The 55,900-nt window shown below is 73.5% G+C and carries 54 protein-coding genes (1 of these 54 cut by a window edge); 38 read left to right on the top strand and 16 right to left on the bottom strand.

Annotated elements, in window-relative coordinates; all coding sequences use genetic code 11:
• Positions 1–126: 126 nt before the first annotated feature.
• The gene (locus tag ABZX67_RS21050) at positions 127–1,164 is read right to left on the bottom strand and encodes a LacI family DNA-binding transcriptional regulator (RefSeq protein WP_355362335.1); all 1,038 of its coding nucleotides are present in this window, start codon (positions 1,162–1,164) and stop codon (positions 127–129) included.
• 132 nt (positions 1,165–1,296) lie between these two features.
• Between ABZX67_RS21050 and ABZX67_RS21055 the strand changes: the two genes are divergently transcribed.
• The 11 genes from ABZX67_RS21055 (at position 1,297) to ABZX67_RS21105 (ending at position 12,596) form a co-directional block, all read left to right on the top strand.
• Entirely contained in the window at positions 1,297–2,577 is a 1,281-nt protein-coding gene (locus ABZX67_RS21055) for an MFS transporter (RefSeq protein WP_355362337.1), read from the top strand.
• A 9-nt stretch (positions 2,578–2,586) separates the two neighbouring features.
• A complete protein-coding gene (pafA, locus tag ABZX67_RS21060; protein ID WP_355362339.1) occupies positions 2,587–3,948 on the top strand; it encodes a Pup--protein ligase in 1,362 nt (453 codons plus the stop codon).
• Between the two features lie 108 nt (positions 3,949–4,056).
• Positions 4,057–4,998: an FKBP-type peptidyl-prolyl cis-trans isomerase gene (locus ABZX67_RS21065; RefSeq protein WP_355362341.1), complete on the top strand. Its 942-nt coding sequence runs from the start codon at positions 4,057–4,059 to the stop codon at positions 4,996–4,998.
• Between the two features lie 55 nt (positions 4,999–5,053).
• Positions 5,054–5,434 (top strand): FKBP-type peptidyl-prolyl cis-trans isomerase, encoded by a 381-nt coding sequence (locus tag ABZX67_RS21070; protein ID WP_355362343.1) that lies wholly within the window; start codon positions 5,054–5,056, stop codon positions 5,432–5,434.
• A gap of 154 nt (positions 5,435–5,588) precedes the next feature.
• A complete protein-coding gene (locus tag ABZX67_RS21075) occupies positions 5,589–6,545 on the top strand; it encodes a WYL domain-containing protein (RefSeq protein WP_355362345.1) in 957 nt (318 codons plus the stop codon).
• Positions 6,546–6,561: 16 nt separating this feature from the next.
• A complete protein-coding gene (locus ABZX67_RS21080) occupies positions 6,562–7,527 on the top strand; it encodes a WYL domain-containing protein (protein ID WP_355362347.1) in 966 nt (321 codons plus the stop codon).
• A gap of 171 nt (positions 7,528–7,698) precedes the next feature.
• Positions 7,699–7,935, top strand: coding sequence for a hypothetical protein (locus ABZX67_RS21085; protein WP_355362349.1), 237 nt, complete (start codon positions 7,699–7,701; stop codon positions 7,933–7,935).
• Positions 7,936–7,954: 19 nt separating this feature from the next.
• Positions 7,955–8,152 (top strand): hypothetical protein, encoded by a 198-nt coding sequence (locus ABZX67_RS21090; protein WP_355362351.1) that lies wholly within the window; start codon positions 7,955–7,957, stop codon positions 8,150–8,152.
• A 219-nt stretch (positions 8,153–8,371) separates the two neighbouring features.
• Positions 8,372–8,650 carry a Sec-independent protein translocase subunit TatA gene (gene tatA / locus ABZX67_RS21095; protein WP_355362353.1) on the top strand — a complete coding sequence of 93 codons (279 nt, stop codon included), beginning with the start codon at positions 8,372–8,374 and terminating at the stop codon, positions 8,648–8,650.
• 52 nt (positions 8,651–8,702) lie between these two features.
• Entirely contained in the window at positions 8,703–9,656 is a 954-nt protein-coding gene (gene tatC, locus ABZX67_RS21100; protein WP_355362354.1) for a twin-arginine translocase subunit TatC, read from the top strand.
• 111 nt (positions 9,657–9,767) lie between these two features.
• Positions 9,768–12,596, top strand: coding sequence for a DEAD/DEAH box helicase (locus ABZX67_RS21105; RefSeq protein WP_355362356.1), 2,829 nt, complete (start codon positions 9,768–9,770; stop codon positions 12,594–12,596).
• 39 nt (positions 12,597–12,635) lie between these two features.
• Here ABZX67_RS21105 and ABZX67_RS21110 read toward each other — a convergent pair whose 3' ends face one another.
• On the bottom strand, positions 12,636–13,580 hold the full coding sequence (locus ABZX67_RS21110) for an ADP-ribosylglycohydrolase family protein (RefSeq protein ID WP_355362358.1): 945 nt from the start codon (positions 13,578–13,580) through the stop codon (positions 12,636–12,638).
• Between the two features lie 49 nt (positions 13,581–13,629).
• A complete protein-coding gene (locus ABZX67_RS21115; protein ID WP_355362360.1) occupies positions 13,630–14,589 on the bottom strand; it encodes a hypothetical protein in 960 nt (319 codons plus the stop codon).
• A 93-nt stretch (positions 14,590–14,682) separates the two neighbouring features.
• Between ABZX67_RS21115 and ABZX67_RS21120 the strand changes: the two genes are divergently transcribed.
• Positions 14,683–15,411 (top strand): MerR family transcriptional regulator, encoded by a 729-nt coding sequence (locus tag ABZX67_RS21120; RefSeq protein WP_355362362.1) that lies wholly within the window; start codon positions 14,683–14,685, stop codon positions 15,409–15,411.
• A 232-nt stretch (positions 15,412–15,643) separates the two neighbouring features.
• Here the strand turns inward: ABZX67_RS21120 and ABZX67_RS21125 are convergent, their stop codons facing one another.
• Together ABZX67_RS21125 and ABZX67_RS21130 are read right to left on the bottom strand one after the other, a co-directional pair.
• A complete protein-coding gene (locus ABZX67_RS21125) occupies positions 15,644–16,501 on the bottom strand; it encodes a siderophore-interacting protein (RefSeq protein WP_355362364.1) in 858 nt (285 codons plus the stop codon).
• A 57-nt stretch (positions 16,502–16,558) separates the two neighbouring features.
• Positions 16,559–17,470 (bottom strand): 5'-3' exonuclease, encoded by a 912-nt coding sequence (locus ABZX67_RS21130; RefSeq protein WP_355362499.1) that lies wholly within the window; start codon positions 17,468–17,470, stop codon positions 16,559–16,561.
• A 168-nt stretch (positions 17,471–17,638) separates the two neighbouring features.
• Between ABZX67_RS21130 and ABZX67_RS21135 the strand changes: the two genes are divergently transcribed.
• On the top strand, positions 17,639–18,190 hold the full coding sequence (locus tag ABZX67_RS21135) for a helix-turn-helix domain-containing protein (RefSeq protein ID WP_355362366.1): 552 nt from the start codon (positions 17,639–17,641) through the stop codon (positions 18,188–18,190).
• The gene (locus ABZX67_RS21140; protein ID WP_355362368.1) at positions 18,183–18,902 is read left to right on the top strand and encodes a helical backbone metal receptor; all 720 of its coding nucleotides are present in this window, start codon (positions 18,183–18,185) and stop codon (positions 18,900–18,902) included. The genes ABZX67_RS21135 and ABZX67_RS21140 overlap by 8 nt, the downstream gene beginning before the upstream one ends.
• Here the strand turns inward: ABZX67_RS21140 and ABZX67_RS21145 are convergent.
• Positions 18,841–19,959 (bottom strand): TDT family transporter, encoded by a 1,119-nt coding sequence (locus ABZX67_RS21145; RefSeq protein ID WP_355362370.1) that lies wholly within the window; start codon positions 19,957–19,959, stop codon positions 18,841–18,843. The genes ABZX67_RS21140 and ABZX67_RS21145 overlap by 62 nt on opposite strands.
• Positions 19,960–20,029: 70 nt before the next feature.
• On the opposite strand from ABZX67_RS21145, the gene ABZX67_RS21150 reads away from it, so the two are divergent.
• On the top strand, positions 20,030–20,935 hold the full coding sequence (locus ABZX67_RS21150) for a LysR family transcriptional regulator (protein WP_355362372.1): 906 nt from the start codon (positions 20,030–20,032) through the stop codon (positions 20,933–20,935).
• Here ABZX67_RS21150 and ABZX67_RS21155 read toward each other — a convergent pair.
• The 3 genes from ABZX67_RS21155 to ABZX67_RS21165 all read right to left on the bottom strand — a co-directional run bounded on the left by ABZX67_RS21155 (position 20,932) and on the right by ABZX67_RS21165 (position 23,955).
• Positions 20,932–21,615 (bottom strand): gamma-glutamyl-gamma-aminobutyrate hydrolase family protein, encoded by a 684-nt coding sequence (locus ABZX67_RS21155; RefSeq protein WP_355362374.1) that lies wholly within the window; start codon positions 21,613–21,615, stop codon positions 20,932–20,934. The two genes, ABZX67_RS21150 and ABZX67_RS21155, sit on opposite strands and share 4 nt — an antisense overlap.
• A 12-nt stretch (positions 21,616–21,627) precedes the next feature.
• Positions 21,628–23,076: an ethanolamine permease gene (eat, locus tag ABZX67_RS21160; protein ID WP_355362376.1), complete on the bottom strand. Its 1,449-nt coding sequence runs from the start codon at positions 23,074–23,076 to the stop codon at positions 21,628–21,630.
• A 141-nt stretch (positions 23,077–23,217) separates the two neighbouring features.
• Complete coding sequence (locus tag ABZX67_RS21165; RefSeq protein ID WP_355362378.1) at positions 23,218–23,955, bottom strand: FCD domain-containing protein; 738 nt, start codon at positions 23,953–23,955, stop codon at positions 23,218–23,220.
• 78 nt (positions 23,956–24,033) lie between these two features.
• Here ABZX67_RS21165 and ABZX67_RS21170 point away from each other — a divergent pair, with 78 nt between their 5' ends.
• The 4 genes from ABZX67_RS21170 (at position 24,034) to ABZX67_RS21185 (ending at position 28,699) form a co-directional block, all read left to right on the top strand.
• Positions 24,034–25,398, top strand: a complete 1,365-nt coding sequence (locus ABZX67_RS21170; protein ID WP_355362380.1) for a glutamine synthetase family protein — start codon at positions 24,034–24,036, stop codon at positions 25,396–25,398.
• Between the two features lie 8 nt (positions 25,399–25,406).
• The gene (locus tag ABZX67_RS21175; protein WP_355362382.1) at positions 25,407–26,780 is read left to right on the top strand and encodes an aldehyde dehydrogenase family protein; all 1,374 of its coding nucleotides are present in this window, start codon (positions 25,407–25,409) and stop codon (positions 26,778–26,780) included.
• Positions 26,781–26,786: 6 nt separating this feature from the next.
• Positions 26,787–27,569, top strand: a complete 783-nt coding sequence (locus ABZX67_RS21180; RefSeq protein WP_355362384.1) for a 3-oxoacyl-ACP reductase — start codon at positions 26,787–26,789, stop codon at positions 27,567–27,569.
• A gap of 230 nt (positions 27,570–27,799) precedes the next feature.
• Entirely contained in the window at positions 27,800–28,699 is a 900-nt protein-coding gene (locus tag ABZX67_RS21185) for a DUF2510 domain-containing protein (protein WP_355362386.1), read from the top strand.
• Between the two features lie 50 nt (positions 28,700–28,749).
• Here ABZX67_RS21185 and ABZX67_RS21190 read toward each other — a convergent pair whose 3' ends face one another.
• Positions 28,750–29,952, bottom strand: coding sequence for an amino acid deaminase/aldolase (locus tag ABZX67_RS21190; RefSeq protein WP_355362388.1), 1,203 nt, complete (start codon positions 29,950–29,952; stop codon positions 28,750–28,752).
• Positions 29,953–30,697: 745 nt separating this feature from the next.
• Between ABZX67_RS21190 and ABZX67_RS21195 the strand changes: the two genes are divergently transcribed.
• Genes ABZX67_RS21195 through ABZX67_RS21205 form a run of 3 tightly spaced genes read left to right on the top strand, consistent with a single transcriptional unit; the run spans position 30,698 to position 33,473 of the window.
• Entirely contained in the window at positions 30,698–31,546 is an 849-nt protein-coding gene (locus ABZX67_RS21195; protein WP_355362501.1) for a hypothetical protein, read from the top strand.
• Positions 31,543–32,715, top strand: a complete 1,173-nt coding sequence (gene mycP, locus ABZX67_RS21200) for a type VII secretion-associated serine protease mycosin (RefSeq protein ID WP_355362389.1) — start codon at positions 31,543–31,545, stop codon at positions 32,713–32,715. The genes ABZX67_RS21195 and mycP overlap by 4 nt, the downstream gene beginning before the upstream one ends.
• A 20-nt stretch (positions 32,716–32,735) precedes the next feature.
• The gene (locus ABZX67_RS21205) at positions 32,736–33,473 is read left to right on the top strand and encodes an SseB family protein (protein WP_355362391.1); all 738 of its coding nucleotides are present in this window, start codon (positions 32,736–32,738) and stop codon (positions 33,471–33,473) included.
• 4 nt (positions 33,474–33,477) lie between these two features.
• On the opposite strand, the gene ABZX67_RS21210 is transcribed toward ABZX67_RS21205, so the two are convergent.
• A complete protein-coding gene (locus tag ABZX67_RS21210; protein WP_355362393.1) occupies positions 33,478–33,879 on the bottom strand; it encodes a DUF1844 domain-containing protein in 402 nt (133 codons plus the stop codon).
• Positions 33,880–34,171: 292 nt separating this feature from the next.
• On the opposite strand from ABZX67_RS21210, the gene infC reads away from it, so the two are divergent.
• The 10 genes from infC to ABZX67_RS21260 all read left to right on the top strand — a co-directional run bounded on the left by infC (position 34,172) and on the right by ABZX67_RS21260 (position 45,012).
• Positions 34,172–34,879: a translation initiation factor IF-3 gene (infC, locus tag ABZX67_RS21215; RefSeq protein WP_355362395.1), complete on the top strand. Its 708-nt coding sequence runs from the start codon at positions 34,172–34,174 to the stop codon at positions 34,877–34,879.
• Positions 34,880–35,003: 124 nt separating this feature from the next.
• The gene (gene rpmI / locus ABZX67_RS21220) at positions 35,004–35,198 is read left to right on the top strand and encodes a 50S ribosomal protein L35 (protein ID WP_010476245.1); all 195 of its coding nucleotides are present in this window, start codon (positions 35,004–35,006) and stop codon (positions 35,196–35,198) included.
• A gap of 104 nt (positions 35,199–35,302) precedes the next feature.
• Positions 35,303–35,689, top strand: coding sequence for a 50S ribosomal protein L20 (gene rplT, locus ABZX67_RS21225; RefSeq protein WP_031080021.1), 387 nt, complete (start codon positions 35,303–35,305; stop codon positions 35,687–35,689).
• Between the two features lie 101 nt (positions 35,690–35,790).
• On the top strand, positions 35,791–36,654 hold the full coding sequence (locus tag ABZX67_RS21230; protein ID WP_355362503.1) for an RNA methyltransferase: 864 nt from the start codon (positions 35,791–35,793) through the stop codon (positions 36,652–36,654).
• Between the two features lie 60 nt (positions 36,655–36,714).
• On the top strand, positions 36,715–37,863 hold the full coding sequence (locus ABZX67_RS21235) for an ATP-binding protein (protein ID WP_355362398.1): 1,149 nt from the start codon (positions 36,715–36,717) through the stop codon (positions 37,861–37,863).
• Between the two features lie 139 nt (positions 37,864–38,002).
• Entirely contained in the window at positions 38,003–39,127 is a 1,125-nt protein-coding gene (gene pheS / locus ABZX67_RS21240; RefSeq protein WP_355362400.1) for a phenylalanine--tRNA ligase subunit alpha, read from the top strand.
• A complete protein-coding gene (gene pheT, locus ABZX67_RS21245; RefSeq protein ID WP_355362402.1) occupies positions 39,127–41,655 on the top strand; it encodes a phenylalanine--tRNA ligase subunit beta in 2,529 nt (842 codons plus the stop codon). The genes pheS and pheT overlap by 1 nt, the downstream gene beginning before the upstream one ends.
• Positions 41,656–41,831: 176 nt before the next feature.
• Positions 41,832–42,941, top strand: coding sequence for a PP2C family protein-serine/threonine phosphatase (locus ABZX67_RS21250; RefSeq protein ID WP_355362403.1), 1,110 nt, complete (start codon positions 41,832–41,834; stop codon positions 42,939–42,941).
• Between the two features lie 148 nt (positions 42,942–43,089).
• A complete protein-coding gene (locus tag ABZX67_RS21255) occupies positions 43,090–44,430 on the top strand; it encodes a transcriptional regulator (protein ID WP_355362405.1) in 1,341 nt (446 codons plus the stop codon).
• Positions 44,431–44,481: 51 nt separating this feature from the next.
• A complete protein-coding gene (locus ABZX67_RS21260) occupies positions 44,482–45,012 on the top strand; it encodes an NUDIX domain-containing protein (protein WP_355362407.1) in 531 nt (176 codons plus the stop codon).
• Positions 45,013–45,026: 14 nt separating this feature from the next.
• Here ABZX67_RS21260 and ABZX67_RS21265 read toward each other — a convergent pair whose 3' ends face one another.
• On the bottom strand, positions 45,027–45,287 hold the full coding sequence (locus ABZX67_RS21265) for a hypothetical protein (RefSeq protein ID WP_355362409.1): 261 nt from the start codon (positions 45,285–45,287) through the stop codon (positions 45,027–45,029).
• Positions 45,288–45,421: 134 nt separating this feature from the next.
• The gene (locus ABZX67_RS21270) at positions 45,422–46,282 is read right to left on the bottom strand and encodes a 3-hydroxybutyryl-CoA dehydrogenase (RefSeq protein WP_355362411.1); all 861 of its coding nucleotides are present in this window, start codon (positions 46,280–46,282) and stop codon (positions 45,422–45,424) included.
• Positions 46,283–46,442: 160 nt separating this feature from the next.
• Between ABZX67_RS21270 and ABZX67_RS21275 the strand changes: the two genes are divergently transcribed.
• Positions 46,443–47,732 (top strand): family 10 glycosylhydrolase, encoded by a 1,290-nt coding sequence (locus ABZX67_RS21275; protein WP_355362413.1) that lies wholly within the window; start codon positions 46,443–46,445, stop codon positions 47,730–47,732.
• 62 nt (positions 47,733–47,794) lie between these two features.
• Here ABZX67_RS21275 and ABZX67_RS21280 read toward each other — a convergent pair whose 3' ends face one another.
• Entirely contained in the window at positions 47,795–47,986 is a 192-nt protein-coding gene (locus tag ABZX67_RS21280) for a DUF1918 domain-containing protein (RefSeq protein WP_355362415.1), read from the bottom strand.
• 110 nt (positions 47,987–48,096) lie between these two features.
• Positions 48,097–49,074, bottom strand: coding sequence for a DMT family transporter (locus ABZX67_RS21285; protein ID WP_355362417.1), 978 nt, complete (start codon positions 49,072–49,074; stop codon positions 48,097–48,099).
• On the opposite strand from ABZX67_RS21285, the gene ABZX67_RS21290 reads away from it, so the two are divergent.
• The 3 genes from ABZX67_RS21290 (at position 49,073) to ABZX67_RS21300 (ending at position 52,247) form a co-directional block, all read left to right on the top strand.
• Positions 49,073–50,512 carry a PLP-dependent aminotransferase family protein gene (locus tag ABZX67_RS21290; protein ID WP_355362419.1) on the top strand — a complete coding sequence of 480 codons (1,440 nt, stop codon included), beginning with the start codon at positions 49,073–49,075 and terminating at the stop codon, positions 50,510–50,512. The two genes, ABZX67_RS21285 and ABZX67_RS21290, sit on opposite strands and share 2 nt — an antisense overlap.
• Before the next feature lie 90 nt (positions 50,513–50,602).
• Positions 50,603–51,043 carry a GNAT family N-acetyltransferase gene (locus ABZX67_RS21295; RefSeq protein ID WP_355362421.1) on the top strand — a complete coding sequence of 147 codons (441 nt, stop codon included), beginning with the start codon at positions 50,603–50,605 and terminating at the stop codon, positions 51,041–51,043.
• 31 nt (positions 51,044–51,074) lie between these two features.
• Positions 51,075–52,247, top strand: a complete 1,173-nt coding sequence (locus tag ABZX67_RS21300; RefSeq protein ID WP_355362423.1) for a methyltransferase — start codon at positions 51,075–51,077, stop codon at positions 52,245–52,247.
• Between the two features lie 30 nt (positions 52,248–52,277).
• Here ABZX67_RS21300 and ABZX67_RS21305 read toward each other — a convergent pair whose 3' ends face one another.
• Positions 52,278–53,501 (bottom strand): beta-ketoacyl-ACP synthase II, encoded by a 1,224-nt coding sequence (locus tag ABZX67_RS21305; protein ID WP_355362425.1) that lies wholly within the window; start codon positions 53,499–53,501, stop codon positions 52,278–52,280.
• Positions 53,502–53,790: 289 nt separating this feature from the next.
• Here ABZX67_RS21305 and ABZX67_RS21310 point away from each other — a divergent pair, with 289 nt between their 5' ends.
• Complete coding sequence (locus ABZX67_RS21310) at positions 53,791–54,741, top strand: alpha/beta hydrolase (RefSeq protein WP_355362427.1); 951 nt, start codon at positions 53,791–53,793, stop codon at positions 54,739–54,741.
• Positions 54,734–55,900, top strand: partial view of an acyltransferase gene (locus ABZX67_RS21315; protein WP_355362429.1) — the 5' portion only. It continues 24 nt past the right edge of the window; 1,167 of the gene's 1,191 nt are visible here — the first part of the coding sequence; its start codon is at positions 54,734–54,736; its stop codon lies off the right edge, out of view. Before ABZX67_RS21310 ends, ABZX67_RS21315 begins: the two co-directional genes overlap by 8 nt.

The raw sequence follows: 55,900 nt of genomic DNA on the forward strand, positions 1-55,900 counted from the left end.
CGCGCCCCCCCCCCCCCGCCCCCCCGTGGGCTTGCGGGTTGGGGGGTGTCCCCGGGGTTTCCCTCCCGCCGGGGCCCCCCCCCTCACTGCTCAGGCGGGCCGGGGGCATCCACGCGCCGGGCCCGGCTAGGCGGGCGCGGGGCCCGAGGAGCCGCGGGGCATCAGCGTCACCGGAAGGTCGCCGGGTTCCGGGGAGCGGCCCGTCAGCACGGCCAGGAGCGCTGCCATGCCGCGCTCGCCGATGCGTTCGGCGGGCAGCCGCACCGTAGTGAGCTCGGGCTCCACCGCGGTGGCCAGCGCCAGGTCGTCGAAGCCGGTGACCGACACGTCCTCGGGCACCCGCAGCCCCAGGCGCCGTACCGCCTTGCAGGCGCCCGCCGCCAGGATGTCGTCGTCGCAGACGACGGCCGTGGCGCGGGGCCCCGGTCCGCTCAGCGCCCGCTCGGCCGCCTCGCGGCCGCCCGCGACGCTCAGGGGCGCCGGGACGGTCCGTACGTCGACGTGGGGCACGCCGTGCAGGCGGGAGGCGAGGGCCCGGGCCCGAACGTCGAAGGTCCAGGACGGCACGGCCGACGACAGGTGCAGGAAGCGGCGGTGGCCCAGGTCCAGCAGGTGGTCCAGCACCTGCCGCATGCCGTCGGCGACGTCGAGGTTCACATGGGCGGCCGCGCCCGGGTCGGCCGGGTCGCTGTCGAGCATCACCAGGGGCAGGTCCGTGCCGCGGATCACCCGCAGCGCGTCGGCGGCCATCGAGGAGGCGATGACGCCGTCCAGGGCCGCGCGTGCCGAGGCGAACGGGTCCTTCGCCGGGCCGATGCCCTCGGGCGAGGGGTAGAGGACGACGCCGAAGTCGTGCTCGGCGGCGACGGCGGCCGCGCCGGTGTAGACGCGGGCGAAGAACTCGTTGGTGAGGGCGGGCACCACCAGCAGGGCCGTGCGCGTGCGGCCGAGGCGCAGGTTGCGCGCGGCGAGGTTGGGCCGGTAGCCGAGCTCGTCCGCCGCGTCCCGCACCACGGCGGCGGTCCGCTCCGATACCCGCCCGCGCCACTTGTCGCCGAGCACGAGCGACACGGTGGCCTGCGACACCCCGGCCGCGCGTGCCACGTCCCGGCTGGTGGGCGGGGCCGCGGCCCTGGGTGCGGGGTCCGGGTCCGGGTGGTGCACGCGCGCCTCCGCGTCTCGACGTCTCGACGATCAAGGGCCGCGGGCTGGACCCGCGGAATGCCGTCATGGTACGTATGACGCAGGACGTTATACGTAAAACCTCGGCTCGCCGCCGGGGGAGAGGGGCAGCACATGGCCGCCACGGCCGGCGGATACGCCGACATACTCCGGGCACCCCACGCCCTCCGGCTGCTCGTCGGCACCCTCGTGGGGCGGCTGCCCAACGGCACCGGGCCCATCGCGATCATGGTCTTCACCCGGGCGGAGGGCGGCAGCTACAGCCTCGCCGGCGCCCTCGCCGGCGTGTACGGCCTGGCCAACGCCGTCGGCCAGCCCCTCCTCGGCCGCGCCGTCGACCTCTACGGCCAGCCCCGCGTGCAGCTGCCCGCCGCCGTCGTCTCCGCGCTCGGCATGGCGCTGCTGGTCCTCACCGGAACCGACCCCCTGCCGCTGACGTACGCGGCCGTCGCCGTCGCCGGACTGTTCACCCCGCCCCTGGAAGGCGGACTGCGCGCCCTGTGGCCGAGCGTGCTGGGCCGCGAGGACCGGGTGCACCGGGCGTACGCCATGGACGCGATCGCCCAGGAAGTCATGTTCACCGTCGGTCCGTTGCTCGTCACGTTGCTCGTCGCGCTCTGGTCGCCCTCCGCCGCGCTGCTGGTCATCAACGCCCTCGGCGTCCTGGGCGCCCTCTCCGTCGTCGTCTCCGAGCCGTCCCGCACCTGGCGCTCCGCGCCCCGTGACGCGCACTGGCTGGGCGCCCTGCGCTCGCCCGGGCTGCTCGCGCTGCTCGGGTCCTTCTTCTTCGTCGGGCTCGCCCTGGGCTCGATCACGGTCGCGGCGTACGCGTACGCCGAGGACCACGGCAGCCCGTCGGTGTACGGCTGGCTGATGGCCGCCCTCGGGCTCGGCGCCCTGATCGGCGGCGGGCTGTACGGCGCCCGCCAGTGGGCCGGTGCCCCCGAACGGCGGCTGAGCGCCCTCGTGGCCCTGCTGGCGCTCGGCTATCTGCCGCTGATGCTCACCCCGGGCGTGATTCCCATGACCGCCCTGGCGGCCCTCTCCGGCGTCTTCCTGGCGCCCGCCATCGCCTGCGCCTTCATCGTCGTCGACCGGCACGCGCCGCGCGGCACGGTCACCGAGGCCTTCTCCTGGCTGGTCACCACGTTCGGTGTGGGCGCCGCGGCGGGAACGGCCGTGGCGGGTCCGGCAGTAGAGCTCGCCGGCACGGCCGCGAGTTTCGCCGTCGCCGGCGCCGCCGGATTCGCCGCCCTGCTGGTGCTGCTGGCCACCCAGCGGGTGCTGGCGGTTCCGCCGCGTACGGCACAGCCCGCCGACGATGTCGTGGCGACTTCGGAAAATGATCGAAACGGTGTAGTCGAACCCGGTTTCAGCACAGGCCATCAGGCGTAATGTTCAGTCATGGACCGCCGCATTTTCGGGCTGGAGAACGAGTACGGCGTCACGTGCACGTTCAGGGGACAGCGCCGACTGTCTCCTGACGAAGTGGCGCGCTACCTCTTCCGCCGTGTCGTGTCATGGGGCCGCAGCAGCAACGTCTTCCTGCGGAACGGCGCCCGTCTCTACCTCGACGTGGGATCGCATCCGGAATACGCAACGCCCGAATGCGACAACGTGACCGAACTGGTCACCCACGACAAGGCCGGCGAGCGCATTCTGGAAGGCCTGCTCGTCGACGCAGAACGCCGTCTGCACGAGGAGGGAATCGCGGGCGACGTCTATCTCTTCAAGAACAACACCGACTCGGCGGGAAACTCCTACGGCTGCCACGAGAACTATCTGGTCGCCCGCCACGGAGAGTTCTCCCGGCTCGCGGACATCCTCATTCCGTTCCTGGTGACAAGGCAACTGCTCTGCGGTGCCGGCAAGGTGCTGCAGACCCCGCGCGGCGCCGTGTACTGCGTCAGCCAGCGCGCCGAGCACATCTGGGAGGGCGTCAGCTCCGCCACGACCCGCTCCCGGCCCATCATCAACACCCGCGACGAACCGCACGCCGACGCCGAGCGCTACCGCCGGCTCCACGTCATCGTCGGCGACTCGAACATGTCCGAGACGACCATGCTGCTCAAGGTCGGCGCCACCGACCTCGTCCTGCGCATGATCGAGGCGGGCACGGTCATGCGCGACCTCACCCTGGAGAACCCGATCCGGGCCATCCGCGAGGTCAGCCACGACATCACCGGACAGCGCAAGGTGCGGCTCGCCAGCGGGCGGGAGGCATCCGCCCTGGAGGTCCAGCGCGAGTACTACGACAAGGCGGTCGACTTCGTCGACCGGCGCGGCATCCGCACCGGCACGGTCGCCCAGGTGCTGGAGCTGTGGGGCCGCACCCTCGACGCCATCGAGCAGGAGGACCTCGACCGGATCGACACCGAGATCGACTGGGTCATGAAGTACAAGCTGCTGGAGCGCTACCGGGCCAAGCACAACATGACCATGTCGCACCCGCGGGTCGCCCAGATAGACCTCGCGTACCACGACATCCACCGTCGGCGCGGGCTCTACTACCTGCTGGAGAAGAACGGCCAGGCCGCCCGGATCTGCAACGACGTGAAGATCTTCGAGGGCAAGTCCGTGCCCCCGCAGACCACCCGCGCACGGCTGCGCGGCGACTTCATCCGCCGCGCCCAGGAGCAGCGCCGGGACTTCACGGTCGACTGGGTGCACCTCAAGCTGAACGACCAGGCGCAGCGCACGGTGCTGTGCAAGGACCCCTTCCGGTCGGTCGACGACCGGGTGGAGAAGCTGATCGCCGGGATGTGATCCGGATCCCTCCGGACGAGAACAGGGCCCCGTACGTTTCTCGTGCGGGGCTCTGTCACGCCCTAGAGTGGCGGACGACCACTGTGCCGTCTGAGATCTGAGGAACACGTGCGCCGACTTGCCGGCCTACTCGTCGTCCCGTTGCTGCTGCTGTCCACGGCGGCGTGCGGCGACGACAAGGGCTCCAACGCCTCCGATACCGCCTCGATGAAGAACGGCCTCCCGGCGATCACCGCGGGAGCCAAGTTCGGAGAGAAGCCCACCCTCGCCAAGGGCGAGGGCGACCCGCCCAAGGAGCTCAAGGTCGAGGTCCTCAGCGAGGGCAAGGGCCAGCAGCTCAAGAAGGGCGACCAGGCCCAGGTCCACTACCTCGGGCAGACCTGGGACTCCGACAAGCCCTTCGACAACAGTTTCGACCGCGGCGAGCCCTTCTCCGTGTCCATCGGCGGCGGCGGTGTCATCGAGGGCTGGCAGAAGGCGCTGGACGGCCAGAAGGTCGGCAGCCGCCTGGAGGTGTCGATCCCGCCGGAGCTCGGTTACGGCGCGCAGGGCCAGGGCCAGATCAAGCCGAACTCCACCCTCGTCTTCGTGATGGACATCGTGAAGGCCACGACCTTCATGTCCTCCGCCAAGGGCACCGAGGTCGCGCAGGACAACATCGACCTGCCCAAGGTCGGTACCAACACCGACGGCAAGGCTCCGGCGATCGAGGTGCCGAAGAAGGCCGCGCCGAAGAAGCTGGTCTCGAACTACGTCATCGAGGGCACCGGCCCGGCCGTCAAGCCGAGCGACACGGTCGCCGTGCACTACAAGGGTGTCCTGTGGGACGGCGGCAAGGAGTTCGACAGCAGCTTCTCGAAGGGCGCGCCCATCACCTTCCCGCTGGCCAACGTCATCCCCGGCTGGTCCGAGGGTCTGGCGGGCAAGAAGGTCGGCAGCCGCGTGCTCCTCGTCGTACCGCCGGACAAGGCGTACGGCGACCAGGGTCAGGGACCGATCCCGCCCAAGGCGACGCTCGTCTTCTCGGTGGACATCCTCGGGGTCGTGTGAGCGGGCGTCTGTAAGACTGGCCCTTTGCACATCGCACATCAAGGAGCATGTTTCCGTGAGCATCGACAAGCCCGAGGTCGACTTCCCGGGCGGCGAGCCGCCGGCCGACCTTGAGATCAAGGACGTCTGGGAGGGCGACGGCGAGGTCGCCGAGGCCGGCGACCTCGTCAAGGTCCACTACGTGGGTGTCGCCTTCTCCACCGGCGAGGAGTTCGACGCTTCCTGGAACCGCGGCACCCCGCTGGACTTCCAGCTCGGTGTCGGCCAGGTCATCCAGGGCTGGGACAAGGGCGTGCAGGGCATGAAGGTCGGCGGCCGCCGCCAGCTGATCATCCCCGCGCACCTCGCGTACGGTGACCGCGGTGCCGGTTCCGCCATCGCGCCGGGCGAGACCCTGATCTTCGTCTGCGACCTGGTGGCCGTCCGCAAGCGCTGACGCGTCCCGGCCGTCGGACCGTTCTCGGTCGTACCGGTCGTTCGAGGCCCACGCCGTTTCCGCGGCGTGGGCCTCGGCTTTTGCCGCGACACCCCGGGGCGGTACCGTCATCGCCGAGAGTGTCTCCACGAGCAGAGGTGGGTGCAGGGCGTCGATGGCCATTGCCAAGGCCGAGCGGCTGATGAATCTGGCGCTGTGCCTGCTCGGGACCCGCCGCCCGCTGAGCAAGCGCGAGCTGCGCGGCTCCATCGAGGCGTATCTGGAAGCCGGCTCCGACGACTCCTTCAACCGCATGTTCGAGCGGGACAAGGACGACCTGCGCGAACTGGGCCTGGTCATCGAGACCGTGGAGAACCTCGACGGCGAGACCGGTTACCTCGCCCGCCGCGACTCCAACCGCCTGCCGCCCGTCCAGCTCGACGCGGAGGAGGCCGCCGCGCTCGGCCTCGCCGCCAAGGTGTGGCAGCAGGCCCGCCTCGCCGGCGCCGCCAGCGGCGCCCTGCAGAAGCTGCGCGCCGCGGGCATGCCCGAGACCGAGGACGCCTTCGACGACCGGCACAGCGCCCTCGAACCGCGCATCCCGGTCCACGAGGCCGCGTTCGAGCCGCTCATGCTGGCCTGCCGCGACCGCCGCCCGGTCGTCTTCCAGTACCGCAAGGCCAACGCCGCCCGCCCGGAGACCCGCCAGGTCGAGCCGTGGACGCTGGAGTGCTGGCGCGGCCACTGGTACCTGGCCGGCTGGGACCGCGAGCGCGGCGCCGGGCGCGTCTTCCGCCTCTCCCGGATCACCGGCACGGTCCGCTCCCGGGCCGGTGCCTTCACCGCGCCCGTACCGGACGTCTCGACCGTCCGCGAGACCGTCGAGCGGTGGGCGGGGGAGAGCGCGACCCGCTCCGCGCGGATCCGGCTGCGCGCCGACTGCGGCTACCCGCTGCGCGCCCGCGCCCTGTCCGTGACGGAGCTGGGCGACGGCTGGGACGAGCTGGAGATTCCGTACGGGCACGGCCTGGACGCCTGGCTCGTCGAGTTCGGGCCGGACGTCGTCGTACTGGAACCGGCCGATTTGCGGGCCGACGTGGTGGACCGGCTGCGTGCCGTGGCCAAGGGCTGAGGGGACGTACGAAACGATGGCCACGAACGCGATCGACCAGACCCGGCGGATGCTGTCCCTGGTGACGTACCTGCGTGAGCGCCCCGGCGCGCACGTCGGCGACGTCGCCCGGGCCTTCGGGATCACCGAGGACGAGCTGATCTCGGACCTCGACGTGCTGCCCATGTGCGGGACCAGCTTCCGCGGCGGCGACCTGCTGGACATCGACACCGACGGCGAGCGGATCTGGTGGCACAACCCGGCCGCCCTCGCGGCGGAGGCGGCCGAGCCGCTGCGGCTCGCCGCGGACGAGGCGACCGCGCTGCTGGTCGCGGCGCGGGCCGTCGCCACCCTGCCGGGGCTGCGCGAGGGCGACCGTGAGGCGCTGCTGCGCGCCACCGCGAAGCTGGAGGCGGCGGCCGGTGAGGCGGCGGGTGCGAGCTCCCGCCTCTCGGTGACCTTCGAGTCCGAGGGCGGCGTCTTCGCCGAGGTCGACCGCGCCATCTCGGAGCGGCGCCGGCTGTGGGTGCGGTACTACTCGCCCGCGCGCGACGAGCTCACCGAGCGCGAGGTCGACCCGATCCGGCTCTTCGCCGTCGGCCACACGTACATGGAGGCCTGGTGCCGGCTCTCCGAGGCGCGGCGCACCTTCCGGCTCGACCGGGTGGCCGAGATCCGGATCCTCGACGAGCCGTCGGCGCCGCCGGAGATCGAGCTGCGCGACCTGTCGGAGGGGCTCGTGCAGCCGTCGGCCGACGACCCCGAAGTGGTGATCGAGGTGGGCCCCGGCGGCCGCTGGGTCGCCGAGTACTACCCGCACGACAGCGCCGAGGAGCTGCCCGACGGCGGCTTGCGCATCACCGTGCGCACGCCCGATCCGGCCTCGCTGCGGCGGCTCGCGCTGCGGCTGGGGCGGGACGGGCGGATCGTCTCGCCGTCGGACCTGGCCGAGAGCGCGCGGCGGGCCGCGGCCGAGGCGCTGGCCGCGTACGACGGCGCCTGACGCCTCCTGCGTGAGACGACGGCCGCCGAGAACCGGCCATATGGGAGCCGGCGAGTAGACGGAAAGCCGAGGGGATTGAGCGATATGTCCGCGACGCCCGGAACCGGAGACAGTGTCGGAATCGGATCCGGTGCCGGGGCCGGTGTCGGGGCCGGCGCGGGAACCGGGACCGTGGCCTCGTCACTCGTGCCGGTCCTCTTCAAGGCCGCCTGCTCCGAGTGCCACGCCCGCTGCGAGCTCTCCGCCGGCTCGCTCCGGCTCGCCATCGGCGCCAGCCGCCGTACCACCTTCTACTCCTTCACCTGCCCCGCGTGCGGCTCGGCCGTCCGCAAGCCGGCCGGCGAACGCATCATCGAACTCCTCACCGGGGGCGGCGTGCGGACGCTGCGCCTCCACTCCACCGTCTGACGAGGTCTAGGCTCTGCGCATGTTCTGGCCCATGCTCGCCATCGCCCTCGGTTTCCTCGGCATCGCCGTCCTCGGCGTCCTGGGGATCCGGGTGTTCATCGAGGCCCAGCGCCTCGGCCGTCAAGTGACGCACGCCACTCAGCGGATCAACCGTGCGGCCGAGGACCTGGAACGGGCGGCCACCGATCTGGCCCGTACCGGCGAGACGCTGCGGTGACGCGATAGCGCACGCGGCCTCCTCGCGTCCACTGCCGGAAGGTACGCTGCTGATTGCGACGGATTCCCGATATCCGCCGCAAACGGGAGTACGCACAGGGATTGCCGGGCGTTTACCCGTGCGCGTTACGATCCTGACGGCCGTTGGCTCGGACACCAGTCCGGTTCACCGGTCGGGAGCCCGCCCCAAGCCGCCTCGGTGAGAAGGTAGACAACAGTTATGTTCCGACAGATCGGCCCCCTTGAGATCACTCTCATCGTCCTGGCCATCGTCCTCCTCTTCGGCGCCAAGAAGCTCCCGGAGATGGCCCGTTCGCTCGGCAAGTCGGCCCGCATCCTGAAGAGCGAGGCCAAGGCCATGAAGACGGAGGGGCAGCAGCCCGCCCCGGCCGACCCGCCGGCCGACCAGCCCCCGGCCCAGCGCACCATCAAGGCCGCGCCCGGCGACGTGACGAGCGCCCGCCCGGTCACCGAGCCGTCCGACACCACCCAGCGCTGATCCAAGGCCGCCGGCCGCGCCGACGGCCCGCCGCACGAGATGAGGACGTGGGTTGCTCAAGCCTGCCCGCAGTAAGAAGGAGAAGGACCCCGAGGGGCGGATGCCGCTCGCGGACCACCTGCGCGAGCTCCGCAACCGGCTCGCGAAGGCCATGCTGGCGATCACCATCACGTCCATCGCCGCGGCGTTCTACAGCCAGGAGTTGATGGACTTCCTCTCGTCACCGGTCGAACGGTGCCCGAAGGGAGTCATGGAGACCGGTGGCACGTGCGCCACCATCGTCTACAACGACCTGCTGTCCCCGTTCACGACCACGGTCAAGGTCGTCCTGATGGCGGGCATCGTCCTGTCCTGCCCCGTCTGGCTCTACCAGCTGTGGGCCTTCGTCGCGCCCGGCCTCCACAAGAGCGAGAAGAAGTACACGTACTACTTCGCCGCCGCCGCGGTCCCGCTCTTCGCCGCCGGCGTCTACGTCGCGTACCTGATCATGCCGGTGAGCATGAGCGTGCTGCTCAGCATCACGCCGGACCCCGCGGCCAACCTGCTCGAAGTCGACAAGATCCTGGACTTCACGGTCCGGATGGTCCTGATCTTCGGCTTCTCCTTCGAGCTGCCGGTGCTGCTGATCATGCTCAATGCCGCCGGGATCGTCACCGGACGGCGCATGGCCGGCTGGTGGCGCGGTGTGATCATGGGCATCTTCGTCTTCGGCGCGATCGCCACCCCGTCCACGGACCCGCTCGGCATGATCGCCCTTTCCGGGCCCATCATCCTGCTGTACTTCCTCGCCGTCGGCATCGCCCTCCTCAACGACAAGCGGCGACGGCGCAACGACCCGGACGCCGAGCTGGACGACGACGAGGCCGCCCCGGTCGACCTCACCCCGGCCCCGATCGGCGAGGTGGAAGCCGTGTCGTCCGCGCGTGCCGCCCTGCCCGAGCAGGCCACCGGTGAGTCCGGCGGCTCCCGTCCGCAGCGGCTGAACGGCTACGACGACATCACCTGAGGCGCGGCGCGGCGACGTTCCGCGGTCATCCCCTCGCCGCGCGTGGTGTTGTGCAAGGCAGATTAAAGATCGAGCTGACTGTCAGTGCCGACGGGTACGCTCGATAACAAGATGACCCAAGAAGACCTCACACCCGCGGAGGCGTACGCGGCGGCCCGGCGCCGCGCCGCCGAGCAGGCGACCGCGCTCGCCCCCTTCCGGGACCTGTACGACTTCGAGCTGGACCCGTTCCAGATCGAGGCCTGCCGTGCCCTGGAGGACGGCAAGGGCGTACTGGTCGCGGCCCCCACCGGCTCCGGCAAGACCATCGTCGGTGAGTTCGCCGTGCACCTCGCCCTGGAGCAGGGGCGCAAGTGCTTCTACACCACGCCGATCAAGGCGCTGTCCAACCAGAAGTACGCCGACCTCGTCAAACGCTACGGCCCCGAGAAGGTCGGCCTGCTCACCGGCGACAACAGCGTCAACTCCGAGGCGCCGGTGGTCGTGATGACCACCGAGGTCCTGCGGAACATGCTGTACGCGGGCTCCCAGTCGCTGCGCGGCCTCGGATATGTGGTCATGGACGAGGTGCACTACCTCTCCGACCGGTTCCGCGGCGCCGTGTGGGAGGAAGTGATCATCCACCTCCCGGACTCGGTGACGCTCGTGTCGCTCTCGGCGACCGTGTCCAACGCCGAGGAGTTCGGCGACTGGCTGGACACCGTCCGCGGCGACACCGAGGTGATCGTCTCCGAGAGCCGCCCCGTCCCCCTGTGGCAGCACGTGCTGGCCGGGCGCCGGATGTACGACCTCTTCGAGGAGGAGACCGACCACGGCGGCCGCGGCTCCGCGCGGCGCGAGGTCAACCCCGACCTGCTGCGCCTGGCCCGCATGGAGAACTCCCGCCCGTTCAACGGCCGTGACCGGCGGCGCGGCAGGATGAGCGAGGCCGACCGGGAGCGCGAGCGCCGCCAGCGCTCGCGGATCTGGACACCCGGACGACCCGAGGTGATCGAGCGGCTCGACGCCGAAGGGCTGCTGCCCGCCATCACCTTCATCTTCAGCCGGGCCGGCTGCGAGGCCGCCGTACAGCAGTGCCTGTACGCGGGGCTGCGCCTCAACGACGAGGAGTCGCGCCGGCGGGTGCGGGAGATCGTCGAGGAGCGCACCGCGTCCATCCCGACGGAGGACCTGCACGTCCTCGGGTACTACGAATGGCTCGAAGGCCTGGAGCGGGGCATCGCCGCGCACCACGCCGGCATGCTGCCGACCTTCAAGGAGGTCGTAGAGGAGCTCTTCGTACGGGGCCTGGTCAAGGCGGTGTTCGCCACGGAGACGCTCGCCCTGGGCATCAACATGCCCGCGCGGTCGGTGGTGCTGGAGAAGCTCGTCAAGTGGAACGGCGAACAGCACGCCGACATCACACCGGGCGAGTACACCCAGCTGACCGGGCGCGCCGGGCGGCGCGGCATCGACATCGAGGGCCACGCCGTCGTGCTCTGGCAGCGCGGCATGGACCCCGAGTACCTGGCGGGCCTCGCCGGCACGCGCACGTACCCGCTGCGCTCCAGCTTCAAGCCGTCGTACAACATGGCGGTGAACCTGGTCGACCAGTTCGGGCGGCACCGCTCGCGCGAGCTGCTGGAGACGTCGTTCGCGCAGTTCCAGGCGGACAAGTCGGTGGTCGGCATCTCCCGGCAGGTCCAGCGCAACGAGGAGGGGCTCGAGGGCTACCGCGAGGGCATGACCTGCCACCTCGGGGACTTCGAGGAGTACGCGCGGCTGCGCCGCGAACTCAAGGACCGCGAGACCGAACTGGCCAAGCAGGGCGCGGCGCAGCGGCGCGCGGCGGCCGCCTCCTCGCTGGAGAAGCTCAAGCCCGGTGACGTCATCCACGTGCCGACCGGCAAGTTCGCCGGGCTGGCGCTGGTCCTGGACCCCGGTCTGCCGGCCGGCCGGTCCAACGGGCACCGCGGCTTCGAGCACGCCGACGGGCCGCGCCCGCTGGTGCTCACCGCCGAACGGCAGGTCAAGCGGCTCGCCGCCATCGACTTCCCGGTGCCGGTGGAGCCTCTGGAGCGGATGCGCATCCCGCGCACCTTCAACCCCCGCTCCCCGCAGTCGCGGCGCGACCTCGCGTCCGCGCTGCGCACCAAGGCCGGGCACATCGTCCCGGACCGGCAGCGCAAGCAGCGCTCCGCGGCGGCCGACGACCGCGAGATCGCCCGGCTGCGCAAGGCCCTGCGCGCGCACCCCTGCCACGGGTGCGACGAGCGCGAGGACCACGCCCGGTGGGCGGAGCGGTACCACCGCCTCCAGCGGGACACGCGCCAGCTGGAGCGGCGCATCGAGGGCCGGACGAACACCATCGCCCGCACCTTCGACCGGATCGTCGCGCTGCTGACCGAGATGGACTACCTCCGCGCCGACGAGGTCACCGAGAACGGCAAGCGGCTCGCCCGCCTCTACGGCGAACTGGACCTGCTGGCCAGCGAATGCCTGCGCGAGCGCGTCTGGGAGGGCCTCAACCCGGCCGAACTGGCCGCCTGCGTCTCGGCGTTGGTGTACGAGTCCCGGCAGTCGGACGACGCCGTCGCACCGAAGCTGCCGACGGGCCGCAGCAAGGCCGCGCTCGGCGAGATGGTCCGGATCTGGGGCCGCCTGGACGCCTTGGAGGAGGAGTTCAGGATCAACCAGACGGAGGGCGTCGGTCAGCGCGAGCCGGACCTCGGCTTCGCCTGGGCGGCCCACCAGTGGGCCTCCGGCAGCGGTCTCGACGAGGTGCTGCGTGAGACGGAGATGCCGGCCGGCGACTTCGTCCGCTGGTGCAAGCAGGTGATCGACGTCCTCGGCCAGATCGCGGCCGCGGCCCCGCGGGAGGACAGCACGGTCGCCAAGAGCGCGCGCAAGGCGGTCGACGGACTGCTGCGGGGCGTGGTGGCGTACAGCTCGGTGGGCTGACGGCGTCTCACCCCCTGTGCAGGCGAGGGCCCGGCCGGATCATTCCGGCCGGGCCCTCGCCTTGCCGCTGAGGCGCTCGGCCAGGGCGGCGAGTTCGGGGGCGCGCAGGACACGGTCGCCGTGGCCCGGGAGAGGGACGTGCAACGGTGACGTCCAGCGCGCCGGAATCGCGGCCGCGCCGTACACGGCGCCGGCCAGCGCGCCCGTCACGGCCGCGACCGTGTCCGTGTCGCCACCCAGATCGATCGCCGCCGCCAGGGCATCCTCGAAGGAGCCGGTCACGCGCAGGGCCCAGAGCGCCGAGCCCAGGCAGGGCCAGACCGCGCCGTTGAACTCGCTGGCGTGGTCCGGATGCCAGCCGGGCGCGAGGACGGTCGCCCACCGTGCCCGGTGGTCCGCGTGCACGGCGGCGAGGGTGTCCGGTACCGCCGCTACGGGGTCGGCGCCGTCCAGCGCCACGCGGATCAGCTCGTGCAGCACGGCCGTGCCCTCCCATGCGGCCCGGTCGCCGTGCGTGAGCGCCGCGATCCGCCGGGCGGCCGCCATGGTGCCGGTGCGCCCGGCGCCCGCGAAGTACACCGCGGAGGTGGCGGCCCGCATGAGAGAACCGTTGCCCGCGGCGCGCCCGTTGAGCCGGAAGTGCAGGGCGGCCGCCAGGTCCCACGGCTCGCCGTTGGTCAGGACGTCCTCCGTCTGGAGCCCGATGTCCTTGGGCTCGCCCGCCGCCCAGCGCCGGAACCGGTCGAAGATGTCCGGCAGGTCGAGGTCGCCGCGCTCCAGCAGCGACTCGCCCACCAGCACCGCCATCTGTGTGTCGTCGGTGGCCTCGCCCGGGTCCCAGCCGCCGCCCCCGCACATCTCGCCGACGCCGTCAGGGAACCGGGCGCGGTACACGCCCGGGAGCCCGAACTCGAAGGGCGCGCCGAGGGCGTCGCCGACGGCGGAGCCCAGGACGGTGCCGGTGACGCGGTCGAGGTGGCGCATGCGTCCAGGCTAGGGCGTGTTGTGTCGCTCGGGCCGAAGAAGAGGACGGTCAGGTCACGCGCTCCAGCCGCGCGGGGGTCGGACGCGGGCATCGAGCCGGGGTACGCAGCGCCATCCAGCCGCCGGCCGCGGTGAGTAGCGCGATGACACCCGCGGCGGTGAGCGTCATGCCGTCCGGGTGGACCAGCGGCTGGCCGCGCAAGGCCTGCCAGGTGACCAGGGCGAAGACCGCCGCGTGCGCGGCCGATGCCACGAGCACCAGTCGCAGGCGTACGCGTGCGTCGCGCAGCAGGACGAACCGGGGGGCCAGGGCGAGGAGGACGAGCAGGAAGAGCGGGAGCAGCTGGAGCGCGTGCATGCCGACGAAGTGCGGGATGCGCAGGTCGCCGCCGGTCGTCGACCAGCCGGTGAGGGGCATGCCCGGGCCTCCGTCCGGTACGCCGACGCTGTGCGCGCCGACCACCTCGGAGACGCCTGGCACCTGCTCCGGTGCGGGCCGGGACATGCGGAAGCCGAGTCCGGCGCCCGCCAGGGCCAGCACCGCCCCGAGCCTGATGGCCCAGGCGGACGCCCTGTCCGCGAGCCGCGCGCGGAACAGCAGGACGGCGATGACGAGCGTCGCGGCCCACAGCACGACGACGGTGCCGGCCATGGCGTCGTACAGGGCACTGTCGAAGGGCGTGCCCTGGTTGAAGTGGCTGCGCTCTCCGCGGGCCGCCTGGAAGGTGATGATCGCCATCTCGACGGCGCACGCCACGGCGACGACCGTCCCCGCCCACCAACCAGTGCGCCGGAGGCCGGGCAGCAGCGACAGCATCCACGCCAGGGACAGGCAGTACGCGATGAACGAGGTCGCGAACTTGAACGGCTTGGCCCAGACCGGCGCACCGGCCAGGACCCGCTCGTCCACGACCAGTCCCACGGCCGCGACACAAGCGAGGAGCGCCATGGCGGCGGAGAAGAGGAGCAGGGGCCGGTGCAGGGATGACAGCCGGTGCGAGAAGGACATGAGAACCCCCCAATTTATGGCTAGCGGCGCTATCCGCTATCCGATAGCGAGACTATCTATGATGAGAGTCGTCGAAGCAAGGGGTGAAGCGGCATGCGCGTAGGTGAGTTGAGCCGACGAACCGGGGTGTCGGTCCCGACGATCAAGTACTACGTACGGGAAGGACTGCTTCCGGCCGGGCGGCTGACCAGCCCCAATCAGGCGTCCTACGACGAGACGCACGAGCGTCGGCTCCGCTTGGTCCGGGCCCTGATCGACGTGGGCGGGATGTCGGTGGCGGCCCTGCGCGAGGTGCTCGATGCGATCGACGACACGGAGCAGCCGGTGCACAAGGTGCTGGGCGAGGCGACCCACCGCCTCGCGGCGAAGAGCGGCGGCGAGGTGGACCCGGAGCTGGAGGCGGCCCGCGAGACGGCGCAGGAGTTGGTGGCGGAGCGCGGGTGGCGCGTCGGGGACGACAACCCCGGGCTGGACGTGCTCGCCGGAGCCCTGGCCGCACTACGGCGCGTGGGGCACGCGGGCTTCCTCCAGCAGAACCTGGACACCTACGCGGACGCGGCGGAGCGCGTCGCCGCGGTGGACCTCGCGTACGTCGCGGGGGGCGTCAAGCGGGAGGACCTGGTGGAGAGCGCGGTGATCGGGACGGTGCTGGGGGAGGCGGTGTTCGCGGCGCTGCGACGGTTGGCGCATGTGGACGCGTCGGCGCGGCGGTACGGGGAGGGGGAGGACGCGGGGGTGGGGGCAAAGGCGCCTGCGGCGGGCTCTTCCCCCACCCCGCCCCTTCCCGAGACCGGGGCTCCGCCCCGGACCCGGCGGGGCTGACGCCCCGTGCCAGGCGGCCTGGCGGCCGGCGACCAACCTGCCTCCGGCTGCGCCCGGGGCGGCAGGGCTGCTTTCGATCGGCGCCCGGGCCCTTCGGGGCCGCGCACCCGGCCGGGCGGGCCCTCGAAGGGTCGCGTCCCGCATTCAGGGGCCCGCCCTCACGGTTCCGTCGGCCTCCGGCCATCGCCTGAGCAGCGAGCCATTGCGGATGGGCCGTCGCGGAGAGCCAGTGTCAGGCGGCCGCCGGGTCCGCCGGGGATTCCTGTTCGCGTTCCACCTGGGCGTTCCAGTCGCGCTTGATCGCGCGCCAGGCCTCGTCCGTCTGGCCCAGGCGCCAGTAGCCCGAGATCGAGAGGCGTTCGCGGGGGATCTGGCGGTCCAGGCGGAGGTGGCGGCGGAGGTCCTTGACGAAGCCCGCTTCGCCGTGGACGAAGGCGTGGACGTCGCCGGGCGGGAAGTCCAGGTCCCGGACCGCGGTGAGGAGCGCCTCGCCGACCGGGCGGCCCGTGCGGTGGAACCAGCGGAGCTCCACGCCGGGCGGGGCCGCGATCTTCTGCTCGTCGTCGGGGGACTCGACCTCCACGAAGGCGTGCCCCACGGCGCCCTCCGGCAGCCGCTCCAGCGACGCGGCGATCGCCGGCAGCGCGCTCTCGTCGCCCACGAGCAGGTGCCAGTCGGCCGCCGGGTCCGGCGCGTACCCGCCGCCCGGGCCGAGGAAGCGAATCGTTTCGCCGACCTGGGCCGAGGCCGCCCAGGGCCCGGCGAGGCCCTCGTCGCCGTGAACGACGAAGTCGACGGTCAGCTCGCGCTCGGCGGCGTCCCACGCCCGTACCGTGTACGTACGGGTCGTCGGCCACTGCTCGCGGGGGAACTCCTCCCGGATGCGGTCCATGTCGAACGGCTCCGGGTAGGTCACACCCGGAGCCGGGAAGAGCAGCTTGATGTAGTGGTCGGTGAACTCGTCCGCGCGGAAATCGGACAGCCCCTCACCGCCGAGGACGACCCGCACCATGTGCGGTGTGAGCCGCTCGGTGCGAACGACACGAGCTTCGCGGGCCTTCGGTGCCTTGCGAGCAGGCTGCTGCGCCACGGTGGTCTCCCCGTCTCTCCCCGAATATGGTTGCTTAGGCTTACCTAAGCTAACACCTCACCCCCGCAGCACGGAGAGCAAACGGTCGAGCGAGCCGCCCAGGCCCCACCGCGCCGCCAGCCCGTCCAGCACCTCCGGATCCAGCGGCGCCGCCGGCAGCGCGGGGTCGAACCGCGGCAGCGGCACGTCGTCGGCGACCCGCACCACCTTCGGCGCGACCGCCACGTACTCCCGCGACTCGTCCAGCCGCCTGCGCTGCGCCGGCGACAGCTTCGACGCCGGATCGTCGACCGCCGCCATGATCCCGGCGAGGTCCCCGTACGCCGCCAGGAGCTTCGCGGCGGTCTTCTCCCCGATCCCCGGCACCCCCGGCAGCCCGTCGCTCGGGTCCCCGCGCAGCAGCGCCAGATCGGCGTACCCCCGCCCGTCCACGCCGTACTTCGACCGCAGCCAGTCCTCGTCCGTCACCTGGAGGCTGCCGACGCCCTTGAGCGGATACAGCACCCGCACGCCCCGGGCGTCGTCCACCAACTGGTACAGGTCACGGTCCCCGGTGACGATGTCCACCGGCCCCGCCGCCCGCGCCGTGAGCGTGCCGATCACGTCGTCCGCCTCGTACCCCGCGACGCCGACCCGGGCGATGCCCACCGCGTCCAGCACCGCCTCGATCACCGGCACCTGCGGCGACAGCGTGTCCGGGATCTCCTCCTCGTCCGGGCCCGCCCCCGAGGGGGCCTCCTCCGCCACCCGGTGCGCCTTGTACGACGGGATCAGCTCCACCCGCCAGTGCGGGCGCCAGTCCGCGTCCATGCACGCCACCAGCTCGTCCGGCCGGTGGTCCTGGACCAGCCGGGCGATGAAGTCCAGCAGCCCGCGCACGGCGTTGACCGGCGTGCCGTCCGGCGCCTTCACGGAGTCCGGGACCCCGAAATAGGCGCGGAAGTACAGGGAGGCGGTGTCGAGGAGCATCAGGCGTCGCGTCACACCACCGATCATGCACCACCCCACTGACAGCCGGTCGTCGCGTCGGTGACGAGCTGCACGGGAGGCCCGCCGTATCGCGCCTTTCCCTCCCGTTGCGCTACTCGGTGGTACCGCCGCTGCGTAAGGTGGTCGGAGAGGGAGGGAGCCGTAGAGATGGACGACAAGGAGACGCTTCGCGTGGGCGCGGCCGTCCGCCGGAGGCGAAGAGCGCTCTCGCTCACCCTCGCCGCGGTGGCCGAGCGCAGTGGACTGTCCGTGCCGTTTCTCAGCCAGATCGAGAACGAGCGCGCCCGGCCCAGCACCCGCTCCCTGGAGCGGGTCGCGGACGCACTGGAGACGACGGCCGTGGAGCTGCTCTACGCGGCCGACTCGACGCGCACCGTCGACGTCGTACGGGCCGACGACGCCTCCGGCGTGCCCGGCGTACGGCCCCTGGTGCGCGGCGAGCACCAGATGCACGCCGACGAGTTCACCGGCGAGCACGACGCCGGACGGGAGCTCGTCCTGCGCAACGACGCCCTGCTGTACGTCGCCGACGGCGCGGCCCAGGTCGAGGCCGAGGGCCGCGCCTACCGGCTCGAACGCGGCGACACGCTGTACCTCTCCGGTGGCGTGCGCCACCGCTGGCGCGCCGCCGGGCCCGCCACCCGCATCCTGGTCGTCGCCGTCGCCGAGCACATGGGGACGGCGCCGCGCGATGGCTGAGCGCCCGCGTGTCGTCTCCCTGGTGCCCTCCCTGACCGAGACCGTCGCCGCCACGGTGCCCGGCCTGCTCGTCGGCGCCACGGACTGGTGCACTCACCCGTCCGGGCTTGACGTCACCCGTATCGGCGGTACCAAGAACCCGGACGTGGACGCCATCACCGCCCTGCGCCCCGACCTCGTCCTCGCCAACGAGGAGGAGAACCGCGCCCCCGACCTCGCCGCGCTGCGCGCCGCCGGACCGGAGGTGCTGGTGACGGAGGTGCGCACCCTGGAGCAGGCGTTCGCGGAGCTGGACCGCGTCCTGCGGGCCTGCGGGGTACGGACGCGGCCGCGCTGGCTCGACGAGGCCGAGGCCGCCTGGGCCGGGCTCACCCCGCCGCACCCGTACCGCCGGGCCGTCGTGCCCATCTGGCGCCGCCCCTGGATGGTGCTGGGCCGCGACACCTTCGCGGGCGACCTGCTGGCCCGCCTCGGTGTGGCCAACGTGTACGCGGACCACGCCGAGCGCTACCCGCGCGTCCCGCTCGACGAGCTGCGCGCCTCCGGCGCCGACCTGGTGGTGCTGCCGGACGAGCCGTACCGCTTCACGGCGGACGACGGGCCCGAGGCGTTCGAGGGGATCCCCGCCGCGCTCGTCGACGGACGCCATCTCACGTGGTACGGGCCGTCACTGGCGACGGCACCGGCGGCGCTGCGAGCAGCGCTCCGCTGATCAGCCCCTGTACGGTCCGCACCGCGGCCACCAGCCAGACCGCCACCAGGAGCGCGTACAGCCCCACCGCCAGCCACAGCAGCGGCGTGAGCCCGGTGTGGCGGGCCAGCCCCTCCGCCCCGGTCACGCACACCCCGACGGGGAACGTCAGCGCCCACCACGTCATCGCGAAACCCATGCCCTTCCGGTGGGCCCGCACCACCAGCGCGCCGGCCAGTACCAGCCACAGCAGGGAGAAGCCCATGACGGGCACGCCGTACAGGACCGCCAGCGTCGTCCCGTAGGGAAGGTGCGGTGCGGCGTCGGCGAAGTTGTTCGCGGCCGTCGTGGACTGGCCCAGCGGGCCGAGGACCAGGAAGAGCGTCGGGGTCAGGGCGAGCGGCAGCGGCCCGCCCGTCATCAGCCGCCCGAAGACCAGCGGAAGCATCAGCAGCACCGCGAGCAGGCTCAGCCCGAACAGCCCGTAGCAGGTGAGCAGCAGCGTCCCCTGCCACTGCCCCGCCGGCAGATGCGGGACGAGGAGGGGGCCCTGCGCGGCGGACACCATGGGCGCCACGACCGGCAGCAGCCACACCGGCGACGCCGCCTCTATCCGGTGGTGCACCACCATCAGGTACGGGACGGTCACCGCGACCGCCACGCCGAGCGCCGTGCCCACGGTGAACAGCACCCCGTCCAGGGCGAGGGCCGCGTCCAGCCCGATCCAGTCCCTGCCGACGGTCAGGGCGCCCCCGCCCACCGAGACCAGGGCCATGGCCACACACCCGTAGAACGGCGCCATGGCCGGGTCCAGCAGATGCGCCAGGGCCTGGTCGCGGTGGTGCGCCCAGTGCAGCGTCCGCGCCACGAGGAGCACGGCGAGCGTCAGCAGGGACAGGGCCCAGACGGCGGTGCAGGCGGTGTGCAGGCCGGGCACCCGGACGGGCAGGGCGGCGCCCGCGCCGGCGACGATCGCGGTACCCATCACCGTCGCGTACCAGTTGGGTCCGAGGTGGCGGACCGCCAGGGTGCGGGGGACGCGGGGGAGGGGGGTGTACTGCGCGAGCGTTGTTGCCATATCCCCACCCTGACCTGCGCTGATGCCCGCCACCAGAAATCTTGTTCCTATGACCCCATAAACTGAGGTTATGAGCCTGTCGCATCGCGTCCCCGACCTCGGAGCCCTCGAACTGCTGCTCGCCGTCGCCCGGCACGGCAGCCTGGGCCGGGCCGCGCGCGAGGTGGGCATCACGCAGCCGGCCGCCAGCAGCCGGATCCGCTCCATGGAGCGGCAGCTCGGCGTCGCCCTGGTGGACCGCTCGCCGCGCGGCTCGCGGCTCACCGACGCGGGCGCGCTCGTCACCGACTGGGCGCGGCGGGTGGTGGAGGCGGCGGAGGCGTTCGACGTGGGCGCGCAGGCGCTGCGGGACCGGCGCGACTCCCGCCTCCGGGTCGCCGCGTCCATGACCATCGCGGAGTACCTGCTGCCCGGGTGGCTCATCGCGCTGCGCGCCGAGCGCCCCGACACGGCCGTCTCGCTCCAGGCGGGCAACTCGGCGACCGTCGCCGCCTGCCTGCTCGCGGGCGAGGCGGACCTCGGGTACGTCGAGGGCCTCGCGGTGCCGGACGGCCTGGACGCGGTGGTCGTCGCGCACGACCGGCTCGTGGTGGTCGCGGCGCCCTCGCACCGCTGGGCCCGCCGCCGCGGCCCCGTCACCCCGGCGGAGCTGGCGGCGACCCCCCTGGTGCTGCGCGAGTACGGCTCCGGCACCCGTCAGGTGCTGGACGCCGCCCTCGCCGACCACGGCGGCCTCGCGGACCCGCTGCTGGAGCTGGCCTCCACCACGGCCGTCAAGGCGGCGGCCGTGACCGGCGCGGGCCCGGCGGTCCTCAGCGAGCTCGCGGTCACCGAGGAGCTCGCCTCCCGCCGCCTGGTGGAGGTCCCGGTCGAGGGCGTCCACCTCCACCGCGCCCTGCGCGCGGTCTGGCCGACGGGCCCGCTCCCGACGGGCCCGGCCCGCGACCTGCTCTCGCTGGCGCGGGGTACCGGCTAGCCGGCGGACGCCGCGGCCACCAGCCCCTCCACCACCCGCAGGTCGGCGTCCATCTCGGGGTGCCACTGCACGCCCAGGGCCCAGCGCATGCCCGGCAGCTCCACCGCCTCCACCGTGCCGTCCTCCGCGTGCGCCGAAGCGGTCAGGCCGCTGCCGAGCCGGTCCACCGCCTGGTGGTGGTACGTCGGGACCGTCACCGCCTCCGGGACCAGCGAGGCGTACCGCGTGCCCGGGACCGGCTTCACCGTGTGGGCGGCGAAGACGCCGACGCCGCCGGTGTGGCCGTCCAGGTGCTGCACCAGCGTGCCGCCGAGGGCCACGTTGAGCAGCTGCATGCCGCGGCAGACGCCCAGCAGCGGCGTGCCCGTCGCGAGGGCCGCGTCGATCAGCGCGAGCTCCCAGGAGTCCCGCTCCGCGGCCGCCGGGCCCGTACGGGGGTCGCGCTCGGCGCCGTACCGTGCGGGGTCGACGTCGGCGCCGCCCGCGACGACCAGGCCGTCCAGGCGGGCCACCACCTCCGCGGCCGTGGCGGGCGCGTCCGGCGGGAGCATCGCGGCGATGCCGCCCGCCGCCTGGACCAGGCGCGGGTACGTCTCCGGCAGCAGCGCCGCCGGCATGTCCCATACGCCCCACCGGGCGCGGTCCAGGTAGGTGGTGAGGCCGATGAGCGGCTTCGGCACGGCTGGTTCCTCTCAGTTGCGTTCGAGCTCGGCTTCGGCCGCCGCCAGCGCCGCGAACTCCTCCTCGGGCGCGCTCGCGACGAGACGGTGCCGACTGTAGAAGGCGAAGTACGCGAGGGCGACGACGTACACCCCCAGCGCGATGAGTGCCGCGTCCACGTCCACCAGAAACGTCGCCACCAGCGCGGACAGCGCGAGGACGAGCGCGACGGACGACGTCAGGACCCCGCCCGGCGTGCGGTAGGGGCGCGGCAGGTCCGGCTCCCGGCGCCGCAGCACGATGTGGGACAGCGCCATGAGGGCGTAGGAGATGGTGGCGCCGAAAACCGCGATGTTCAGCATCCGCGCGCCGTCGCCGGTCCCGGCCGCCAGCGCGAAGCCGATCGCACCCGGGATCAGCAGGCCCAGGTACGGCGACCTGCGGCGGCTGGTCAGCGACAGGAAGCGGGGCAGGTAGCCCGCGCGGGACAGGGCGAACAGCTGGCGCGAGCCCGCGTAGATGAGCGAGAAGAACGACGCCACCAGGCCCGCGAGGCCCGCGTAGTTGACGAACCGGCTCAGCGGGGTCGGGCCGCCGTCCCCCTGGAGCGCGACGACGAGCGGATTGCCCGCGTCCTGGATGGCCGCCGAGCCCCGCGCCCCCGTGGCCGCGAAGAACGTCAGCACGGCGAGCAGCACCAGCACCATCATCGACAGGGACAGCGCACGCGGCATGGACCGCACCGGGTCCTTGGCCTCCTCGGCGGCCAGCGGCACGCCCTCCACGCCCAGGAAGAACCACATCCCGAAGGGGAAGGCCGCCCAGATGCCGAGCAGGCCGAAGGGCAGCCAGGAACTCGCCCCGAAGGCCGATCCGTCCACCGGGATGTCGTCCAGCCCGTCGGCACGGAACTCCGTGAAGGCGCCGGCCGCGAAGATCAGCAGCGCCGCCACCGCGATCGCCGTCACGATCAGGCTGAAGCGCAGCGCCTCGCCCACTCCCCACAGGTGGATGCCGATGAAGACGACGAAGCAGGCCAGGTACACCGGCCAGCCGGACTCCAGGCCGAACAGGCCGAGCGATTCGACGTAGTCGCCGATGAAGATGGAGATGGCGGCCGGGGCGAGGACGTACTCGATGAGGATGGCCGTCCCGGTCAGGAAGCCGCCCCAGGTGCCGAGCGCGCGGCGCGCGAAGCCGTAGCCGCCTCCCGCGGCGGGGAGGATGGCGGACAGTTCGGCGAGCGCGTACACCAGGCAGGCGTACATCACGCCCATCAGGAGGGTGGCGATCGCGAGCCCGCCGAAACCGCCCTCCGCCAGGCCGATGTTCCAGCCGGAGAAGTCTCCCGAGACGACGTAGCCGACCCCGAGGCCGGTGAGCAGCAGCCAGCCCGCGCTGCCCTGCCGCAGGGCCCGGCGCTTGAGGTAGTCGTCGGAGCCGGCCGCTCCGGGGGTGTCCTTGGTTTCTTCCAGCGTCATGGCAGCGTGCTCCCGCATCGGTCGGGGCCCAATGGAATGGACCCATACCTTTGCGGTGGCCGGCAGGGGAGCGCAACCCCCGTGCGTTACGTTCCGGTTACGCCGGACCCGGGACCGTCGGGCCCAGGGCCGGACACCGGCTCACGCCAGGAAGCCGCGCAGCAGCGCCGCCGTCCCCGCGCAGTGCTCCCGCATCACCTCGCGCGCCGCGTCCGGGTCCCCCTCCAGCACCGCCTCCACCAGCGCGGTGTGCTGGTGCTGGGAGTGCTCCAGGTTCCGCACCAGCAGCGGGATGCAGTCCAGCAGGTCGTTCACCGTCGCCCGGACCGCCGCGTACTGCGCCGTCAGCGTCGGCGACCCCGACAGCTCCGCCAGCGTGAGGTGCAGCAGCGTGTCCTGGCGCCGGTAGTCCTCCAGCGGTGCGTCGTGCGTCGCCCGCAGCGCCGTACGCAGCCGCTCCGCGCCCTCCTCGGAGAGCCCGTGCGCGGCGCACAGCCCGGCCGCGCCCACCTCCAGCACCTCGCGGAAGCGCAGCGTGTCCTCGACGTCGACGACGGCGACGCGGCGGCGCAGCTCCTCCTCGCCCTGGTCGCCGGGCGCGCGGTCGCGGCGCAGCACAAACGTTCCGCCATAGCGGCCGCGCCGGCTCTCCACGAGCCCCTGCTCCTGGAGGACCTTCAGCACCTCGCGCAGGGTGACCCGGCTGATGCCCATCCGCTCGGCCAGCTCCCGCTCGGCGGGCAGGCGCTCGCCGCCGGGCACCAGGCCGAGCCGGACGACCTGGAGGATCTGCTCCAGCGCCTCCTCGAAGCCGTTGCCCGCCCGCACCGGGCGCAGGACCGGTGTGAGCCGGTCCTCCGGTCCGCTCTTCTTCGCCACCTAGCGGTTTCCCCTTCCCAAGCAATGGTCTCCGGCAATACCTTATGGCTCCCGGCTGACCGAAGGAGGAGCATTCCCGTGGCAGACCGCAAACCCCCGCTCACCGTCGAGGAGCTGCGCGCCCTCGTCGCGAGCGGTGAGATCGACACAGTGGTCCTGGCCTTCCCCGATATGCAAGGGCGGCTCCAGGGCAAGCGGTTCGCCGCACCGTTCTTCCTCTCCGACGTGCTGGAGCACGGCACGGAGGGCTGCAACTACCTCCTCGCCGTGGACGTCGAGCTGAACACCGTCGACGGCTACGCGATGTCCTCATGGAACAACGGCTACGGCGACTTCGCCATGCGCCCCGACCTGTCCACCCTGCGCCGCGTCCCCTGGAACGAGGCCACGGCGCTCCTCATCGCCGACCTCGCCTGGAGCGACGGCACCCCGGTCGTCGCCGCGCCCCGCCAGATCCTGCGCCGCCAGCTGGAACGGCTCGCCGAACACGGCTACACCGCGCACGTCGGCACGGAGCTCGAGTTCATCGTCTTCAAGGACACCTACGAGCAGGCGTGGGACGCCGGCTACCAGGGCCTCACCCCGGCCAACCAGTACAACATCGACTACTCGGTCCTCGGCACCGGCCGCATCGAGCCCCTGCTGCGCCGCATCCGCAACGAGATGGCGGCCGCCGGCCTCACCGTCGAGTCCGCCAAGGGCGAGTGCAACCCCGGCCAGCACGAGATCGCCTTCAAGTACGACGAAGCGCTCGTCACCTGCGACCAGCACGCCATCTACAAGACGGGCGCCAAGGAGATCGCCGCCCAGGAGGGCGTCTCGCTCACCTTCATGGCGAAGTACAACGAGCGCGAGGGCAACTCCTGCCACATCCACCTCTCCCTCCAGGACGCCGAAGGCCGCAACGCCATGGCGGGTGACGGATCCGGCGGCATGTCCCCGGTCATGCGCCACTTCCTCGCCGGGCAGCTCGCCGCGCTCCGCGACTTCTCCCTCCTCTACGCGCCCAACATCAACTCGTACAAGCGCTTCCAGCCCGGCTCCTTCGCCCCCACCGCCGTCGCCTGGGGGTACGACAACCGCACCTGCTCCCTCCGGGTGGTCGGCCACGGCCGCTCCCTGCGCTTCGAGAACCGCCTCCCCGGCGGTGACGTCAACCCGCACCTCGCCGTCGCGGGCCTCGTCGCGGCCGGTCTGTACGGCATCGAGCACGAGCTGGAGCTGCCCGAGCCGTGCGAGGGGAACGCCTACACCGCGGACTACGCCCACGTGCCGACCACTCTGCGCGAGGCGGCCGAACTGTGGGAGAACAGCCCCTTGGCGAAGGCGGCCTTCGGGGACGAGGTCGTCGCCCACTACCGCAACATGGCGCGGGTCGAACTGGACGCCTTCGACGCCGCGGTCACCGACTGGGAGCTGCGCCGCTCCTTCGAACGGATGTAAGGACCCACGTGAGCACCGAGCCCACCGAGCACCTCGTACTGAACCCCGCCACCGAGGAGGTCGTCGCCACCGTCCCGGCGGCCACCGCCGCCGACGTCGACGCCGCCGTCACGCGCGCGGCCGCCGCCCAGCGGGCCTGGGCCGCCGCCGCCCCCGCCGACCGCGCCCGCCTGCTGCGCCGCTTCGCCGCCGCCGTCGACGAGCACGTGGAGGAGCTGGCCCGGCTGGAGGTCCGCGAGGCCGGCCACACCCTCGGCAACGCCCGCTGGGAGGCGGGCAACGTCCGGGACCTGCTCGACTACGCGGCCGGGGGAGTGGAGCGCCTCAACGGCCGCCAGATCCCCGTCCCGGGCGGTCTGGACGTGACGATCCTCGAACCCCTCGGCGTCGTCGGCGTGATCGCCCCCTGGAACTTCCCGATGCCGATCGCCGCCTGGGGCACCGCCCCCGCCCTCGCGGCCGGCAACGCCGTCGTCCTCAAGCCCGCCGAGACCACCCCCCTCACCGCCCTGCGGCTCGCCGAACTCGCCCTGGAGGCGGGCCTTCCGGAGCACCTGTTCCAGGTGCTGCCCGGAGCCGGCCCCGTCGCGGGAAACGCCCTCGTCGAGCACCCCGGCGTCGCCAAGATCGTCTTCACCGGCTCCACGCGCGTCGGCAAGCAGATCATGGCCAAGTGCGCCGACCGCGTGAAGCGCGTGACGCTCGAACTCGGCGGCAAGAGCCCCAACATCGTCTTCGCCGACGCCGACATCGAGGCCGCGGCCGCCTCCGCCCCCATGGCGTTCCTCGACAACTCCGGCCAGGACTGCTGCGCCCGCACCCGCATCCTCGTCCAGCGCGGTGCGTACGACCGCTTCCTGGAGCTCCTCACCCCCGCCATCGAGGAGGTCGTCGTCGGGGACCCGTCCGACGAGCGGACCCAGATGGGCCCGCTGATCTCGCGCACGCAGCTGGAGAGGGTGCGGGGGTACGTCCCCGAGGGCGCGGACGCGATCCGCGGCAAGGCCCCGGAGGGACCCGGTTTCTGGTTCCCGCCCACCGTCCTCACCGGCCTCCCGGCCGACGCGCCCGCCGCTGTGGAGGAGATCTTCGGACCCGTCGCCGTCGTCCTGCCCTTCGAGGACGAGGAGGACGCCGTCCGGCTCGCCAACGCCACAGAGTACGGCCTGTCCGGCTCCATCTGGACCCGTGACGTCGGCCGCGCCCTGCGCGTCTCCGGCGCCGTCCGCGCGGGCGCCCTCTCCGTCAACTCCCACTCCAGCGTGCGCTACTGGACCCCGTTCGGCGGCTTCAAGCAGTCCGGCCTCGGCCGTGAACTCGGCCCCGACGCCCTGACCGCCTTCACCGAAACCAAGAACGTCTTCATCAGCACGGAGGCCTGAGACCCCATGACCGACAACATCGTGTGCCGCCGCCTGGTCGGCCGTACCGCCGTCATCACCGGCGCCGGCAGCGGCATCGGCCTCGCCACCGCCCGCCGCCTCGCCGCGGAAGGCGCCCACGTCGTCTGCGGCGACATCGACGAGAAGGCCGGCAAGGCCGCGGCCGACGAGGTCGGCGGCACCTTCGTACGCGTCGACGTCACCGACGCCGAACAGGTCGAGGCGCTCTTCAAGACGGCGTACGACACCTACGGCAGCGTCGACATCGCCTTCAACAACGCGGGCATCTCGCCGCCCGACGACGACTCCATCCTGGAGACCGGCCTGGAGGCGTGGAAGCGCGTCCAGGAGGTCAACCTCACCTCGGTCTACCTGTGCTGCAAGGCCGCCATCCCCTACATGCGCCGCCAGGGCAAGGGCTCCATCATCAACACCGCCTCCTTCGTCGCCCGCATGGGCGCGGCCACCAGCCAGATCTCGTACACCGCCTCCAAGGGCGGCGTGCTCGCCATGTCGCGCGAGCTCGGCGTGCAGTTCGCCCGCGAGGGCATCCGCGTCAACGCCCTGTGCCCCGGGCCGGTCAACACCCCGCTCCTCCAGGAGCTGTTCGCCAAGGACCCGGAGCGGGCCGCGCGCCGCCTCGTCCACATCCCGGTCGGGCGCTTCGCCGAGGCCGAGGAGATCGCGGCCGCCGTCGCGTTCCTCGCCAGCGACGACTCGTCCTTCGTCAACGCCACCGACTTCCTCGTCGACGGCGGCATCTCGGGCGCGTACGTCACGCCCCTGTAGGCACACCGCCGGAGGGCCGGGCGTCGCGCGCCGACGCCCGCCCTAGGTCGTGTCGTCAAAGTCCCGTCTGCCCGGCGACGCCCGGCACGCACGCTCGCCGCGTTGTCGTCAGTCGCCAATGCTCCGCAGTGGCTCCTTCCTCCGCCTTGCGATCGCACGCACCAGACGCCGCCGGGCCCGCCCTTCGAGGCGGACGACGCTCCTTTGACGACACTCCCTAGGCTGACCGCATGAGCATGACGACTCCTCCCGGCTGGTACCCGGACCCGGGCAACCCCGCCGTCGAGCACTGGTGGGACGGCACAGCGTGGACCGGACAGACCCGTCCCACCGCCCACCCCGGCCCGCGCCCCGCCCGGGGCAAGAGCGGCGTGCTGCCGCTCGCCGTCGCGGGCACCGTCCTGGTGGCGGCGGTCGCCGTGGCGGCGGTCGTCCTCGGGCCTCCCGGCGGCTCCGACGACGGCGAGGCGCTCGCCCCGCCGCCCTCCACCACCGCCCCGGTGACGACACCCGCGGCGACACCCACTCCTTCGCCGTCCGGTACGGACTCCGGCGCGGAGGACGGCCCCGCGGTCCTCGTCGACCAGCTCAACGGCATCACCCTCCCCATCCCCGACGGCTGGGAGAAGCCGGAACACACCATCGCCGACGTCGCCACCCTGACCACCACGGCCGACGTCCCCTGCCCCGGCGACACCGGCCGCTTCTGCAAGCCCGGGACCGTCAGCTCCTGGACCGTCAGCGCGCCGGAGGGCAGCAGCTTCAAGACCATCGCCGAACAGGACATCGTGACCGCCGCCGACCGGGCGTACGAGGCGGACGCCCTCGGCAACCGCCTCCACGGCGGCCTCCGGTCCCACAAGGTGGTCGCCTCGCGCCCGGCCGTCGTCGCCGGGCGCACCGGCCACCTGGTCCGCTGGCAGGTCACCACCGGCAACGGCCCGGGCGGGTACGTCCAGTCGCTCGCCTTTCCCTCCCCCTCCGGCACCGGGGCCCCCGTGGTCGTACGGTTCGCCTTCGACGCCGGCCCGGAGGGCCCGCCCCTCGCCCTCATGGACGAGATCACCCGAGGGATCCGCCCCATCGGCAGTGCCACGGGCGGGGGCGTCGGCAGCTCCATCGGGCCCTGACCTCCTGCAAGAAGGTCCGGCTTGCAACCCGGCTTACCAAAGGGTCCGGCTTACAAGAAGGTCCGGCCCTCACCCCGGTAGGTCGGCACGGTCGCCGTGATCCGGTCGCCCTCGATCAGGTGCAGCGCGTCGAACCGCTCGCACAGCTCGCCCGCCTTCGCGTGCCGGAACCACACCTTGTCGCCGATCAGCAGATCGTCGGCGGGGGAGCCCAGCAGCGGCGTCTGCACCTCGCCCGCACCCTCCTGCGGGTCGTACCGCAGCCCTTCGGGCAGGTACGGCACCGGCAGCCGGTCCCTGCCCGGCGCGCCCGACGCCGGGTAGCCGCCGCCGAGCACGGTCACCGCGCCCACGCCCGGGCGGCGGACGACGGGCTGCGCGAACAGCGCGGCAGGGCGGCCCGTGAAGGAGGTGTAGTGGTCGAACAGCCGCGGCAGGTAGAGCCCCGACCCCGCCGCGATCTCGGTCACCGCGTCCTCGGCCGCCGTGTGCTGCACGCTTCCCGTGCCGCCGCCGTTGACGAACTCCAGCTCCGGCGCCACCGCCCGGACCGCGTCCACCACGGCCGCCCGCCGCACCGCCAGCTCCCTGCGGGCGGCCGCCTGCATCAGCCGCACGGCCCGCGACCGCGCCGGCCGCCCGGCGACCGCGTCCCCGACACCCGCGACGTGCCCTTCGTACGCCATCAGCCCGACCAGCCGGAAGCCCGGCCGCCGCGCCACCGCCCGGGCGACCTCGGCGACCTGCGCGGGCGTGTGGAGCGGGGAGCGCCGCGCCCCGATCCGTACGCGACCGCCCAGCAGGCGCAGCGACGTGTCCAGCTCCAGACAGACCCGGATCTCCTCGGCCCCGCCCTCGCGGGCCCGGTCGATCAGCTCCAGCTGCGCCGGGTCGTCGACCATCACCGTCACCGCGCGCGCAAGCTTCGCGTCCCGCGCGAGCTCCGAGAAACCGGCCCGGTCCACCGAGGGGTACGCCAGCAGGACGTCCTCGAACCCCGCCCGCGCCAGCCACAGCGACTCGTCCAGCGTGAACGACATGATCCCGGCGAACCCGTCCCGCGCGAGCACCCGCTCCAGCAGGGCCCGGCACCGCACCGACTTGCTCGCCACCCGGATCGGCTTCCCACCGGCCCGGCGGACCAGGTCGTCGGCGTTCGCGTCGAACGCCTCCAGATCGACGACGGCCAGCGGCGCGTCGAGATGGGCGGTGGCCCGGTCGTACCGGGCCCGGTCAGCGGCACGGGGAGTCATGGCCCGAGCCTGCCAGACGGTGCTACCTCCGGGTAGGGGGATGTTCCGGTCAGATCGGTGCGGGCCTGCCCCGCCCACCTGCGGCCGCGTTGCGGCGGACCTGGGCGGAAGCCTTAGAGTGACGACACGCGCCGACGAACGGGCCTGCCCCGAAAGGCGATCCGGACGACAACCAGGGGGGCGGATGAGCACCGAAGCACGACGCCCGTCCTCCCGTATCAGCGACGCCTTCCTCCCTCCGGAGCGCCCCGCCCCGCCGGAACCCCCGGCCCCGGCTGCCCCGCCGTCCGCGCCCTCCGCAGAGCCGCGCAAGGCCGCCCCGCTGCCGCCGCTCGCCCAGAGCGCGCCGCCGGCCCCGTCGGCCACGCCGCCGCGTACGTCCGCCTCCGCCCCGCTGCCGCCGCTCGCGCCGGGCACTGCGCCGGACACTGCGCCGTCCACCCCGCCGCGCCCTGCCGCCGCCCCCCTGCCCGCGCCCGCCGCCGCCCAGGAGCCGCCGCGCGCCCCCGGCGCACCGCAAGCACAGCCCCCGGCCGGGCCCCCGCGCCCGACGGGGCCGGAACAGCCGCAGCAGCCCGCCCCCGCCGAGTCCACCGCCCGCCTCCGGCCCGTACCGCAGCAGTCCGGCACGGCCGGGGCCCCCGCGCCCTCGCGGCGACTGCCCGTCGGGGCCGTCAACCTCGGGCCGGCGCCCTCCGGCCCACCCCAGAGCGGCCCGTCCCCAAGCACCCCGCCCCAGAGCGCCGTGCCCCACGCCGCGCACCCGTACTGGGGGCCGCCGCCCCCCGAGGCGCCCGTGGAGCAGACCACCCGCCTGCGCCCCGTCCGCGACCGGCACCCGGCGCGCGTCGGGGTGGCCGTCGCGTGCCTGGTGCTCGGGCTCGGGCTGATCGGCGGCGCCGTGGCCGGCGCGTGGCTCGCCGGTGACTCGGGCCCCGACCCGGCCGCCCGTACCGCGTACACCGAGGCCCGCACCCTCTGGCACAGCGTCCCCGTCGACACCCTCTTCCCCCGCACCCTCAAGGGCGACGGCGCCGGACCCGGCCGCGCCGACCGGGTGTGGACGCGCGTCGCCGTGGCGCCCGACGGCCCCTGCGCGGGCGCGCTCGACCCGCTGCTCCTCAAGGCGCTGCGCCCCGTCGGCTGCGCACGCGTGCTGCGCGCCACGTACACCGACGCCACCTCGACCAGCGTCACCACCGTCGGCATGGTCTTCACCGAGGCCGACGCCACCGCCATGACCGCCCTCAGGGCCCGCTTCGGCGACGAGAGCCTCGACGAGCGGGCCGACCTGATGCCCCGCACCCTCCCGGCCCCCGGCACCGTCGCCGCCGGCTTCGGCGACAAGCAGCGCGCCAGCTGGCGGGTGAGCGTCCTCACCGAGGCACCGGTGATCGTGTACGCCGTCTCCGGCTTCGCCGACGGCCGCACCGTCCCCGACCCGCAGCCGGCCGCCGAGGCCATGGCGGAGGGCCAGACGACCGCGTCCGCGCAGGCCGGCCTCGGCCACGAGGCCAAGGGCATAGCCGACCGCGTCGAGCGCGGACTGCGCACCACCCTCGCCAAGGTCACCAGCACCCAGGAGCCGCGGTGAGACGCCGCCCCCGCGCCCTCGCCGCCGCCCTCGCCGCCGTCGGCTTCGCGCTGCTGCCCGCCGCCCCCGCCCACGCCGACGCGATCCGCGCCCAGCAGTGGGGCCTGGAGGCCATGCACACCACCCAGGCGTGGCGTACCACCAAGGGCGCGGGTGTCACCGTCGCCGTCCTCGACACGGGCGTCGACGACACCCACCCCGACCTCGCCGGCAACGTCCTGCCCGGCAAGGACCTCATCGGTTTCGGCGCCGGCCGCGGCGACCGCGCCTGGGCCCGCCACGGCACCGCCATGGCCGGGATCATCGCCGGTCACGGCCATGGGCGCGGCGGTCAGGACGGCGTCCTCGGCATCGCGCCCGAGGCGAAGATCCTCCCCGTCCGCGTCATCCTCGAAGGCTCCGACCCCGCCCGGACCAAGGCCCGGGCCACGCGCGGCACCGCCCTCGCCAAGGGCATCCGCTGGGCCGTCGACCAGGGCGCCGACGTCATCAACCTCTCCCTCGGCGACGACAGCGAGTCCGCCCACCCCGACGCCGGTGAGGACGCCGCCGTCCAGTACGCCCTCTCCAAGGGCGTGGTCGTCGTCGCCTCCGCCGGCAACGGCGGCGAGAAGGGCGACCACATCTCGTACCCCGCCGCCTACCCCGGCGTCATCGCCGTCACCGCCGTCGACCGCTACGGCACCCACGCCGCCTTCTCCACCAGCCGCTGGTACGCCACCGTCAGCGCGCCCGGCGTCGACATCGTCATCCCCGACCCGGACCGCAAGTACTACCAGGGCTGGGGCACCAGCGCCGCCTCCGCGTTCGTCTCCGGAGCCGTCGCCCTGGTCCGCGCCGCCCACCCCGAGCTGACCCCCGCGCAGATCAAGAAGCTCCTCGCCGACACGGCCCGCGACCGCCCCAAGGGCGGCGGCCACGACGACGACAAGGGGTACGGCACGGTCGACCCCGCCGCCGCGATCGAGGCGGGGAGCAGGCTGCGCCCGGCCGACCCGAAGGCCGCCACGTCCGGCTACGCCAAGCGCTACTTCGGCACCGGCCCGAGCCCCGCGCCCGAGGAGGGGGCGGGCACCGGGCTGCTCGCACCCGTCACCGGCGGCGTCGGCGTGCTGTTGGTGATCGTCGCGGTCGTGCTGTGGCGAGGGGGCCGCGCGAGCGGGTACTGACACCCGGATAGGCTCGACGCGTGGCGCTCAAGAACATCCCCGACCCCGGTTTCTCCGACGACGACGGCACCGCCGACCCCGAGCTCACCGCCGCCCTCGCGGCCTGGGCCGAGGACCGGTCGGCCGAGCCGCGCGTGCTCGCGGCGCTCAGGGGCGCCCGGCTGCTGGTGCCCGTCGTCGCCGTCCTCGGCGAGGTCGAGGAGGACGAGGAGACCGGGCTGCGCCGCGAGAAGACCAGCGACATGGCCGTGCCCACGCTCACCGCCGGCGACCGCCGCGCGCTGCCCGCGTTCACCTCCACGGCGTCGCTGGCCCTGTGGGACCCGGCCGCCCGCCCCGTCGCCGTACCGCTGCACCAGGCGCTCCAGGCGGCCGCCCACGAGAAGGCCGACACGCTGGTGCTGGACCTCGCGGGACCGGTGCCGTACCAGCTGACCGGCCGCGCGCTGCTCGCCGCCGCCGAGGGGCGCACGACGACCGACCCGCTCGCGGACCCGGCCGTCACCGAGGCGGTACGCGCCGTGGTGGCCGCCGAGCCCGCCGTGCTCCGCGCGTACCTGGTGCCCGGCGGCGGCGCGGACGGCACGCTCGCGTTCGTCACCGGTCCGGCCGCGCCGCCCGCCGAGACCGCCCAGCGCGTGGCCCGCGCGCTGGCGGCCGACGAAACACTGAGGGCCCGCCTGGTGCGGGGCCTGGACCTGGCACTGCTGCCGGCCGAGGCCACGCCCCCTGGCGAGCCCTTCTACGTCAAGCGGTGAGCGATCAGCCGTACACGGGACCCGTGTACTTCTCGCCCGGCCCCTGACCCGGCTCGTCCGGCACGATCGACGCCTCGCGGAACGCCAGCTGCAGCGACTTCAGCCCGTCGCGCAGCGGCGCCGCGTGGAACGAGCTGATCTCCGTCGCGCCCGCGTCCAGCAGGCCCGCCAGCGCGTGGATCAGCTTGCGCGCCTCGTCGAGGTCCTTGTACGCGTCGCCCTCCTCGGTGAGCCCGAGCTTGACGGCCGCGGCGCTCATCAGGTTGACGGCGACCGTGACGATCACCTCGACCGCGGGCACCTCCGCGATGTCGCGGGTCATGGTCTCGAAGTCGGTCGTCCCGGCCGTCTCCGGTGCGGAGGCGGGGGAGGAGGCGGAGGCGTTGCTCGGCGTGGCGTCACTCATGACGCCCACGATAGGCGTACGCCTCACGGTTAGCCGCACCCCCCGGGAGCTGCTAACCTGGTGTGACGACCGGCTGGACACGACTCGTGCTCCGGCCCACAAGTGGAGGCTCCGCTCTCCCACCTGGCCGTCCTCCGGGACGGCGGGTCACCGGTCAGGTGGCGGCCATCGTTCCGTACGGACGATGGGGCTACCCGAATGCGCGCCCCGCGGTACACCCGTGGCGGTGCTCCGGTATGACGAGGAGCCCCGCCTGTGTCCCGTCCGGGGCATTTTTCATGCACCGGCGCGGTTGGTCTCACTAAACAGACGTTACGCGTCCGTCCGCCAGGCGGTCGCGTGGTGCTACCGAGGAGGATCCATCAGCACCGAGCCCCGCATCAACGACCGGATTCGCGTTCCCGAGGTGCGACTTGTCGGTCCCAGCGGCGAGCAGGTGGGCATTGTGCCGCTCGCCAAGGCGCTGGAGCTTGCGCAGGAGTACGACCTGGACCTGGTTGAGGTCGCGGCGTCCGCACGGCCGCCGGTCTGCAAGCTCATGGACTACGGCAAGTTCAAGTACGAGTCGGCCATGAAGGCCCGTGAGGCGCGCAAGAACCAGGCGCACACGGTCATCAAGGAAATGAAGCTCCGGCCGAAGATCGACCCGCACGACTACGACACCAAGAAGGGTCACGTCGTCCGGTTCCTCAAGCAGGGCGACAAGGTCAAGATCACGATCATGTTCCGTGGTCGCGAGCAGTCCCGGCCGGAGCTCGGCTACCGGCTGCTGCAGCGGCTGGCGGAGGACGTCCAGGACCTCGGCTTCATCGAGTCGAACCCGAAGCAGGACGGCCGCAACATGATCATGGTTCTCGGTCCGCACAAGAAGAAGACCGAGGCCATGGCCGAGGCCCGCGAGGCGCAGGCCGCCCGCAAGGCGGAGCGCCAGGGCCAGCCCGCTCAGGCGGACGAGCCCACCGAGGTGGAGCAGCCCGCCGAGGCGGAGTCCGCCCAGTAGGCCCGAGGTCCCCGAGGGCCTGTGTCCGGGGCATCCGCCCGGGACTCAACCGATACACCTGACGCTCCCGCGTGCCGGTCCCCGGACCGGCTGGGAGCGCCACTGACGAGGAGAGAACGGCGCTATGCCGAAGAACAAGACGCACAGCGGTGCCAAGAAGCGCTTCAAGATCACCGGCTCCGGCAAGGTGCTGCGCGAGCGCGCCGGCAAGCGCCACCTGCTCGAGCACAAGTCGTCCAAGCTGACGCGTCGCCTCACCGGCAACGCCGAGATGGCCCCGGGTGACAGCGCCAAGATCAAGAAGATGCTGGGCATCTGATTGACCTCCCGCCCCCGGTGACGGGGGCATCCGGTCACCGCCGGGATCCATTCGTTTCCGGGTCGTGTGAGTCCAACCACGACCCCGCTACAAGGAGTTAACACGTGGCACGCGTCAAGCGGGCAGTCAACGCCCACAAGAAGCGCCGGGCGATCCTCGAGCAGGCCAGCGGTTACCGCGGCCAGCGCTCGCGCCTGTACCGCAAGGCGAAGGAGCAGGTCACCCACTCCCTCGTCTACAACTACAACGACCGCAAGAAGCGCAAGGGCGACTTCCGTCAGCTGTGGATCCAGCGCATCAACGCCGCTGCCCGCGCCAACGGCATCACCTACAACCGCTTCATCCAGGGTCTGAAGGCCGCCAACATCGAGGTGGACCGCAAGATCCTGGCCGAGCTGGCCGTCAACGACGCCAACGCGTTCGCCGCGCTCGTCGAGGCCGCCCAGAAGGCGCTCCCGAGCGACGTCAACGCCCCGAAGGCCGCCGCCTGATCTCCCAGGCAGCAGTACTTCCGCCCGGACCCGCAGGCCCAGCGCCTGCGGGTCCGGTCTGTTCGACCCCCGTGCGTACGAGAAGAGAGCCGCCGACCACCATGGGCACCCCCGAGCTCCCCGAGCCGATCTCCCCCCGCTCCCCGCGCGTCATCGCCGCCCGGCGGCTCGCCAAGCGGAACTTCCGGGGCAAGGAGCGGCGGTTCATCGCCGAGGGCCCGCAGGCCGTACGGGAGGCCGTCGCCCACCGCGGTGGCGGCGAGCCGACGCTGGTCGAGCTCTTCACCACCGTCGAGGCCGCCGAGCGGTACGCCGACATCGTCGAGGCCGCCCGCGCCACCGGCGCCCGCGTCCACCACGCCTCCGACGCCGTCCTCGCCGAGGTCTCGCAGACCGTCACCCCGCAGGGCCTCCTCGGGGTCTGCCGGTTCCTGGACTCGCCGTTCGAGGAGATCCTCAAGAACCGCCCCAAGCTCGTCGCCGTCCTCGCCCACGTACGCGACCCCGGCAACGCCGGCACCGTGCTGCGCTGCGCCGACGCGGCCGGCGCCGACGCCGTGGTCCTCACCGACGCCTCGGTCGACCTGTACAACCCCAAGGCGGTACGCGCCTCCGTCGGCTCCGTCTTCCACCTGCCGGTCGCGGTCGGCGTGCCCGTCGAGCAGGCCGTCGCCGGGCTCCGGAGCGCCGGGGTGCGGATCCTCGCCGCCGACGGGGCGGGCGAGGCCGACCTGGACGCCGAGCTCGACGCGGGCACCATGGGCGGCCCCACCGCCTGGATCTTCGGCAACGAGGCATGGGGCCTCCCCGAGGAGACCCGCGCCCTCGCCGACGCGGTCGTCCGCGTACCGATCCACGGGAAGGCGGAGAGCCTGAACCTGGCGACCGCCGCCGCCGTATGCCTCTACGGCTCCGCGCGTGCGCAGCGCGCTGCCGGAGGGTGCCGCTCCGTCACCTCCAGCTAGTAGGCTGGCGGGCCGCGGGGGAACGGCCCACTGTGCGGTACGGAGGGGTGGGATTCGGGGATGACGCCCGGGACGAGCAGGCCGTCGGCGACGACGCGGGGCGCTTTACTCAACGCGCCCGCCGGACCGGACGCGCCCGCCGCGCCGGACCCGTACGCCTGCGGGTACGAGCCCGACGACCTCCCCGACGGCCTGGTCATCGCCGACCGGCACGGCACCGTCGTCTGCTTCAACGCCGCCGCCGAGCGCCTCACCGCCGTCCGCCGCGACGCGGCCCTCGGGCGCCCGCTGGAGGAGGCCCTCCCCCTGGAGGACCTCAAGGGCCGCCGCTGGTGGGCGCTGACCGACCCCTACGGCGGGCTCGCCATCCGAGGCGGCCAGCCCGAGCGCAACCTGCTGCTGCCCGGCAACCGGGAGGTCCTGGTCGCCGCCCGCTACGTGCGCGAGCACCCCCTGGGCCCGGTCCGGAAGGTCGTCGTCACCCTGCGCGGCACCGAGGCCCGCCGCCGTACCGAACGCAGCCACGCCGAGCTGATCGCCACCGTCGCCCACGAGCTGCGCTCCCCGCTCACCTCCGTCAAGGGCTTCACCGCCACGCTCCTCGCCAAGTGGGAGCGGTTCACCGACGACCAGAAGCGGCTGATGCTGGAGACCGTCGACGCCGACGCGGGCCGCGTCACCCGGCTCATCGCCGAGCTGCTCGACATCTCGCGAATAGACTCCGGCCGCCTGGAGGTGCGCCGCCAGCCCGTCGACATCGCCGCGGCCATCGGCCGCCACATCCAGGCGCACACCGCGCGCGGTCAGTCCCCGGACCGCTTCTTCGTCCGCGTACGCCGCCCCCTGCCCGACCTGTGGGCCGACCCCGACAAGATCGACCAGGTCCTCGGCAACCTCCTCGAAAATGCGGTGCGCCACGGCGAGGGAACCGTCACCATCGAGGTGGCACCCACCGGCGCCGGCGACGACGAGAAGGGAACGGCGGTCACCGTGAGCGACGAAGGCCCCGGCATCCCCGAGGAGTCGATGGGCCGTGTCTTCACCCGCTTCTGGCGGGGGAGCAAGCGCGGCGGGACCGGCCTCGGCCTGTACATCGTCAAGGGCATCGTCGAGGCGCACGGCGGGACGATCACCGTCGGCCGCGGACCGGCCGGCGGCGCCGAGTTCCGATTTACGCTGCCCGTGGGCGCCCCGGCCTATCTGGCGTAACGGAAGGCCGCGCAGGTGTCCACGGGCTGATCCTCGGCGCATCCGCCACTCCATCCCCCGTTAGACTCGTCCTTTGGCACCTTTGCGTCCTCGGTCGTCGAGCGGGGTCCCCAGCCAGCCCATCGGAAGTACGGAAGAGATGTCGGCACCCAATAAGTCGTACGACCCTGTTGAGGTCGAGGCACTGAAACCGGAAGAGATCGAGCGCATGCGGGACGAGGCGCTCGCCGCCTTCGCCGCCGCCGGCGACCTCGACGCGCTGCACGAGGCGAAGGTCGCGCACACCGGCCCCACCTCGCCGCTGGCGCTCGCCAACCGGGAGATCGGAGCCCTGCCCCCGCACGCCAAGGCCGAGGCCGGCAAGCGCGTGGGCCAGGCCCGCGGTGCCGTGAACAAGGCACTGGCCGCCCGCCAGGCCGAGCTGGAGGCCGAGCGCGACACGCGCGTCCTGGTCGAGGAGGCGGTGGACGTCACCCTTCCGTACGACCGCGTCCCGGCCGGCGCCCGCCATCCGCTGACCACCCTCATGGAGCGCATCGAGGACGTCTTCGTCGCCATGGGCTACGAGGTCGCCGAGGGCCCCGAGGTCGAGTCCGAGTGGCTCAACTTCGACGCGCTGAACATCGCCGTCGACCACCCCGCCCGCGGTGAGCAGGACACCTTCTTCGTCGCCGACGCCGAGGGCACGTCCGGCTCGGGCGTCGTGCTGCGCACGCACACCTCGCCGGTCCAGGTCCGCTCCATGCTGGACCGCGAGCCCCCGGTGTACGTGATCTGCCCCGGCCGCGTGTACCGCACGGACGAGCTGGACGCCACGCACACGCCCGTCTTCCACCAGGTCGAGCTGCTCGCCGTCGACGAGGGCCTGACCATGGCCGACCTCAAGGGCACCCTTGACCACATGGTCCAGGCGCTCTTCGGTGGCGAGGGCATGAAGACCCGGCTCCGGCCGAACTTCTTCCCCTTCACCGAGCCGTCCGCCGAGATGGACATGGTCTGCTACGTGTGCCGCGGCGAGTCCGTCGGCAACCCGGACCGCCCCTGCCGCACCTGCTCCAGCGAGGGCTGGATCGAGCTCGGCGGCTGCGGCATGGTCAACCCCAAGGTGCTGACCGCCTGCGGCGTGGACCCGGAGAAGTACAGCGGCTTCGCCTTCGGGTTCGGCATCGAGCGGATGCTGATGTTCCGCCACAACGTCGAAGACATGCGAGACATGGTCGAGGGTGACGTCCGGTTCACCCGGCCGTTCGGGATGGAGATCTGATGCGGGTCCCGCTTTCGTGGCTGCGGGAGTACGTCGACCTGCCGGCGACGGAAACCGGCCGTGACGTACAGGCCAAGCTGGTGTCGGCGGGCCTGGAGGTCGAGACCGTCGAGCAGCTCGGCGCCGGGCTCACGGGCCCGCTCGTCGTCGGCCAGGTCCTCACCATCGAGGAGCTGACCGAGTTCAAGAAGCCCATCCGCTTCTGCACCGTCAACGTCGGCCAGGCCAACGGCACCGGTGAGCCGCAGGAGATCATCTGCGGCGCCCGGAACTTCGCCGAGGGCGACAAGGTCGTCGTGGCCCTGCCCGGCGCCGTGCTCCCCGGCGACTTCCGGATCGCCGAGCGCAAGACGTACGGCCGGATCTCCCGCGGCATGATCTGCTCCACCGACGAGCTCGGCATGGGCGACGACGGCACGCACGGCATCATCGTGCTGCCGCCCGAGATCGAGATCGGCATCGACGCCACCGAGCTGCTGGAGCTGTACGACGAGGTCCTCGACATCGCCGTCACGCCGGACCGCGGCTACTGCCTGTCGATGCGCGGTGTCGCCCGCGAGACCGCCACCGCCTACGGCCTGCCGCTGCGCGACCCGGCGCTGCTCGACGTGCCCGCGCCGAACGCGTACGGCTACCCCGTCAAGGTCTCCGACCCGATCGGCTGCGACCGCTTCACCGCGCGCACCGTCGTCGGGCTCGACCCCGAGGCGCGCTCCCCGATCTGGCTGCGCCGCCGCCTCCAGAAGGCCGGCATGCGCCCGATCTCGCTCGCCGTCGACGTCGCCAACTACGTGATGCTCGAGCTCGGCCAGCCGCTGCACACCTACGACCGCACCCGCATCCAGGGAGCGATCGGCGTGCGCCGCGCGGAGGCGGGCGAGAAGTTCACCACCCTCGACGGCGTCAAGCGCGTCCTCGACGCCGAGGACCTGGTCATCACGGACGAGCGCGGGGCCATCGGCCTCGCGGGCGTGATGGGCGGCGAGAACACCGAGATCGCCGACTCCGTCACCGACCCCGAGACCGGCGAGGTGCGCGGCACCACCGAGGTCGTCATCGAGGCCGCCCACTTCGACCCGGTCGCCATCGCCCGCACCGCGCGCCGCCACAAGCTGTCCTCCGAGGCGTCCCGGCGCTTCGAGCGCGGCGTCGACCCGCAGGCCGCCGCCGCTGCCGCGCAGCGCACCGTCGACCTGCTGGTGCTGCTCGCGGGCGGCACCGCCGAGGCCGGTGTCACCGAGATCATCGCGCCGTCCGCCCCGCGCACGGTGACGATGGCCGCCGACCACCCCGACCGCGTCGCCGGTGTCGTCTACGGCCGCGAGACCGTCGTCCGCCGCCTCCAGGAGGTCGGCTGCGACGTCCTGGGGCAGGACGAGCTGACCGTCACCGTCCCGTCGTGGCGCCCGGACCTCGCCCACCCGAACGACCTCGCCGAAGAGGTCATCCGGCTGGAGGGGTACGAGAACCTCCCGTCCACGCTGCCGAAGCCCCCGGCCGGCCGCGGCCTGACCGCACGGCAGCGGCTGCACCGCCGCGTCGGGCGGGTGCTCGCGGGCGCCGGGTACGTCGAGGCGCCGAACTACCCGTTCGTCGCCGAGCAGGTCTTCGACCAGCTGGGCCTCGCGGCGGACGACCCGAACCGCAAGGTCGTGAAGCTCGTCAACCCGCTCTCCGACGAAGAGCCGGCGCTGCGCACCACGCTGCTGCCCGGGCTGCTCGGCGCCCTGCGCCGCAACGACGGGCGCGGCAGCCACGACCTGGCGCTCTTCGAGACCGGGCTGGTCTTCCACCCGGCCGCCGAGGCCGGCAGCGCCGTGGTCCTGCCCGTCGACCGCCGTCCCACCGACGAGGAGATCGCGGCCCTCAACGCCCCGCTCCCCGAGCAGCCGCGCCACGTCGCGGTCGTCCTCGCCGGCGCGCGCGAGCAGGCCGGCTGGTGGGGCAAGGACCGCCCGGCCGACTGGGCCGACGCGGTCGAGGCCGCGCGGAGCGTCGCCCGCGAGGCCGGCGCCGAGCTCGTCGTCCGCCAGGGCCAGTACGGCCCCTGGCACCCGGGCCGCTGCGCCGAACTGGCCGTCGTGGCCGACGGTGAGGAGCAGGTCGTCGGGTACGCCGGTGAGCTGCACCCGCGCGTCGTCAAGGCGCTGCACCTGCCCGCCCGTACGTGCGCGATGGAGCTGAACCTCGACACCGTCGAGCGCGCCTCGGCCGGTGCCCTGCGCGCGCCGCGGATCTCGACGTTCCCGGTCGCCACGCAGGACGTCGCGCTGGTCGTCGGCAAGGACGTGCCGGCCGCCGAGGTCGAGCGCGCGCTGCGCGAGGGCGCGGGCGAACTGCTGGAGTCCATCCGGCTGTTCGACGTCTTCGAGGGTGAGCAGATCGGCGAGGGCAGGAAGTCGCTGGCGTACGCGCTGCGCTTCCGCGCCGCCGACCGCACGCTGACCGTCGAGGAGGCCTCGGCCGCCCGTGACACCGCGGTGGCGCTGGCCGCCGAGCGGACGGGCGCGGTGCTGCGCGGCGCCTGACACCCGCGTACGGATCCCGTGAGATCCCGAGAGATCCCGTGATGAGGGGCATGGCCGGAACACCGGCCATGCCCCTCACTCGTTCGAGTGGGAAGTCTGGTGGACCTCGCCCCGCGACGGCGACGATCGACAGAATCGTCCCGACCGCGACAGGGGCCTGAAGAAGGGCGGTCCGCATGATCCGTATGGCCCGTACGCGATCCCGGCCTCGCCACCCCGCCTCGCTCGTCCCGCTCGCGCTGCCCACCCTCTGGGGCGGGGTCGCCGTCCTGTGGAAGCTCACCTGCCCGCTGGCCCAGCAGGAGAGCCTGCCCACCCGGCTCGCCACCAGCGTCGTCTTCTTCACCGTGGGCACCGGGCTCATCCTGGGCCTCTGGCGGGGCCTGGCGCGGGAGCTGCGGCAGGTCAGGGCCATCGCGCAGGCCACGCAGCAGGCGCTGCTGCGCCCGCTGCCACCCCGGCTGGACGGCCTGTCCGTCGCCGCGGGCCAGCTCTCCGCCGCCCCGGGTGCGGCCGTGGGCGGTGACCTGTACGAGGCGGTGGCCACGCCGTACGGCGTCCGCGTCGTCATCGGCGACGTACGCGGTCATGGGCTCGGCGCCCTGGGCGCGGTGGCCGCCGTCCTCGGCAGCTTCCGGGAGGCCGCGCACGACGAGCCGGAACTCGGCGGCGTACTGCGGCGGCTGGACCGGGCGCTGGCGCGGCACCTGCGCGAGCGGGCGCGCCACGAGCACCCGGCCTCCGGCGGCTGGAACCCGCTCAGCCCGTCGGCGGAGGAGTTCGTCACCGTCCTGCTGCTGGAGATAGCCCGGGACGGCGAGGTGCGGGCGCTCAACTGCGGGCACCCCTGGCCCTACCGGCTCGGCCCCGGCGCGGAACCGGTCGCGGCGGGCGACCCCCTGCCGCCGCTCGGTGTCTTCCCGCTCCCCGACGAGCTGCCCGCGCACCGGTGCACCCGACTGCTGCCGGGGCAGGCGCTGTTCCTGCACACGGACGGCGCAGAGGACGCGCGGGACCGGGGCGGGCGGTTCTTCCGGCTGGAGGAGGTGCTGGAGCGGGCCGCGCGGACGGGCGCGCCGCCGACGGCGGTCGTGCAGCGCGTGCACGCGGCGCTGCTGCGGCACACCGGCGGGCGGCTGACCGACGACGTCGCCCTGGTCGTCCTGCGCAACGACGTCAGCCGCCCGTCGTTGGCGCCGCCCGCCCTGCCGCGGAGTATCGGGCAGATCCGGCAGGACGGACGGCGCGCGACGGGCCACCGCAACTGTACGAGGGGGAGCCGGTGACCCGCCGCCTCTGTGAGAGACAGCCCAGTCAACCGGCGCCCGCGGCAGGGCGGGAGCGTACGCGGGGTACGGACCGGGGCACTTGGTTCACACCCCGTGCGAACGCGCCTGCACTACGCTGGCCGCACCGAGGCATCGGAGGGGCCCCATGCAGCCCAACACCCTGCTCGACGCCCTGCTCGACGAGGCGGGCATCTCCCATGCCGGCCTCGCCGCGCACGTCAACCAGGCCGGCCGCGCCAGAGGCATGGCGCTGCGGTACGAACACACCGCGGTGGCCCGGTGGTTGAAGGGCCAGCGCCCGCGCGGCCAGGTGCCGGACCTGATCTGCGAGGTGCTGAGCGCCCGGCTGCACCGGCCCGTCACGCTCGACGACGTCGGCCTCGGCGTGGCCGGTGACACCGCCGCAGGGCACGGCTCGCCGCTGTCCGGGTTCGTCGAGCGGGCCACCGCTCTGTGGCGCTCGGACGAGCAGCAGCGGCCGCACATACTGGGCGCCCCGGCCGTCACCGGCACGCCCGCCGTGATGCCCGTGTGGGAGTGGGAGAACCCTCCCGAGGACGCGGACGTCTCGCGCGACGGGCAGACGCACGTCTCGGACTGCGACATCCAGATGCTGCGCGCCGCGCGGGCGCACTACGAGCTGATGTACCGCAAGGCGGGCGGCATCGCCACGCGCGCCCGGATCGTCGGGTTCCTCAACGCCGAGACCGCGCCGCTGCTGCGCGGCTCCTACAGCGACGCCCTCGGCCGGCAGCTGCACCGCGCCACGGGCGGCCTGGTGGCGGTGGCCGGGATCTGCGCGTACGACTCCGACGCGCACGGGCTCGCGCAGCGCTACTTCCACCAGGCGCTGCGGCTGGCGAAGGCGAGCGGGGACCGCGGGCTCGGTGCGTACGTGATCGCGCTGCTGGTCAACCAGTCCCTGTTCCTGGGGGAGCACCGGCAGGCGGTGGCGTTCGCGGAGGCGGCGCTGCGCACGGCGGGCGGGCAGATCACCCCGGCGCTCACCGCCGACCTGTACGCCATGCAGGCGAAGGCGTACGCGCACCTCGGCGACGGTGCCGGGGCGCTGCGGTGCATCCGGCACGCGGAGGCGGAGGCGGACCGGATCCGGCCGGGGCGCGAGCCCGACGAGACCGGCTACGTCCAGCCCGGGCTGGTCAATGTGCAGGTCGCGGAGGCGCTGCTCAGCCTGGGGGACCTGAGCGGTGCCCGGGAGCACGCGGCGGCCGCCGTGCGCACGCCGGCGCACGACCGGGGCAGGGTCCACCGGCTGGCGATGCTCAGCCAGATCGAGCTGCGGCAGGGCGAGGCCGATCGCGCCGCGCGGACCGCGGTGGAGATGGCCGAGCGGGCCCGGGGGATGGAGTCGCAGCGACTGCGGGACCGGCTGCGCGCGGTGCGGGAGCACCTGGTGGCGAGCGGGTGCGGTGAGGCGCGGGAGGCGGCCAAGCTCATCGACGGGGCGTTGCGCGTTCCGCTGTGACCCCGCACCTGCTGCGATATTGCCACCTACGTGTCGGAAGGTGGCAGAACTGTGCAGTGGACGAACTTAAACGAACAAACTGTGTATGAGAACCGCTGGTTCAAGGTGAACCTCGCGGACGTCGCACTCCCCGACGGCCGGCACCTCGACCACTTCCTCATCCGGCTGCGCCCGGTCGCGGTGGCGACCGCCGTCAACGAGGCCAACGAGGTGCTGCTGCTGTGGCGCCACCGCTTCATCACCGACAGCTGGGGGTGGGAGCTGGCGGCGGGGGTCGTCGAGGACGGCGAGGACATCGAGGCCGCGGCGGCGCGGGAGATGGAGGAGGAGACGGGCTGGCGCCCGGGGCCGCTGCGGCACCTGCTCACCGTGGAGCCGTCCAACGGCCTCACCGACGCCCGCCATCACCTCTACTGGGCGGAGGAGGCCACCTACACCGGGCCTCCCGAGGACGCCTTCGAGTCGTCGCGCCGCGAGTGGGTCCCGCTGAAGCTGGTGCCCGACATGATCGCCCGCGGCGAGGTCCCGGCCGCCAACATGGCGGCCGGGCTGCTGATGCTGCACCATCTGCGGCTCGGCTGACGGACGCCCGGACGTCAGCGCCCGAGCGCCTGCCACACCGCGACCGCGAGCGCGCCCACCGCGGTGAGCACGGACAGGGCGGGCAAGGGCCACCTGGTGTGCTCCAGCGCCGAGACGCGCGAGGCCAGATCGGTCAGATCGCGGTCGATCTGGCCGTGGCGCTGGGCGAGCAGCGCCAGTTGGCCGTCGATCCGGGCGAGACCGACGTCGAGACAGCGCCGCAGCTCTGCGAACTCCTCGACGGCCGCTAAGTGTTCGGGGTCGGTGGTGGTCACGGTTCTCCGCTCCTCTTCGTTGACGGGCCGTAGCCGAGTCAACTCCCCCTGGTGGAGCGGGGGGAGCGTGTGCGAAGGGCATATGCGCACACGCTCCGCACACCCCGTGCGAATCGCGGTCCCCGCACGCCGCGTTACGCGTACGGGTAGAAGCCCGAGCCCGTCTTGCGGCCGAGCCGGCCCGCGTCCACCATCCGCTGGAGCAGCGGGGGCGCGGCGTACAGCGGCTCCTTGTACTCCGCGTACATCGAGTCGGCGACCGAGGCGACGGTGTCCAGGCCGATGAGGTCCGCGAGCTTCAGCGGGCCCATCGGGTGGGCGCAGCCCAGCTCCATGCCGTTGTCGATGTCCTCGCGGCTGGCGATGCCCGACTCGAACATCCGGATCGCGGAGAGGAGGTACGGGATCAGCAGCGCGTTCACCACGAAGCCGGAGCGGTCCTGGGCGCGGATGGCGTGCTTGCCCAGCACCTTCTCGACCACGGCCTGGGCGCGGCTGAGCGTGCCCTCGGAGGTGGTGAGCGCCGGGATCAGCTCGACGAGCTGCTGCACCGGGGCCGGGTTGAAGAAGTGGACGCCGATGACCTGGTCGGGGCGGGACGTCGCCACGGCCAGCTTCACCAGCGGGATGGAGGAGGTGTTGGAGGCGAGGATCGCGTCCCGACGGGTCACGACCTGGTCGAGGACCTGGAAGATCTCCGTCTTGACCTGCTCGTTCTCCACGACCGCCTCGATGACCAGGTCACGGTCGGCGAACTCGCCGAGGTCGGTGGTGAAGCTGAGGCGGGCCAGCGTCGCGTCGTGCTCCTCCTGGGTGATCTTGCCGCGCTCGGCGGCCTTGGAGAGCGAGTTGTACAGCCGGGTACGGCCGATCTCCAGCGCCTCGCCGGTCGTCTCGGCGACCTTGACCTCGAGGCCGCTGCGGGCGCACACCTCCGCGATGCCCGCGCCCATCTGGCCGCAGCCCACCACTCCGACGCGTTCGATGTCGGTCACATCGTGCCTTTCGCTGTTCTTCCCGGTGGCAGGTTCCCCGTGTGATTCCGGCGCCCGCCTCGACCCCCTGACGTTACTCCGTTCGGGCCGGTGGGGCGCGGCCCGGGGCGGGCATGCTCTGCGGGGACGTCCGGACAATCCAACCGGTAAGGGGCGATGAATGCGGCACATCGGAAGGAACGAAAGGATCGGAAATATCCGGAGAAGAGGTCTGGTGGTGGGCGCGGCGGCGGCGCTGACCTCGCTGTGGGCGGCGGCCGAGGCGGGCGCGGGCGCCCGGCGCCGGACGGCGCCCGCCTCCTCCGCGGCGCGCGCACCCGGCGGCAAGGACTTCCGCGGGATGTGGCTGGCCACGGTCGCCAACCGGGACTGGCCCTCCCGGCCCGGGCTGACCGCCGACGCACAGCGCGCCGAACTGCTCGCCCACCTCGACACCGCCGTCGAGCGGCGGCTCAACGCGGTGGTCTTCCAGGTGCGGCCCACCGCCGACGCCCTGTGGCCCTCGCCGTACGAGCCCTGGTCGCACGTCCTCACCGGGGCGCAGGGCAAGGACCCCGGCTGGGACCCGCTGGGGACGGCCGTGGAGGAGGCGCACCGGCGGGGCCTGGAGCTGCACGCCTGGTTCAACCCGTACCGCGTGGCCAACCACACCGATCCGGCGCGCCTGGCCGAGAACCACCCCGCCCGGGTGCACCCCGACTGGGTGGTGCCGTACGGCGGGAAGCTCTACTACAACCCGGGCCTGCCCGAGGTGCGGCGCTTCGTGCAGGACGCCATGCTCGACGCCGTACGCCGGTACGCGGTCGACGGCGTCCACTTCGACGACTACTTCTATCCGTACCCGGTGGCCGGGCAGTCCTTCGGCGACGACGAGGCGTACGAGGCGTACGGCGCGGGCTTCCCGGACCGGGCCGCCTGGCGGCGGGACAACATCGACCGGCTGGTGCGCGAGATGTCGTACCGGATCAAGGAGACGAGGCGGCGCGCCCTCTTCGGGGTCAGCCCCTTCGGGGTGTGGCGCAACGCCGCGACCGACCCGCTCGGCTCCGACACCCGGGCGGGTGTCCAGACGTACGACGACCTGCACGCCGACACCCGCACCTGGGTGAAGGAGCGCTGGATCGACTACGTGGTGCCGCAGCTCTACTGGCACATCGGGTTCGCCGCCGCCGACTACGCCAAGCTGGTGCCCTGGTGGAACGAGGTCGTCCGGGACACGGGCGTGCGGCTGTACGTGGGGGAGGCGCTGTACAAGGCGGGTGACCCGGCCCAGCCCGAGCCCTGGCAGGACCCGGCCGAGCTGTCGCGCCACCTCACCCTGACGGAGCGGTACGACCAGGTGCGCGGCCATGTCTTCTTCGCGGCCAGGGAGGTCCGGGCGGACCGCATCGGGGCGATGGCGCGGGTGGTGGCCGACCACTACCCGGCCGCGGCCCGTCCGTGGCGCTGACCGGCTGCTGACCGGCCGTCGAGGTGGCTGCTGACCGGCCGGCGGGTTGCCGGCCGGTTGGCCTACCTCGGTTCGTCGTGCCGGACGACGCTGTCGGGGCCGGGGGACATCACCGTCTCGTGCCCGTCCTCGAAGCGGACGCGGTACGGGGGGTTGCCGTCCTTTCCCAGCACTTCGACGACCTCGGCCGTCCGGTCGTGCTGGCCGACGGTCCTGCCGTGGACCGTCAATTTGTCGCCCTTGCTCGCGTGCATCGAGTGACCTCCTCGCGCCGTACATCGACGGCGTCGAACTTGTCGGAGTTGTCCCGTATGGGGAGTCTACGTCGGAGGGTGTGTCCCGCGTCACCCGAGTGTCGGCGGGCTCAGGAGCCGGTCCGCTGGGTGACCGCGATGCAGACGAGGACCGCTCCGGCCGCCAGCGGCGCGGCGGCCGACACCGACTCGCCCAGCAGCCACACCGACCAGACCAGGGTGAGCAGCGGCTGGGCCAGCTGGAGCTGGCTGGCCCGGGCGATGCCCACCGCCGCCATGCCCCGGTACCAGACGTACAGGCCGAAGAACGTCGACCCGGCCGCCACCCACACCAGGCCCACGACGCCGTGCGTGGTCAGCCGCACCGGCTCGTAGGCCAGCGCGACCGCCGAACCGGCCACGGCGAGCGGCAGGCACATCACCAGCGCCCAGCCGATGACCTGCCAGCCCGGCATCACCCGGGCCAGCCGGCCGCCCTCGGTGTAACCGGCCGCGCACACCAGCAGCGCCCCGAACAGATACAGGTCGCCTGCCGACAGGTCGCCGCCGCTCTGCTGCACGGTGAACGCGATCACCACCGCCGCCCCGGCCAGCGCGGCCGCCCAGAAGGCGCGCGACGGCCGCCGGCCGGTGCGCACCGCGGCGAACGCGGCGGTCGTCAACGGCAGCAGCCCCACCACCACGGCGGCGTGCGAGGTGGTCGAGGTCCGCAGCGCCAGCGTGGTCAGCAGCGGGAAGCCCACCACGACGCCGCCGCCGACCACCGCGAGCCCGGCCCAGTGGCGGCGGTCCGGGACCGGTACGCGCAGCGCGAGCAGGAAGGCTCCGGCGATCAGCGCGGCGAGCGTGGAGCGCACGGCGACGAGCGACCAGGGGCCGAAGCTCTCCAGTCCCCAGGCGGTGGACGGGAAGGTGAGCGAGAAGGAGACGACGCCCAGCGAGGCGAGCAGCGTGCCCACGCCGCGGCGGTCGGCGGCGGCCCCGGGCGACGGGGCCCCGGGCGCGGGCGCGGACGCCGGGGTCCGGGGGGAGGCGGGGGTCTCCACCGCTATCGCGTTCGGAGTGGTAGCGCTATTCTGTGCTGTCATGCATGAGCGTAGCAGCGTCGCTGAACTGGCAGCCACCCTGAAAAAGGAGCTGGACCGCTACTCTCCAGGTGGAAAGCTGCCCTCCAGTCGGGCCCTGGTCGAGCGCTACCGGGTCTCCCCGGTGACCGTCTCCCGGGCCCTCGCCCAGCTCTCCGCCGAGGGCCTGGTCGTCACCCGCCCCGGCGCGGGCGCCTTCCGGGCCCGGCCGCGCGCCACCGGCACGCCGGAGGCGGGCGACACCTCCTGGCAGGAGGTCGCCCTCAGTGCCGACTCCGCGACCGAGCTCGTGCCGCGCTCCGTCGACGCGTCGGGTGTCCTCGTCACCCTCGCCGCGCCGCACACCGGCGTGGTCGAGTTCAACGGCGGCTATCTCCACCCCTCCCTCCAGCCCGAGCGGGCCCTCGCCGCCGCGCTCGCCCGCGCCGGACGGCGGCCCGGCGCCTGGAGCCGGCCGCCCACCGACGGACTGCACGAGCTGCGCGACTGGTTCGCCCGCGAGATCGGCGGCACCGTCACCGCCGCCGACGTCCTGATCACCGCGGGCGGCCAGTCCGCGATCGCCACCGCGCTGCGGGCCCTCGCCCCGCCCGGCGCCCCCGTCCTCGTCGAATCACCCACCTATCCGGGCATGCTGGCCGTCGCCCGCGCCACCGGGGTGCGCCCCGTGCCCGTACCGACCGACCGCGACGGCGTCCGCCCCGACCTGCTGGCCGCCGCCTTCCGGGCCACCGGCGCCCGCGTCTTCGTCACCCAGCCGCTCTTCCAGAACCCGACCGGCGCGATCCTCCCCGCCGAGCGGCGCCGCGAGGTGGTGCGCATCGCCCGCGAGGCCGGGGCCTTCGTCGTCGAGGACGACTTCGCCCGCCACCTCGTCCACGAGGACGCGGGCCCGCTGCCCGCACCGCTCGCCGCCGAGGACCCGGACGGCGTCGTCGTCCACGTCCGCTCGCTCACCAAGATCGCCTCGCCCAGCCTGCGGGTCGGCGCGCTGGCCGCGCGCGGCCCGGTGCTGGAACGGCTCCGCGCCATCCAGGTCGTCGACACCTTCTTCGTACCGCGGCCCCTCCAGGAAGCCGCCCTGGAGCTCGTCGGGTCTCCGGCCTGGAGCCGTCACCTCCGCGCCGTAGCGGCCGAGTTGAAGTCCCGGCGCGACGCCATGGCCGCCGCGCTCGCCCTGCGCCTTCCCGAACTCGCCCTCCCGCACCTCCCCACCGGCGGCCACCATCTCTGGCTCCGCCTCCCCGACACCACCGACGAGCCCGCCCTGCTCGCCGCCGCCCTGCGCGCGGGCGTCGCCGTCGCCCCCGGCCGCCCCTACTTCTGCGCCGAACCGCCCGCCGGGCACGTACGCCTCAGCTTCGCCGCCGTCGCCGGACCGGCCGAGCTCGCCGAGGGCGTACGCCGGCTGCGCGCCGCCCACGACGAACTGCGGCGGTGAGCGAACCGGCCCCTCGGAGAAACCGGCCCCTCGGAGAAAAGCGTGGCACGCGCCACTGACAACCGGCCCCCGCCCTGCCAGAGTCCGATCATGGACCCCCTGACGGCGAACGCCCTGGACGCGTACGAGATCTCCACCGACCCCGCCCGCCTCGACCGCGCCCGCGTCCACCACTGGCTGTCGACCGACGCGTACTGGGCGCTCGGCCGCAGCCGCGACAAGCAGGACCGGGCGATCGACGGATCGCTCAACTTCGGCCTCTACGAGACCGACTCGGGTGAACTCGTCGGCTACGCCCGCGCCGTCACCGACCACGCCACCTTCGCCTGGCTCTGCGACGTCTACGTCGACCGCGCCGCCCGCGGCAAGGGCCTGGGCACCGCCCTCGTCGAAGCGGTCCGCGACCACTTCGCCCCGCTGGGCGTCAAGCGCATCATGCTCGCCACCGAGGACGCGCACGGCGTGTACGAGAAGATCGGCTTCCGGCCCCTCGACGTGCCCGAGCACTGGATGGCGCTCCGATGCCGGTAGGCCGCGGGCGAGCGGCTAGCCTGAGGTCACGATGAACCGTCTGACCACGCCCTGGGGCGATGCCGAGCTCGCCCGCTTCCCCGAGGACCCGCGCGACCCGCTGCGCGCGTGGGACGCCGCCGACGAGTACCTGCTGCGCCACCTGGCGGAGGAGTCCACCGACCTCTCCGGCACCGTGGCCGTCGTCGGCGACCGGTGGGGGGCGCTGGTCACCTCGCTCGCCGGGCTCCACCCCGAACGGACCGGCCCCGCCCCCGTACAGATCACCGACTCCTTCCTCGCCCGCGAGGCCACCCGCGCCAACCTCGCCCGCAACGGTGTCGAGGAGGCGTCCGTGCGGCTCCTCACCACGCGCGACACCCCGCCCGACCGCGTCGACGTGCTACTCGTCCGCGTCCCCAGGAGCCTCGCGCTCCTGGAGGACCAGCTGCACCGCCTCGCCCCCGCGCTGCACGCGGGCACGGTCGTCGTCGGCACCGGCATGGTCAAGGAGATCCACACCTCCACGCTGCAGCTCTTCGAGCGGCTCGTCGGCCCCACCCGCACCTCGCTGGCCGTCAAGAAGGCCCGCCTGATCTTCTCCACGCCGGACCCCTCGCTGCCGCGCACCCCGAGCCCCTGGCCGCTGCGGTACGCGCTGCCCGACGACGCCCCGGCCCCCGTGGCCGGCCGGACCGTCGTCAACCACGCCGGCGTCTTCTGCGCCGACCGCCTCGACATCGGCACGCGCTTCTTCCTCCGGCACCTGCCGACGGCGGGTCCCGGCCGCCGCCGCGTCGTCGACCTCGGCTGCGGCAACGGCGTCGTCGGCCTCACGATGGCTCTCGCCGACCCGGACGCGGAGCTGCTCTTCACCGACGAGTCGTACCAGGCGGTGGCGTCGGCGGAGGAGACGTACCGGGAGAGCGGCCCGGCCGGGACGAAGGCGGAGTTCGTGGTCGGCGACGGGCTCGCGGACGTATCCGCGGACTCCGTGGACCTCGTCCTCAACAACCCGCCCTTCCACAGCCACCAGGCGACCACCGACCGCACGGCCCGGCGCATGTTCACGGACGCCCGCCGCGCGCTGCGGCCCGGCGGCGAGCTGTGGGTCGTCGGCAACCGGCACCTGGGCTACCACGTGACGCTGCGGCGGATCTTCGGTAACTGCCAGGTCGTCGCCGGCAGCCCGAAGTTCGTGGTCCTGCGGGCGGCGAAGCGGTAACGCCCGCCCCCGGGGCCCTCGGCACGGACCTTACGGCGCCGCCGTGAACACCAGCGAGGCGTTGTGCCCGCCGAAGCCGAACGCGTTCGTCAGCGCCGCGCCCACCGGCCCCCGCCGCGGCTCCCCGGTGACGACGTCCAGTTTCACCTCCGGGTCCAGCGTCTCGACGTTCACCGTCGGCGGGACGACGCCGTCGCGCACCGCCAGGATCGCCGCCAGCGCGCCCACCGCCCCCGCCGCGCCGAAGAGATGACCCGTCATCGACTTCGTCGCGGTCACGGCCGCGTGCGTGCCGACGGCCTCGGCCACTGACCGCGCCTCCGCCAGGTCGCCCTTGGGCGTGGAGGTCGCGTGGGCGTTGACGTGCCCGATGTCCAGCGGTGACAGGCCCGCCGCCGCGAGCGCCATGCGCATCGCGCGCACCTGGCCCTCCGGGTGCGCGGCCGTGATGTGGTACGCGTCCGACGTCACGCCCGCCCCGGCGAGCGCCGCATGGGCGCGGGCCGCCCGCGCCGCGGCGAACTCCGCGCGCTCCAGCACGACCACCCCGGCCCCCTCGCCGATCACGAAACCGTCCCGGTCCACGTCGAAGGGCCGGGATGCCCGCTCCGGGGCGTCGTTGCGCGTCGAGTGGGCCCTGGCCTGTGCGAACCCGGCCAGCGTCAGCGGGCAGACGCACGCCTCGGCGCCGCCCGCCACCACCACGTCCGCCCGGCCCAGCCGGATCAGGTCCAGGCCCATGGCGATCGCCTCCGCGCCGGACGCGCAAGCGCTGACCGGGGTGTGCGCGCCGCCCCGGGCGCCGAGCTCGATGCTGACCCAGGCGGCCGGGCCGTTCGCCATCAGCATCGGCACCGTGTGCGGGGACACCCGCCGGACCCCGGACGCCTCCAGCACGTCGTCCTGGCCGAGCATGGTCAGCGCCCCGCCCGTGCCCGTACCGATCACCACGGCCAGCCGCTCCGGCTCGACCTCCGGCGCCCCCGCGTCGGCCCACGCCTCCCGCGCGGCGACGAGCGCGACCTGCTCGCAGCGGTCCAGGCGCCGGGCCTGGACGCGGTCCAGGACCTCGGTGGGCTCGACCGCGAGCCGGCCCGCGATCCGTACCGGTAGCCCGGCCGCCCACTCCTCCTCGATCGGGCGGATCCCCGACCGGCCGGCCAGCATCCCGGCCCACGTGGCGGCGGCGTCTCCGCCGAGCGGGGTGGTGGCGCCCAGACCCGTCACCACCACGTCACCTGTGTAAGCGCTCACTGGCACACCCTCCTTTATTGAGATCGCACAACAAGATCACTTCGCCTGTCACTCTGCCAGGGAGCCGATCCATGGTCAGGTGCGTGTCTCCACGGAATCCGGCCGTGCAGGGTTAGAGGAAACCCACAGTCGCGTTGGCCCGCCCCCTACCCGTCATACCTGAGAGCCACCGCCCGGATGCCCTCCCTGGTGGGACGCGGATCACCCGGCCCGCTCCCTAACGTCCGCACCGGAAGCACGCACGACAGCCCCTCAGTTCCTCAGCCCCTCCGGTATGGAAGGACCGCCCATGGCGTCCCGCCTGCGCCGCGCCCTGCTCGCCGCGCTCCTCACCACCTCGGTGGCGCTGCCGGTGTCGGCCGCGGCCCGCCCCTCGGCCGTCCCGGCGCCCGCCCCGCCCCGCCTCGCGCCGCTGACGGCCGCCACGACCACGCCCGGGACGCTCGACGCGCGGTACGCCGCGAACCGCGCCTCCCTCCGCGCGGCCGAGCGCATGGCCGCCGGCCACGGCGACCGCCGGCGGGCCGCCGCGCTGCGCGCGATGGCGGACCCGGCACGCCGCTTCCTCCACTTCGACGGCCGCGACGGCGGCCGCACCGCCGAGGTCGTCGGGGACCTGGCACGCGCCGACCGCGTCGCGGTCCTGGTCCCGGGCGCCGACACCGGCCTCGATACGTACGGGCGCTTCCACGCCGGCGCCGTGGCGCTCCAGCGCGAGCTGGGCGACCGGGCGGCCGTCGTCGCCTGGCTCGGCTACGCGACGCCGCGCACCCTGGGCCCCGAGGCCCTGACGGACGGCCGGGCCGCGGACGCCGGGCCGCGACTGGCCGCCTTCGTGCGGGAGTTGGCCCGGGCCAAGCCCGCCGCCCGGATCTCGCTGCTCTGCCACTCGTACGGCTCCGTCGTCTGCGCCGACGCGGCCCCGGGCCTGCCCGTCGCCGACATCGTCCTGTACGGCAGCCCGGGCACGGGCCGCACCGGCACCGCCCGGCAGCTGCGCACGACGGCCACCGTCTGGGCGGGCCGGGGCGCCGCCGACTGGATCGCCGACGTGCCGCACGTACGGCTCCGGGTCCCGTTCCTCACCACCGTCGGGTTCGGGACCGATCCGGTGTCGCCGGAGTTCGGCGCGCGCGTCTTCGACGCGGGAGCGGGCGGCCACAGCGACTACCTCGCACCCGGTTCCGCACCCCTGCGCACCCTCGCCCGCATCGTCTCCGGGGAGGTTCCCGATGCGTGAGCTCGTCCGGCGGATCGACGCCGCCACCCCGCCCGGCCGCGACCGCGCCGTCGACGCCCTGCGCGCGCTCGCCATCCTCGGCGTGGTCCTCGGGCACTGGCTGGTGACGGCCCTCGTCGCCGACAGCGGCACGGTCCGCGCCACCAGCCCGCTGTCGTACCTGCCCCACCTCGCCCCCGTCTCCTGGCTGTTGCAGACCCTCGCCGTCTTCTTCCTGGTCGGCGGGTACGTGGCCGCGCGGAGCCACGCCGCGGCGCGCGCCGGGGGCACGCCGTACCGGCGGTGGCTCGGCGCGCGCCTGGTCCGGTTGTCCCGGCCGGTGGTCCCCGTGGTGGCGGTGTGGGCCGTGGCGGCGGTCGCGATGCTGGCCGCCGGGGCGGGCGACGGGACCGTACGCGCCCTGCTCAAGCTGGTGCTGTCGCCCCTGTGGTTCCTGCTCGTCTTCGCGGCGCTGACGGCGGCCACCCCGCTGGTCGCGCGGCTGCACCCGCTGTGGCCGCTCGCCGTCGTGCTCCACGTCGACCTGGCGCGCTTCGGCCTCGGCGGCCCGGACGCGCTCGGCTGGGCCAACGTGGCGGCCGGCTGGCTGGTGCCGTACTGCCTGGGCACGCTCTGGGCGCGGCACGGCCTGCCGGGGCGTACGACGGGATGGGCGCTGCTCGCCGTCGGCGCCGCCGCCACCGCCGGTCTCGTCCTGTTCGCCGGCTACCCGGCGTCCATGGCCGGTGTGCCCGGCGCCGCGGTCTCCAACCTCAACCCGCCGACGCTCGCCGCCGTCACCTTCGGCCTCGCCCAGTGCGGTGCGGCGCTGTTGCTGACGCGCCCGCTGCGGCGGGTGCTGAGGCGGCCCGCGGCGTGGGCGGCCGTGGCGCTGGTGAACCTCTCCGCGATGACCGTCTTCCTCTGGCACCAGACCGCGATGATGGCCGTCACCGCGCTCGGCCTGCTCGCGGACGGGCCCCTTCCCGGGCTGCACACCGTGCCGGACGGCGCCGGCTGGATCCTGGCCCGCCTCGCCTGGCTGCCGCTGTTCGCGGCGGCGCTGCTGGTGTGCCGGGTGGCGTTCCGCACGTACGAACAGGGCTCCGGCAGGCGCTCGGGTCCGGGCGCGAGCCGAGTGGTGCGCGTGGGCGGCCCCGCGCGGGAGAGGGAGGCGCGG

Source organism: Streptomyces sp. NPDC003036 (assembly GCF_040611175.1).
Taxonomy (GTDB): Bacteria; Actinomycetota; Actinomycetes; order Streptomycetales; family Streptomycetaceae; genus Streptomyces.

Coding starts and splice junctions, on each gene's coding strand:
- tatA (WP_355362353.1), top strand. CDS start 8,372: ATGTTCCGACAGATCGGCCCCCTTGAGATCACTCTCATCGTCCTGGCC.
- rpmI (WP_010476245.1), top strand. CDS start 35,004: ATGCCGAAGAACAAGACGCACAGCGGTGCCAAGAAGCGCTTCAAGATC.
- ABZX67_RS21090 (WP_355362351.1), top strand. CDS start 7,955: ATGTTCTGGCCCATGCTCGCCATCGCCCTCGGTTTCCTCGGCATCGCC.
- ABZX67_RS21255 (WP_355362405.1), top strand. CDS start 43,090: ATGCAGCCCAACACCCTGCTCGACGCCCTGCTCGACGAGGCGGGCATC.
- ABZX67_RS21180 (WP_355362384.1), top strand. CDS start 26,787: ATGACCGACAACATCGTGTGCCGCCGCCTGGTCGGCCGTACCGCCGTC.
- ABZX67_RS21080 (WP_355362347.1), top strand. CDS start 6,562: ATGGCCACGAACGCGATCGACCAGACCCGGCGGATGCTGTCCCTGGTG.
- eat (WP_355362376.1), bottom strand. CDS start 23,076: ATGACGCTGGAAGAAACCAAGGACACCCCCGGAGCGGCCGGCTCCGAC.
- pheS (WP_355362400.1), top strand. CDS start 38,003: ATGTCGGCACCCAATAAGTCGTACGACCCTGTTGAGGTCGAGGCACTG.
- ABZX67_RS21145 (WP_355362370.1), bottom strand. CDS start 19,959: ATGGCAACAACGCTCGCGCAGTACACCCCCCTCCCCCGCGTCCCCCGC.
- ABZX67_RS21105 (WP_355362356.1), top strand. CDS start 9,768: ATGACCCAAGAAGACCTCACACCCGCGGAGGCGTACGCGGCGGCCCGG.
- ABZX67_RS21150 (WP_355362372.1), top strand. CDS start 20,030: ATGAGCCTGTCGCATCGCGTCCCCGACCTCGGAGCCCTCGAACTGCTG.
- ABZX67_RS21120 (WP_355362362.1), top strand. CDS start 14,683: ATGCGCGTAGGTGAGTTGAGCCGACGAACCGGGGTGTCGGTCCCGACG.
- ABZX67_RS21110 (WP_355362358.1), bottom strand. CDS start 13,580: ATGCGCCACCTCGACCGCGTCACCGGCACCGTCCTGGGCTCCGCCGTC.
- ABZX67_RS21135 (WP_355362366.1), top strand. CDS start 17,639: ATGGACGACAAGGAGACGCTTCGCGTGGGCGCGGCCGTCCGCCGGAGG.
- ABZX67_RS21285 (WP_355362417.1), bottom strand. CDS start 49,074: ATGACAGCACAGAATAGCGCTACCACTCCGAACGCGATAGCGGTGGAG.
- ABZX67_RS21280 (WP_355362415.1), bottom strand. CDS start 47,986: ATGCACGCGAGCAAGGGCGACAAATTGACGGTCCACGGCAGGACCGTC.
- pafA (WP_355362339.1), top strand. CDS start 2,587: ATGGACCGCCGCATTTTCGGGCTGGAGAACGAGTACGGCGTCACGTGC.
- pheT (WP_355362402.1), top strand. CDS start 39,127: ATGCGGGTCCCGCTTTCGTGGCTGCGGGAGTACGTCGACCTGCCGGCG.
- ABZX67_RS21290 (WP_355362419.1), top strand. CDS start 49,073: ATGCATGAGCGTAGCAGCGTCGCTGAACTGGCAGCCACCCTGAAAAAG.
- ABZX67_RS21250 (WP_355362403.1), top strand. CDS start 41,832: ATGATCCGTATGGCCCGTACGCGATCCCGGCCTCGCCACCCCGCCTCG.
- ABZX67_RS21140 (WP_355362368.1), top strand. CDS start 18,183: ATGGCTGAGCGCCCGCGTGTCGTCTCCCTGGTGCCCTCCCTGACCGAG.
- ABZX67_RS21130 (WP_355362499.1), bottom strand. CDS start 17,470: ATGCTCCTCGACACCGCCTCCCTGTACTTCCGCGCCTATTTCGGGGTC.
- ABZX67_RS21310 (WP_355362427.1), top strand. CDS start 53,791: ATGGCGTCCCGCCTGCGCCGCGCCCTGCTCGCCGCGCTCCTCACCACC.
- ABZX67_RS21190 (WP_355362388.1), bottom strand. CDS start 29,952: ATGACTCCCCGTGCCGCTGACCGGGCCCGGTACGACCGGGCCACCGCC.
- ABZX67_RS21275 (WP_355362413.1), top strand. CDS start 46,443: ATGCGGCACATCGGAAGGAACGAAAGGATCGGAAATATCCGGAGAAGA.
- ABZX67_RS21185 (WP_355362386.1), top strand. CDS start 27,800: ATGAGCATGACGACTCCTCCCGGCTGGTACCCGGACCCGGGCAACCCC.
- ABZX67_RS21075 (WP_355362345.1), top strand. CDS start 5,589: ATGGCCATTGCCAAGGCCGAGCGGCTGATGAATCTGGCGCTGTGCCTG.
- ABZX67_RS21235 (WP_355362398.1), top strand. CDS start 36,715: ATGACGCCCGGGACGAGCAGGCCGTCGGCGACGACGCGGGGCGCTTTA.
- ABZX67_RS21230 (WP_355362503.1), top strand. CDS start 35,791: ATGGGCACCCCCGAGCTCCCCGAGCCGATCTCCCCCCGCTCCCCGCGC.
- ABZX67_RS21295 (WP_355362421.1), top strand. CDS start 50,603: ATGGACCCCCTGACGGCGAACGCCCTGGACGCGTACGAGATCTCCACC.
- ABZX67_RS21210 (WP_355362393.1), bottom strand. CDS start 33,879: ATGAGTGACGCCACGCCGAGCAACGCCTCCGCCTCCTCCCCCGCCTCC.
- ABZX67_RS21055 (WP_355362337.1), top strand. CDS start 1,297: ATGGCCGCCACGGCCGGCGGATACGCCGACATACTCCGGGCACCCCAC.
- ABZX67_RS21300 (WP_355362423.1), top strand. CDS start 51,075: ATGAACCGTCTGACCACGCCCTGGGGCGATGCCGAGCTCGCCCGCTTC.
- ABZX67_RS21115 (WP_355362360.1), bottom strand. CDS start 14,589: ATGTCCTTCTCGCACCGGCTGTCATCCCTGCACCGGCCCCTGCTCCTC.